Genomic DNA, 55,651 nt, shown 5'->3' on the forward strand with positions numbered 1-55,651 from the left:
GTCCACCGCGTCATGCGCCAGCGCGCAGGTGGTCAGCCCGTCCAGGTACGCCTCGTGGAAGATCTTGTCCAGCTGGCCGAACGCCGCCTCGTCCACGGCCTGCCCGAGCACCTCGGCGTAGTAGTCCGCGATCGGTCGGCGAAACCGAACCCGATGCTCGTCGGCGGTCACCGCCGGCCCACCGACGCTGGCGAAGGCGACATTGGTCGAGGCCACGATCAGGTCCAGATCGTTGAGCAGGGTTCCGTTCCAGTCCCAGACCAGGTGCGGGTGCGCAGAACTCATCGCCGCACCCTACCTGGCAGCCTCAGAGCTGAGGAGTGGTCAGATCGCGGAGCAACCGCTCCTCCTCGACCCGCCAGTAGCCGTGCTCCTTGCCGTCGAGCAGCACCACCGGCAGCCGGTCCCCGTACTCGCGCTCCAGCTCCACATCGTCGGTGACGTCCTTCTCCACCCACCGGTCGTTGGTGACCGACACCACCCGTTCCAGCGCCGCCTTCGCGTCTTCGCAGAGGTGGCAACCAGGCCGGGTGAGCAGGGTGAGGCGGGGTTCACGCATCGGTCTCCTCCGTGGGGACGGCCCCGGCCCGACGACCGGAGCAGGGTCTTGCGGCGCGTACGCGTGGACAGTTTCGCCGTTGGCGAGATGCGGCACACCCAGTACCGCCCTGCGCCACACCTCGGTGACCGGCGAGCACCAGCTTCACCTCGCGCGGGAAGCGTTCACACCGACGCCGGCCACCTCCTGCCCAGCCGTCGAGTTTGGCACAGCGGGCAACGACCGCCCGCACCGGCGCCGAGAGAGCACACGGGGGTCTACCGGCGGCGCGCCGGGCATCGGGACCTCCCTCGGCCCGTCCTACCCATGGGACTTAACCGTCACGTACCGCGAGATCAACCGTCACCTGCCGTGAGACCCAGTGGCACCCTCCACCTGCCACCACGGGCGACCGCTGCCGCCATCTCGTCCCCTCCGGCCAGCCGGCACCCACCTTGCCGCGATCATCCACACCCCGACCCACCTGGGCGTCTCCTCCAAACACCGGGGAATCCGAAAGTCAACCGCACACGACGGACAACTGGTCCGGCAGCAGTGCGACACGACCGGAAATACTTTGGCCCTGTGTAACGGACTTGCCACGCGCGGGTGACGTTGACCCTTATCATCACTCGGGTCAGCTCACCCCGTTTTCCGTGAGTCGACAACCCCTCAGCCCGAGGAGGCCCCCGTGCCCGACAGCGCATTGGACCAGCACCTCAAGGGGAGCTGCCACGCACCGGCAACCCCCCCAGCCACACCATGCGTGCCCGACCGACCCCACCTCACCGGGGACCCGGGCCGCGGGACGGAGGTGCCCCGATGACGACGTTCGGCTACGCGCAGCGGCCAATCGGCCTGGGTGACCCGCCCGCCCGATCCGCGACGAATGAACGGCTGACACCCCGCGGGCCCCGGGATGACGGCCGGCTCGCCGCCCGGAGCGACAACGGGGTACGCAGCCGTCCGCATCCCAACGAAACCCCCGCCCGGAGCGGGCCGCCGGGCGCGAACGCCAAACCGATCGAGGCCCGGGTGGCCTCGCCAGCCCGGCCGGCCATGCCCGTACAGGGCCGCCGGAGCGCCGACCCACCCGCCAGCGCCGACTCCGCCGGCACCGACACGGCGGTGCTCCCCGCGCTGCCCGCCAGCACACCCGCCACCGGCTTTCCGAGCCGTCCCGACCCGTCCGACCCGGCCACCGAGATCTGGGCCCTGGTCGAGCGCGCACAGGCCGGGGAGGCCGAAGCCTTCGGCCTGATCTACGACCGGTACGTGGACACCGTCTTCCGGTTCGTCTACTTCCGGGTCGGTAACCGCCAGCTGGCGGAGGACCTCACCTCCGACACCTTCCTCCGGGCGCTGAAGCGAATCGGTAGCTTCACCTGGCAGGGCCGAGACCTCGGGGCCTGGCTGGTGACGATCGCCCGCAACCTGGTGGCGGACCACTTCAAGTCCGGCCGTTACCGGCTCGAGGTAACCACCGGCGACGTCCTCGACGCCGAACGCGAAGACCGGGGGCCGGAAGGCAGCCCGGAGGCGGCCGTGGTCGAGCACATCACCAACGTCACCCTGCTCGGCGCGGTCAAGCAGCTCAACCCGGAGCAGCAGGAGTGCATTGTGCTCCGCTTCCTCCAAGGCTTCTCGGTGGCGGAGACGGCGCGGGCCATGGGCAAGAACGAGGGCGCGATCAAGGCCCTGCAGTACCGGGCGGTTCGCGCCCTCGCCCGACTACTCCCGGACGGCTTCCGGGCATAACCACGCTGGCGGCGGCGGTGACGCCCAGGCAGGTCGAGCTCCGATGACATCAATCACTTTCCGGGCTTTTTCTCCACCACTGGCCCCGTAACCCCGACCCGGCGCGGCGCGTTCATCCGGGTGCGACCGATGCAGTCCCGGCGTCCCCCGGGTTCTCGGTTCCGGCCCCACCGCCGGCCCCGAGCCTCCCGCGACGCCCACCGTCCTCGGTCGTCGGTGACGATCGCGGCCAACCGGCCGCGCCCAGCGAGGGAGGTGCCAGCGGTGAACAGCGACCTCTTTATCTCCCGTCGGCGCGCCAGGCGTTTCGCGCAACTACTCGACGAAGCGAACGGCGGCCGACGACACCACGTCCGATCTCGGGTTGACGAAAAGCTCACCGACCTCGTCGCGGTCGGGCACCAAGTTGGTGACGCTGCCCCGACGGTCGAGGTCAGTGCCGAGTTCCGGACCGGCCTACGGGCGATGCTGCTGGCCACCGCCGAACGCGAGGGCCTCGGCCGACCCGCCCCGGCGGCCACCACCGACCAGACCGAAAAACGCCCGGCGCCACACCGCTCCCCCCTGCTCCCCGCCGTTACCGCGCGGCGAGCCCGGGCCCGCGGTGCGATCCTGATCGGCATCGCGACCGGCGCCGTCGCCGTCTCCGGCATCTCCGCGGCCAGTGAGAACGCGGTACCGGGCGACGCGCTGTACGGGATGAAGCGGTCGACCGAGCGTGCGCAGCTCGCGTTGACCGGCTCGGACCACAGCCGGGGGCAGCTCTTCCTGGACTTCGCGCGGACCCGCCTGAGCGAGGCGGCCCAACTGCGCGACGACCGGGCCGGTTACAGCGGGGTCCTGGACGATATGGACGCCGACACCCGCCAGGGCGTACGCCTGCTCACCACCGCCGCGGTGCAGGCCTCCGACCGGACAGCACTGGACGTGGTTGACGCCTTCGTCGCCGCGCAGCGTACGGCGGTCAGCGAGCTTGTGGGCGACCGGCCCCGCGCCGACCGTGACCGCACCGAGCACTCACTCGCGCTCCTCGGAGACGCCCTTGAGCGCTCGGGCGCGCTGCGCGCCGCCATCGACTGTGGCCTGCCCGCGCCGAACGGCAGCGACACGCTCGGTCCCACGCCGGCGAGCTGCCCCGCCAACCGCTGACGCCGGCCGAGGCGGGCCGACCCCACTCCATCCACGGAGCCAACGACCGGCGACGGGCCACGGCACACCTGGGTCGATTGCCTCGTTGCGGGCCCGCCCCGGTGCGCCACCCGGCTACCCTCGCCAGGTGGCGCACAATGCGCCGGTCGTCCGGAGGGGGAGCGCGTGGCCAGCCGAAAGGTGCCGGTGAGCACCGACACCCGCAGTCCCCTCCCCGCGGAGAGTTCGGCCGCCGGTGCACCGACCCCGCCGCCGGATCGGGCCGCGGCTGCCTTCTTCGACGTGGACAACACCTTGATGCAAGGAGCATCGATCTACTGGTTCGCCCGCGGACTCGCCGCGCGCAACTACGTCACCACCAGCGACCTACTCCGCTTCGCCTGGCAGCAGCTGCGGTTCCGGGTACTCGCCACCGAGCATGTCGGCGACATGTCGCAGGTCAAGGAGGCCGCGCTCGCGTTCGTCGAGGGCTGGCAGGTGGAGGAGGTGGAGCGCCTCGCCGAGGAGATCTTCGACGAGCTGATGGCGCCCCGGATCTGGGCCGGCGCGCGGCGGCTCGCTCAGGACCACCTCGACGCCGGGCAACGGGTTTGGCTGGTCAGCGCCGCGCCGGTGGAGATCGGCCGGGTGATCGCCGCCCGGCTGGGGCTCACCGGTGCCATCGGAACGGTGGCCGAGGTGGTTGACGGCGCCTACACGGGACGGCTGGTCGGCGACCTGATGCACGGGCCCGCGAAGGCGGAGGCGGTGACCCGGCTCGCCGCGGCGGAAGGGCTGGAACTCTCCCGCTGCACCGCCTACAGCGACTCCGCCAACGATCTGCCGATGCTCGCCGCGACCGGCCGAGGGGTCGCCGTCAACCCGGATTCCGCGCTGCTGCGGGAGGCCCGCCGACGCGGATGGGAGGTACGGGACTTCCGTACCGGGCGCCGGGCGGTCAAGATCGCCGTCCCGTCCACCGCCGCCGTCGGGCTGGTCGCCGGAGCGGTCACCGCGGGGCTGGCGCGGCACCGCCGCCGCTCGTCCGTCCGGACGTGAGCTCCCCCGCCAACGCGCTCCCGTCGCCGTCACCGGGCGGTTGAGTCGGCCGGAACCAGGGTTGGCGTCGGGTCGTTGGTGTGGGCGAGGTGGCCGAACTGACGCCACAGCCCCCCGACGAGCAGCGCCGAGCCGACGAAGGCGAACCAGAATGGACCGGTCATCCCGAGCAGGGTGACCAGCGGGCCGCCGAGCGCCGCGCCGACCACCAGCCCGCCGAACCCACTCATGGTGTAGATGCTGCTGACCCGACCCTGGAAATAGATCGGAACCGCCCGCTGCCGAATGGTCAGGGCGGTGGCGCCCCAGGCGAACGCGTGCGCCCCGAAAACGAAGAGGATGCCCGAGGCGACCCAGGGCGAGGTGGTGACGGCGAGACCGAGGTGGGTGAGGGTTTCGATGATCAGCCCGGCCCGCATGACGCCCCCGAGGCTCACCCGGCGGGTGAGCCAGCCGTACCCGACGGTGGCGAGCAGCCCGCCGGCCGCCATCGCCGTATTGATCAGGCCGAAGCCGACGGCGCCGAGGCCGAGCCGCGCCTCGGCGTAGAGCACCAGGATGGACCAGGCGGCGCCGTAGGTGATGTTGAAGAACAGGGCGGTCAGGCAGAGCGTCCGAACGGCCGGATGACGGACCGCCAAGCGGAACCCCGCCCCGATGTCACTGCGCAGATCACGGGGCTGGCCCGCCGATTCCCGCTCCCGCGGCGGCAGCGACACCCGGGACACCAACAGCAGTCCGGCCGCGAGGAAAACCGTGTTGGTGGCGAAGGGCCAGGACCGACCGGCCGCGAAGAGGACGGCCCCGAGCGCCGGGCCGGCCAGTTTGTTCAGCGTGATGACACCGGCCAGGACGCGGGCGTTGGCGATCGCCAGGTCCTCCCGACGCACCAGCATCGGCGTCAGCGTCCCGGTCGTGTTGTCCACGAACACCTCGGCGGCGGCGAGCAGCGCCAGCGTCAGCAGCACCACCGGCACCGATACCCGGTCGGTCACCAACGCCCCGACCAACACGCCCAGCGCGCCGACCCGGACCGCGTTCGCCACCAGCACGATCCGCCGCCGGTCGAGACGATCGGAGAGCACGCCGGCCCAGAGGCCGAACACCAGCTGCGGCGCCCAACGCAGCAGGGCCGCCAGCGCGACCAGGAACGGGTTGGTGGTCAACGACGCCACCAGCAGCGGCCCGGCCGCCACCGCGATCCCGTCGCTCAGGTTCGTCGCCCACGACGAGGCCAGCAACCAACGGAACCCACTGCCCAACCGAGCTGGCGCGACCGCCTCGACGACTCTCCGCACAACGAGCACCGTACGAGGGCACCGGTCGATCGCAACCGCATTTGCCCCCGCCCCGGGCTCGCCGCCGGTGGCGCCCCGGTCAGGGGCCGAACGGGTCCGGCCGCTGCTCCAGCAGCCGGTGCAGGGTCTGCTGAATGGTCTCCCGCACCTGGTCAGCGAGGTTGAACACGACCAGCGGGTCATCGGCCGAGTCGGTCAGGTGCTCGGTGATGATCGGCGGGCAGAACTCGATCAGCCATTTACTCGGCAGCGGCACCATGCCCAGCGGGCCGAGCCAGGGGAAGGTCGGCGTGACGGGGAAGTACGGCAGCTTCAGCAGTCGGGCGAGGGGCTTAACATCGGCGAGCATCGGGTAGGTCTCCTCGCCCCCGACTATCGCCACCGGCACGATCGGGGTTCCCGTACGCAACGCCGCGGAGACGAAGCCGCCCCGACCGAATCGTTGTAGCTTGTAGCGCTCCGCGTACAGCTTGCCGACGCCCTTGAAGCCCTCGGGGAAGACGCCGACTAACTCACCGGAGTCGAGCAGCCGCTCGGCGTCCGGGTTGCAGGCGACCGTGCCGCCGCCCTTGCGGGCGACCGCCGACACCACCGGAACCCGGAAGACGAGGTCCGCGCCGAGCAGGCGGAGAAACCGGTGCTGCGGGTGCTGGTCGTGGATCATCGCCGAGAGGATCAGCGCGTCCAGGGCCACCGTGCCGGAGTGGTTGCCCACCACGAGGCCGGCTCCCGCGTCGGGCACATGCTCCAGCCCGGTGACCTCGGTGCGGAACCAGTCGCGGTAGAGCAGCCGCACCAGCGGATGAAACACGGACCTGGTGAGCTGCGGGTCGAAGCCGAACTCGTCGATCTCGTAGTCGCCGGCGAGGCGTCCACGCAGAAACGCCAGCCCGCTCGCCACCTTCCGGTCCCAGTGATCGCCGGGCTGTTCGGAGAGCATCCCGGCGGTCACGACTGCTCCCCAGCGGCAGCGGAGCGGACCTGCCGGACCCCATCGAGCACCAGCTGCTCAGCGGCGGCGAGGCGTTCCCGGGTCACCACGATCCCGTTGCGGTGGGCGCGGATGAAGTCGTCGAAGGCGGCGGCGGTCGAGCGTGGGGTGAAGCCGTACTCCCGCTGGAGCCGGCTGGTGTCCACGACCCGACCGTGTACGAAGAGGTCGACCTGGTCCAACCCGTAGCGGCCGAAGCCGAGCGTGCGGGCCAGCGCGGCCGCCCCGGAGAGGCCCGGCTCCAGCACCGGCACCGCGACCCGGCCAGCCCGTCGAATGGCCTGGGAGAGCGCCAGCACCCCGGAGCCGGCGACGTTGTAGGTGCCGGGATGGTCCCGCACGACCGAGCGGTGCAGCACCTCCAGCGCGTCCTCGAAGTGCAGGAACTGCAGCCGCGGGTCGCGGCCGAACACGGTGGGCACCAGCGGTTGGGCGAAGTAGCGGGTGAGCGTGGTGTCGGCGGTCGAGCCGATGAACGGCGCGAACCGCAGCACGGTGGCGGTCACGTCGGGGCGGCGGCGGCGAAACCCACGCACGTACCCCTCGATGTCCAGGATGTCCCGGCCGAAGCCACCGCGCGGTACCTCCCGCGGCTCGGTCTCCTCGGTGAAGACCGCCGGGTCACGGAAGGACGCGCCATAGGCGGCGGTCGAGGAGCGGACGACGAGCTTGCGCAGCCGGGGCGCGTGCTGCGCGGCGGCCAGCAGCTGCATCGTGCCGATGATGTTCTGTTCCTTCATGGCCGCGCGGCCCCCGTGCTGTGGGTCGGGAGCACTGATCAGGGCCAGGTGCACGACGGCGTCAACGTCGAGGTCGGCGAGGAGGCCGCCGATCGAACCCGCGTCCACCCGGACCCGCTCGACCCCGTTGAGCAGGTCGGTGAGCTCCCCACCTGCCGCGGGTGGATCGACTCCGATAACCCGCCCGACCCGCGGGTCGGCGGCGAGCCGCGCGGCGACGTGCGCGCCGAGGTAGCGGCTGACCCCGGTCACGACAACGACCCCCGGGGCGCCGGAGGGGCCACCGGGGGTCATGCCGCACACCGTCCCCGGCAGGCGGGATCGAGCCGGAACATCCGCGGCTTGATCACCTAAGCCTCCGAGGGTCGACAGCTGGCACGTGATGACGGTGCCGGGCCCAGCCCGGCACCGACTCACTTGCCGAGACGGCGACGCTGGACGCGGGTCTTGCGCAGCAGCTTGCGGTGCTTCTTCTTAGCCATGCGCTTGCGGCGCTTCTTGACCACCGAGCCCATACGACAGCCTTTCGATGCAATGTGCGGGGCGGACCGGATGACACCGGCATCCGCTTGCGGACAACGGACCGGACCTGCGGGACGGGCGGCGGAGCGCATCTGTGGTCACGGTCGGGTCCAGGGTAGCCGGGAGGCATCAGCAGGACCAACGCGGCCCCTCGATGCTGGTCATCACGGCCGCTTCCCGCCCGCGAACGCCCTCAGGCAGTTTCCTGGAAGGCCCCGCGCAGGTACTCGTGCACCGCGTGCTCGGGGACGCGAAACGACCGGCCGACCCGGACGGCGGCGAGCTCGCCGCTGTGCACCAAACGGTAGACCGTCATCTTCGACACCCGCATGACCGTCGCCACCTCGGCGACGGTGAGGAACCTGACCCCCGACAGCTGGCCGTCGGACCGCAACCCGGCCATGGCTCACCGACCCATCCCATGCCCGGCGCGTGCTATCCCGACGGGGCTTCCGCCGGACCGGCGACGCGCGTGTTACCAGTACGGTAACGGGGCCGATGTGACCGGCGCGAACCCTTCGGACAAACCGTACTGATTCATACCAGCGGAGTCCGGACGGACCGCCTCAGCCGCCGGGCAGCGCCGCTCGGCCCCACGGAGCCCGGTGGCGCCGGTGGCGCCACCGGTGCCACCGGACGAGCGCCCCGAGCCGCTTCCGGACGCGGACCGGGGCTCCGTGCTGGGAGCGGGCACCAGTGTGTCAGGGCGCTCGTCGGGGCCCGACACCGGTAGATCATGACTGCCGCCGCGGGCGTGACCACCGGCCCACCAGGCTCGGCTACCGGCCCACCAGGCCTGGCTACCGGCCCATCAGGGCGTGGGCGAGAAACCCCAGATTGGCGGGGCGCTCGGCCAGCCGACGCATGAGATAGCCGAACCATTCCTCGCCGTACGGCACGTACGAGCGCACGGTGTATCCGTCGCCGATCAGGCGGGCCTGATCGGCGGAGCGGATGCCGTAGAGCATCTGGAACTCGAACTGGTCCGGCCCCCGGTCGAACCAGCGGGCCCGGTCCTCGCCGATCGCGATCAGGCGGGGGTCGTGCGTGGCGAGCATCGGGTAGCCGGCCCCGGCCAGCAGAATGCTCAGGCAGCGTACGTAGGACCGGTCCACGTCCCGGGCGGACTGGTAGGCCACCGATTCGGGCTCCCGGTACGCGCCCTTGCAGAGCCGAACCCGGGAACCGGCGCCGGCCAGCTGCCGGCAGTCGGACTCGGTCCGGCGCAGATACGCCTGGAGCACCGCCCCAGTGGACGGATAATCCGCGCGCAGCTTGTCCAGGATGTCCAGAGTGGAATCGGTCGTGGTGTGGTCCTCCATGTCGAGGGTGACCGTGGTGCCCCCGGCCTCGGCCGCCGCGCAGATCGCCCGGGCGTTGTCGTAGGCGAGCTGCTCGTCGAAGGTCTGCCCGAGCGCGGAGAGCTTGACGCTCACCTCCGCGGCGGGGGTGAGCCCGTCGGCGGCGAGCGCCGCCAGCAGGTCGAGGTACTCGTCACGAACGGCGCTGGCCTGCTCGGGTGTGACCGTGTCCTCACCGAGGTTGTCGAGGGTGACCGTGAGCCCGTCGGCGACGAGGGCGCGGGTCACCCGCAACGCGTCCTCGGGCCGGGGGCCGGCGACGAACCGGTGCACCACGTTCCGAGTGAAGGGGGATGTCGCCACGAGCCGCTCGCACCGCGATGACCGGGCCGCAGCGAGAATTACGGTACGAAGCATGGGCTGAAGAGTAGCGCTCATAGCAGCAAAATGGCGGTGCTGTCACATCGCGCTACATCGACACGTCGGATGCCCGGGAAGTCGTCTACGGTGGGTGACGTGAACTTCGACGCGTACGCCCGGACCGGAGTTGATCTGATCAATATCCGGCTGGACGACCTCGACGCCCTCCGTTCGCTCTTCCCCGAGGACATCGCGTGGATGCGGGACGCGGTGTCGGAGCGAGATCTCACTATCTTCCGACGGGCGCAGAAGCGACTTCGTGACGTCTTCGAATACGGTACGTCGGGACGGGACATCCAAGCCGTCGCCGAGTTGAACGCCCTGTTGGAGGCGTACCCGGTGCAGCCGCGCATCTCCGGGCATGACTCCAGTGACTGGCACATGCACGTCACCAGCCGCGGCGCCTCGGTGAGTGCGGAGTACCTGGCCGGTGCGGTCTGGGGGCTGTCGGTGTGGCTCTGTGAATACGGCAGCGCCCGCTTCGGGGTCTGTGCGGACGAGCGGTGCGGCAACGTCTATCTGGACACCTCGTCGAACTGCTGCCGGCGGTTCTGCTCGGAGCGCTGCGCCACCCGCTCCCACGTGGCGGCGCACCGGGCCCGCAAGCGGGCCGCGATCCGCGACCGGGTCACGGTGGCGGCGCAGTCCGCCGCCCCGGCCGACAACCTGACCGCGATCAGCTGAGCGTCGACCTTCCGCCGGGGACGCGCCGCCGGCTAGGCTCCGGCTTCCCCGTCGCCCGGCCGTGCCGGTTCCGGCCCGGCGGGGGTTGCGGCCGGGAGGTCGTCGAGGTGCTGACGGGCGAAGGCCAACGCCGCCCGTAGGTCCGCCTCCCGGACCGCGCGGCCCTTCGCCCGCCGGGTTGACACCTCCACCGCCACCGAGCCGGTGAAGCCTCGGCCGGCGAGCGAGCGCAGTAGCTCGGCGCAGGGCTGGGTCCCTCGCCCGGGGACGAGATGCTCGTCGCGCCCCTCACCGGTGCCATCGCCCAGGTGAACGTGGGCCAGGCCGGCGCCCATCCGGTCGGCCAGCTCCAGCGCGTCGGTGTGGGATGCGGCGCAGTGCGACAGGTCAAGGGTGTAGGTGGGGTATCCCGTCACCGTCGGGTCCCACCCCGGGGCGTACGGGACGAACCGCCGCCCCGCCATCCGCACCGGATACATGTTCTCGACCGGGAAGCTGATGCCACTGAACCGCCCGGAGACCTCGGCCAAGCCCTCGGCGAAGTTGCGGGCGTAGTCCCGCTGCCAGGTGAACGGGGGGTGCACCACCACGGTCGGCGCGCCCAGCGCCTCGGCCAGCTCTCCGGATCGGCGCAGCCGCTCCCACGGGTCGGCGCTCCACACCCGCTGGGTAACCAGCAGACACGGGGCGTGCACGGCGAGCACCGGCACGCCGTAGTGCTTGGCGAGCCCGGTCAGGGCGTCAGCGTCCTGGCTGACGGCATCGGTCCAGACCATCACCTCGACACCGTCGTAGCCGAGCGTCGCAGCCAACTGAAAAGCCGCCGCGGTCCGCTCGGGGAAGACCGACGAGGTGGATAGGAGAACCGGAACTCGGGAGGACACAGCATCGAGAGTAGCGGGCACCGAGAGGGATCTTCAGGATGAACCCCGGCAAATACCGCGGAAGCCGAGAAAGTGTCACATCGGTGCGAGCTGATCCAGGCGGCGTAGGATCACCCCCTCCCGCAACGCCCACGGGCAGATCTCCAGGGTGCTGATGTCCAGCCGGCGCATCGCCGCCTCGGCGACCACCGCACCGGCCAACAGCTGATGCGCCCGGCCGGCGCTGACCCCGCCCAGCTCGACCAGCTGCGCCGGGGGAATGTGCCGGATGAACCCGAGCACCTGCCGTAGCCCGGCCCGGGTGAGCCGACGGCGGGCCCAGACGCCGGCCCCGGAGGGGGCCGCCCCAGCGAGGCGGGCCAGGGTCCGGAAGGTCTTCGAGGTGGCGACCGGGCGCTCCCAGCCCACCTTGTTCAGCTCCCCGGCCACCGCGTCGAGCTGGCCGTCCACGTACGCCCGCAGCTGATCCACCTGCTCGACCCCGGGCGGGGTGGTACTGCCCGCAGCGACCCGGAGCTGGCGACGGGTGAGCCGGCCAGCGCCCAGCGGCAACGACACCGCCGCGTCCGGGTCCTCGTCGATGCCCGCCGCGATCTCCAGCGAGCCCCCACCGATGTCGAGCACCAGCAGCCGTCCGGCCGACCAGCCGAACCAGCGGCGCACCGCGAGGAAGGTCATCCGGGCCTCGTCGGCGCCGGTGAGGACCTCCAGCCGAACCCCGGTCTCCGCCTGGACCCGGGCCAACACCCCCACCGAGTTGGTGGCGTCCCGCACCGCGGAGGTGGCGAACGCGATCAGATCGTCGGTGCCCAGCCCCAACGCGGACTCCTTCGAGGACGCGACCGCCCGCACCAGGGAATCCGCACCGGCGGTGGTGAGCGCGCCATCCGGACCGATCTGCTCGGCCAGTCGTAGCACCACCTTCTCGGAGTGCGCCGGCCAGGGGTGTGCGCCCCGGTGCGCGTCCACCACCAGCAGGTGCACCGTGTTGGATCCAACATCAAGGACGCCCAGCCGCATGAGGCAAACCCTAGAGGCAACACCCGGCCGCGGCGCGCCGGGCCAGCCATCCGCCGAAGCGTACGCTGGTCAGGTGAGAGGGCAGATCGAGCTCCGTACCCGGCCGAACGATCCACGCGGCCGGGAGGTCCCGCTGGACTTCCCCCGGGAGTGGATCGAATTCGGCGACCCGGCCGACGACACCCACCTGATCCGGGCCGACCTGACCTGGCTGCTGTCCCGGTGGACCTGCGTCTACGGGCGTGGCTGTCACGGCATCAGCGCCGACCGCCCCGCCGACGGCTGCTGCTCACACGGTGCGTTCTTCACCGACTCCGACGACGAACAGCGGGTCCGGTCGGCGGTCAGGCGGCTGACCCCGGGGACCTGGCAGCACCACCGGCGGGGCTTTGAGAACTGGACCGAGACCGACACGGTTGAGGAGAAGAGACCGGCCCGACGGACGGCCACCCGGCCCGACGGCCCCTGCGTTTTCCTCAACGACGCCGACTTTCCCGGCGGGGCGGGCTGCGCCCTGCACGCCCAGGCGCTCCGCGACGGTGTCCACCCGCTGGAGTACAAGCCGGATGTCTGCTGGCAGCTGCCGGTCCGCCGCGAACAGGAGTGGGTCCAGCGCCCGGACGGCACCAGGGTGCTGCTCTCCACACTCGGGGAGTTCGACCGCCGCGGCTGGGGCGCCGGCGGGCACGACCTGGACTGGTGGTGCACCTCGTCCCCGGACGCGCACGTGGCGACCGAACCGATGTACGTCTCGTACGCCCCCGAGCTGACCGCCCTGATCGGTGCGCCCGCGTACACCGAGCTAGCCGCGCTGTGTGCCGCCCGCGCCCGCCGCGGGCTGGTCGCCCCGCACCCGGCCGACCCGGACTGACCACGCACCACGCCGGCGCGGGACGGGGCTCAGCGCCGGCGTCCGGTCACGGCTCGAACTTGTAGCCCAGGCCCCGCACGGTGACGATGTAACGGGGAGCGGACGGCTCCGGCTCGACCTTGGAACGCAGCCGCTTGACGTGCACGTCGAGGGTCTTCGTGTCGCCGACGTAGTCGGCCCCCCAGACCCGATCGATCAGCTGGCCCCGGGTGAGCACCCGACCGGCGTTGCGCAGCAGCAACTCCAGCAGCTCGAACTCCTTCAACGGCAGCTGCACCGGGGCGCCGCCGACCGTGACCACGTGCCGTTCGATGTCCATCCGGACCAGGCCCGCGGCCAACGTCGCCGCGCCGGTCTCCACCGTCTCGACGCTCTTGCGGCGCAGCACCGCACGGATCCGGGCGACGAGTTCCCGCGGCGAGTACGGCTTCGTCACGTAGTCGTCGGCGCCGATCTCCAACCCGACCACCTTGTCGATCTCGCTGTCCCGAGCGGTGACCATGATGATCGGCACGTGCGACCGCTGCCGGAGCTGCCGACACACCTCAGTGCCGGACATCTCGGGCAGCATCAGGTCGAGCAGCACGATGTCGGCACCGGTCCGATCGAACTCGGTGAGGGCGGAGGTGCCAGTCGCGGCAACCGAAACCTCGAAACCCTCCTTACGGAGCATGTACGACAGGGCATCGGAGAACGACTCCTCGTCCTCGACCACCAGAACGCGGCTCAACGAACGTTTCCTTTCAACTGTCACGTCTGCTGGGACTCGGCCGGTTCGGCCTCGATCTCAGCCGAGGGCGGTATCACCAAAAGATCGTCCGGGGGGCGGGCGGGGAGTCGGAGGGTGAACGTCGAGCCCTCGTCGGGAGTGCTCGCGACCTCCACCCGTCCGCCGTGGTTACTGGCGATGTGCTTCACGATGGCGAGCCCGAGACCGGTGCCGCCGGTAGCGCGGGACCGGGCCTGGTCGGCCCGGTAGAAACGCTCGAAGATCCGGTCCACGTCGCCCGGGCCGATCCCGATGCCCTGGTCGGTGACGGAGATCGTGACGTGTTCGTCGTCGCGCCGGGCGGTGACCCGGACGGCAGTGTCCTCACCCGAGTAGTTGATGGCGTTCTCGACCAGGTTCGACACGGCGGTGGCCAGCTGGGTGTCACTGCCGTACACCGTCAGTCCCCGCTCACCGTCCACCACCACGTCGATCCGGCGGGCGCTGGCGCCGGTCCGGGTCCGATCCACCACCTCGCCGACCACCCAGTCCACGGCGACCGGCTCCGGCGCGGGCTGCGGGTCCGCGCCCTGGAGCCGGGTCAGCTCCAGCAACTCCTGCACCAACCGACCCAGCCGGGTCGACTCATGCCGGATCCGCTCGGCGAACCGGCGAGTGGCAGCCAGATCCTCGGAGAGGTCCGGCTCCTCCTCGTCGACCGGCTCGGTCGCGTCCAGCAACGCCTCGGCGAGGAGCTGGAGCGCCCCGATCGGGGTCTTGAGCTCGTGACTCACATTGGCCACGAAGTCTCGCCGGACCCGGGCCAGCCGGTGCGACTCGGTCACGTCAACAGCTTCCACGGCGACGTGGCCGCCGCCGAGGCCGACCGCCCGCAGATGCACGCCGAGCGGATTCTCCGCGGCGACGCCGTCGCTCCCCCGGGGCAGGTCCAGCTGGATCTCTCGACGTACGCCGGTCCGCCGCACCTGCCCCGCGAGGGTCCGAATCAACGGATGGGCGACGACCGTGCCCGGCGGGCCGCCGGCGCGGAGCAGGCCCATCGCCCGGGCTGCCGGATTGACCAGGACGGGCCCGTCGTCGTCGGCGAGCACCACGACGCCGACCCGGAGGGAGTCGATCGTCCGGCGACCGAGGCCGGACGGCGAACCGTCGGTGCTCGCGTGCCTCCCACCGAGTCGAGGCGAGCCGGACTGGTGGCTCCCGAACCCGGTCGATCCAGCTCGGCGCGCCAGGACCAGCCGGGTCAGCAGCACACCGACCACCAGTCCCGCGGCCACCGCGACGACCACCACTACCCACTCCACCGGGCGATCCTAGGTCCTGGTTAACCCAGCACCCGAACAGACCAGGACGAAACATCCTCACTTCCGCGGGTATTCACCGCCCCGTCCGACCCCGTTCACCAGGGCGTTCCCTCCGGGCCCCGGTACCGCGCGGTCGCTCGGGCCCGCGTCAGCGGCCCTGGTTCGCCACCGCCGCCGCGGCCTCCTGCGCCGCCGCCGGGTCCAGGTAGGTGCCGCCGAGCGTCATCGGACGCAGCTGCGGGTCGAGGTCGTACCGCAGCGGGATCCCGGTCGGGATGTTCAGCTTCGCGATCGCCTCGTCGCTGATCTGGTCCAGATGCTTGACCAACGCGCGTAGCGAGTTGCCGTGCGCGGCCACCAGCACGGTCCGGCCAGCCAGGATGTCCGGCACGATCGAGTCGTACCAGTACGGCAGCATCCGCTCGAAGACGTCCTTCAGGCACTCCGTCCGCGGCATCAGCTCGGTCGGCAGCAGCCGGTAGCGCGGGTCACCGACCTGCGACCACTCGTCTCCGTCCGCGATCGGCGGCGGCGGCGAGTCGTACGAGCGGCGCCAGCGCATGAACTGCTCCTCGCCGTACTCGTCGAGGGTCTGCTTCTTGTTCTTGCCCTGGAGGGCGCCGTAGTGGCGCTCGTTGAGCCGCCACGACCGACGCACCGCGATCCAGTGCCGGTCGGCGGTGTCCAGCGCGAGCTCCGCGGTGCGGATCGCCCGGCGCAACAGGCTGGTGTGCACCACATCCGGCGACAGGTTGTGCTCCCGCAGCAGCTCGCCGCCACGACGCGCCTCGGCCTCTCCCTTGGCGGTCAGGTCCACGTCGACCCAGCCGGTGAAGAGGTTCTTGGCGTTCCAGTCGCTCTCGCCGTGTCGCAGCAGGACCAGCGTCCCGATGGTGGGCCCTTCACTTGCAGTCATGTCGGCCATCCTCCCCCACCGGCCCACCCGTCGCGCGGGAAGGGGTGCTGACCAGCACGGAAAAACCGGATGGCGGAGGGCTCCGCCCCAGCACTAGTTTGTAAGGCCTTGCGCGGAAGCTGATCATTACGGAAACGGGGCGTTGCGTGCGAACGATGCGAGGTTGGTTAGTCGAGACGGCCGGTGGCCTCCCGCGCTCCTTCTGGTACCTCTGGACCGGCACCCTGATCAACCGGCTCGGCTCGTTCGTCCTGATCTTCCTCGCCATCTACCTCACCCAGGAGCGGGGCTTCTCCGCCGCCCAAGCCGGCCTGGTCCTGGGGCTGTGGGGGGTCGGCGGCGCGGTGGGCACCACCGTCGGCGGCACGCTCGCAGACCGGTGGGGCCGCCGGCCCACCCTGCTCACCGCACACCTCGGCGCCGCGAGCATGATGCTCGCCCTCGGCTTCGCCCGGGGCCTCTGGTCCATCGCGCTCGGCGCCCTCCTGCTCGGGCTCTTCGCCGAGGCCGCCCGGCCCGCCTTCGGCGCCATGATGATCGACGTGGTGCCGGCGAAGGACCGGTTGCGTGCCTTCAGCCTGAACTACTGGGCGATCAATCTCGGCTTCGCCTGCGCCGCGATCCTCGCGGGGTTCGCGACCGGGGCCGGCTACCTGCTGCTCTTCGTGGTTGACGCGGTCACCACCCTGATCATGACCCTGGTCATCTTCCTCAAGGTGGGCGAGACCCGCCAACCGCTGGTCGCCACCGGCGGGCCGAAGGCCCCGACCGGGGCGCTGCGCGTCATCCTGACCGACCGGATCTACCTCGGGTTCGTGGCGTTGAACCTCTTCGCCGCGATAGTCATGCTCCAGCACATCTCGATGCTGCCGATCGCGATGGCCGACTCGGGGCTGAGCCCCGCCACCTACGGCTCGGTGATCGCACTCAACGGGGTGCTGATCGTGGTGGGCCAGCTCTTCGTGCCACGGTTGATCAAGGGCCGTAGCCGGTCCCATGTGTTGGCACTGTCGGCGGTGGTACTCGGGGCCGGTTTCGGGCTGACCGCGTTCGCCGAGACCGCCTGGTTCTACGGGCTGACCGTGCTGATCTGGACCGTCGGCGAGATGCTCAACTCGCCGTCCAACGCCACCCTGATCGCCGAGCTCTCCCCGAGTGAGCTACGCGGCCGCTACCAGGGGGTCTTCTCGCTCTCCTGGCAGATCGCCGGCGCCACGGCACCGGTGCTCGGCGGGCTCGTCCGGGAGGGGGCCGGCAACGCCACACTCTGGCTGGGCTGTGCCCTGCTCGGCGGGCTGGTGGCGGTGGCGCACCTGATCTCCGGACCGGCCCGGGAGCGCCGGGCCGCCGCGCTGCGGGCAGTCAACCAACCGCCGCCGGCCCCGGTCGGGCAGCAGCAGGCGACCGGGGTGGGGTGAGCGCCCGCAAGCTGGACGGCACGGCCTCCGGGTACGCGAAACGCCCATCGTGAGTTCGTCACGATGGGCGTTTCGTTGCGTACGACCGGCGGCGGCGGGCGACACTCACCCCCGTAAGCGGCGCCCGCTCACGCCGCCGGTCAACAGGTGGACACCGTCCCCCAACGGTGTTGTTCCACCCGTCCCCGCGCCACACTCGATGCTCGGATCTGATTGATCCTCCGCTCCCCCGAACGGAACCGAGCGTCGCACGGTGCAATAAAGTTAGTTCGCCCGGAATGCGGATACAAATCGACCGGCTGTCTCACCGGTCACAAACCGGCTGCCCCGCGATCCGGCCCGCCCTCCGGCCACCAGCGGTCTACCCGCCGACAACTCCGGCAAACAACTCATCCGTCCTCCCGATCGGGTGACTCTGTACGGAAAAAGTTGCTCATTCTGCCGTCTCGCAGCCGCTCCTGATAGATCAAGTTCAGCTTCCGCAGATCAAAGGTCCGGAACCACTCCTGCCATGTGATTTCGCGCACCCGAGAGCTCTGCCGGAACCCCGGCATGTTGAAGGTGAGCACCCCAGCCCGGCCGTCCCGCTCGGTACCCCGGATCGTCGCCGGCTTCGCGTTGCGCTCCCGCGCCCACCGCCGGATCACCTCGTGGTTCGTGGTGACCAGGCTCCGGCCCGGACGCTCCGGCCGGTCGGTCAGGGCGGCGATGACCTGCGAGGACCGCACCGACCGCGAGGTACGGGGCCCGGTCCGCACCGCGGCGCCACCCGCCGACCTCCCGCCGGACGTCGCCCTGCGGCCCGGCCCCTTCGTCCCGCCCGATCGGCGCTCCGCCCGCAAGGTCTTCACCAGCGTCCGCACCAGCTCCGGCTTGCGCAGCGCGGAGGTGCCGGAGACGCCGTGCTGGCGCAACTGCCCCCGAATCTCGTCCACCCGCATCCGGGAGATCGTGCTTTCGGACACCTCCGGCGTGTTCGGGGTCTGGTTTCCTGGCCGGCGTGCGGTCCGGGTCGCCGTACCACCGCGGCCTGCGCTGCTTCGCTGAGCCATGGAACGCTCCTCCGCCAGTCCGTCCTCGGCGCGCGGCCGGTCCCAGTACCGCACCGCACACCGGGGCGTACCCGTCAGGACAGCGTCGAATCCCCGGGGGCAGCGGTCGGGTTCCCGGTAGCGGTCGCACCGCCCGCGGTCGGGCTCCCGGTAGCAGCCGTCCCGGCGGCCGGCGCGGACCCGCCGTCGGCCGGCGCGACCAGGTGGGCGAAGGCCGCGAGGTTGGCGGTCGACTCGCCCCGCCTGACCCGCCACTCCCACTCCCGCCGGATCGAACTACCGAAGCCGATCTCCAGCATCGTGTCGAAGGACTCGTCGGCGTACGTGAGCACCGACCCAAAGAGCCGATCCAACTCGTCGGCGTCCACACCTGCCGAATTGACCCGGCCGGTCAGGTAGACGTCACCGACCGCGTCGATGGAGAACGACACCCCATACATCCGGGCGTTGCGCTGCAGCAGCCACGACCACAGCTCCTCGCGGCGCTCGTCGGGCTGACGCATCACGAACGCCTCGACTCGCAGCGCGTACTCACCGATGATCAGGTTGCAGATCGTCCGCAGCTTGTGGGTGCCCGGCAGGGTCACCGCGTACGAGTTCGGGCCGGTGGCCTCCCAGGCCAGGTCCCGCTCCGCGCAGACCGACTCGATCAACGCCCCGAGCTCGCTTCTCCCGTTCACCGCCCCACTCTACGACCGCTCACGCCCAGCCGCGGCCCACGCCGGTCCGGCCTCCGTCGCTGACGATCGGTGCTCACCGGGCACAGGTGGCGAAGTCCGACGATCGGGTTCGGTACGCGGCGACAGCCTCGCCGTAGACCTCCAACAGGTCGCGCACCGTCCGATCCCAGGAAAAGCTGCGGGCGTGGCGTTGCGCGCCATGGGCCAGGGCCGTGCGCCGCCCCGCGTCCGGCAGCAGGCGACCCAGCGTATGGGCCCATGCGACCGGGTCGTGGCCATCCACCAGGACCCCGCTGACGTCGTCGCGTACCGCGGTGATCAAACCGCCGACGGCGGCTGCCACCACCGGGGTGCCACAGGCCTGCGCCTCCAACGCGACCAGCCCGAAGCTCTCGTTGTAGGACGGGACCGCCACCAGGTCGGCCGCCCGGTACAGGGCGGGCAGGTCGTCACCGGTCTGCGGCGGCAGAAACCGCACCCGATCGGAGATCCCCAACTCGACGGCCAGCTCGATCAGGCGAGTCGGCCGCTCAAGCCCGCTGCCGCTGGGGCCGCCGCAAACCACCACCGTCATGTCGTCGGCGAGCGCCGGGTCCCGCTGGCGCAGCGCCGCCGCCGCGCGGATCAGCACGTCGGGTGCCTTGAGCGGCTGGATCCGGCCGACAAATGCCACCACGTACCCCCGCTCGGGCAGGCCCAGGCGACGACGGGCGAGGACCTGGCCCTGGGCACGATCACCGGCTGGGGGGCAGAACCGGGCCAGATCCACCCCGGGCTCGACCACCTCCACCCGGGTGGGGTCGGCGTCGTACCGCTCGATCAGGTCACCGGCCTCGGTCTTGGTGTTGGCGACCAGCCGATCGGCCTCGGCCACCACCTGCTCCTCGCCGATCACCCGGGCCTTGGGCTCCGGCCGGTCCCCGGCGGCGAGTTGCGCGTTCTTGACCTTGGCAAGGGTGTGCGCGGTGTGCACCAGCGGAACCCCCCAACGCTCCTTGGCCAGCCAGCCGACCTGCCCGGAGAGCCAGTAGTGCGAGTGGATGAGGTCGTAGTGCCCCACCGCCCGGGCGGCCTCGGCCCGCAGCACCCCCGCGGTGAACGCGCAGAGCTGGCCGGGCAACTCCTCCTTGGTCAGCCCACCCAACGGTCCGGCGGTGATGTGCCGGACGTGCACGCCGGGCACCATCTCTACCACCGGCGGCAGGTCGGCGGCGGTAGCACGGGTGAAGATCTCGACCTCGACGTTCGCCTCGGCCAGCCGCCGGGCGACTTCCAGGATGTAGACGTTCATTCCGCCCGCGTCCCCCGTGCCGGGCTGGTGCAGCGGCGAGGTGTGCACGGAGAGGGTCGCGATCCGTCGGGGCCGGGGCCACGGACGGGAACCCCGCTGACGACCGACACCGGTGTGCTGTTCCGTCACGTCCGCTCCTTCCGCCACGGTTGCCGTCCCGCACGACCGGCGCCTCTCGGTCAACCTCCACGCCGGGTGTCATCTTCCCGATCGTGGTTCGGTAATTCCTCCCGGCCGTCCCCGGGCGTGACGGACCTCATCGCTCCCGCGCTCGGGCTCGGCGTCAGAATGAGCGGATGACTTCCGTCGCTGTCGTCACCGGAGCATCCAGCGGGATCGGGGCGGCCACCGTCCGCCGACTCGCCGCCGAAGGGTTCCACGTGCTGGCCGCCGCCCGGCGTACCGACCGCCTCGCCGACCTGGTCCGGGAGGTCGAAGTCAACGGCGGCTCGGCCACCGCGGTCGGCTGCGACGTGACCTCGGACGAGTCGGTGGCCCGCCTCGCCGCCGCGGCGGCGGCCGCTCCCGGTCCGGTCACCCTGCTGGTCAACAACGCCGGGGGAGCGCGCGGCCTGGACCCGGTGGAGACCGGCGCGGTCGGTGACTGGCAGTGGATGTACGACGTGAACGTCCTGGGCACACTGCGGGTCACCCAGGCGCTCCTACCGGCGTTGGTCTCCTCCGGAGCCGGCACGATCGTCGTCGTGTCGTCAACCGCCGGCTTCACCGTGTACGAGGGTGGGGGCGGCTACGCCGCCGCCAAGCACGCGCAGACCGCGGTCGCGGGCACCCTGCGGCTGGAGCTGTGCGGCCGGCCGGTTCGGGTCGTCGAGATCGACCCCGGGATGGTACGGACCGAAGAGTTCTCGCTGGTCCGCTTCGGCGGGGACGCCGACCGGGCGGACGCCGTCTACGCCGGGGTGTCCGAACCGCTGGTCGCCGACGACGTGGCGGACTGTGTCGCCTGGTGCGCGACCCGCCCGCAGCACGTGAACGTGGACCGGCTGGTGGTCCGGCCGTTGGCGCAGGCCGCGCAGCACAAGGTCCACCGGGCCGGTTGACCAGGTGGTGGCGGTGCCAGCAGGACGCCCGCTCGGCGTCGTAACCCGCGGGACGACGAACCCGAACCGGCTGCGCCGGGTGGACAACTGGATCGCCGCCACCTGCGGAGACGTGCTGCGGGCGGCAGCGGACCCGCTCGTGGTGGACCTGGGCTACGGCGCCACCGGGGTCACCGCCGTCGAGCTGCGCTCCCGACTGGCCCACGCGGTCCGCCCCGACGTACGCGTGGTCGGGCTGGAGATCGACCCGGTCCGCGTCGCCGCCGCCCAACCGGTCGCCGACCCACCCCGGCTCACCTTCGCCCGGGGCGGCTTCGAGTTGGCCGGTCTCCGCCCCGCCCTGGTCCGCGCCTTCAACGTGCTACGCCAGTACGACGAGGGTGAGGTGGCGGGCGCCTGGGCGACGATGACCGGCGCGCTCGCCCCGGGTGGACTGCTGGTCGAGGGGACCTGCGACGAGCTGGGGCGACTCGGCGGGTGGGTGCTGCTCGACGAGGGCGGCCCCCGCACCCTGACCCTGGGTGCCCGGCTGACCACCCTGGACAGCCCGGCCCGACTCGCCGAACGGCTCCCCAAAGCCCTGATCCACCGCAACGTCGCCGGGGAGCCGATCCATGCCCTGCTCCAGGCCCTGGAGAACGCCTGGCGGGCAGCCGCCCCCTACGCTCCCTTCGGCCCCCGCCACCGCTGGCTGCGTACGGTGACCGCCGTCCGCGCCGGGGGCTGGCCGCTGGCGTACCAACCCCGCCGCTGGCGCCAGGGCCTGGTCACCGTCGACTGGGCGGCGGTGGCGCCCCACTGACCGCCGCTGGGCAACGGCACTCCCCCGCTGGGCGACGGCACTCCCCCGCTGGCCCGTTGCCCGGCCGGGTCAGAGGGCGCAGTTGATCAAGACTGGTTCGGGGTGCAGGGTCACATCGAAGCGGGCCTGCACGCCGTGGCGGATCTCGCGGGCCAGGCCCACCAGATCCTCGGTCCGGGCGGTGCCGGAGCGGTGGGTCAACGCCAGGGTGTGCTTGGTGGAGATGGTAACGACACCTTCCGGGCCCGGATGGCCCTTGCCGAAACCGGCCTTGTCGATCAACCAGGCGGCACTGACCTTCACCGTGCCGTCGGCACCGGGCCAGGACGGGGGCTCGCCGAGCTCGCCAGCCCGTTCCCGCAGCCGCTCGTAGTCGGCCTGGTCCAGCACCGGATTGGTGAAGAACGAACCCACCGACCAGGTGTCCGGATCGTTCGGGTCGAGCACCATCCCCTTGCCCGCGCGCAGTCGCAGCACGGCGGCACGGGCCTTCGCCAGCGGCACCCGGTCACCGACCGCCACGTCGAGCGCCCGCGCCAGTTCGGCGTAGCGAACCGGGCCGGACAGCGGCGACCGGGCGAGACGGAAGTCGACCGACAGCACCACCCACCGGTCGCTGTACCTGAAGATGCTGGACCGGTAGCTGAAACCACAGTCACGGGCCTCGATCCGACCGGTGGTGCCGGCCACCCGGTCGTACACCTGCACCCCGGTGATGGTCTCGGCGACATCCTGCCCGTACGCGCCGACGTTCTGGATCGGGGTCGCGCCGGTGGAGCCGGGTATCCCGGACAGGCACTCCAGACCGGACCACCCGTTGGCCACGGTGTGGGCGACCAAGTCGTCCCAGGGCTCGCCGGCCTCGACCCGCACTGTGACGGTGTCATTGTCGGTCTCCACGACCTGCAGCCCCCGGGACCGGACCAACACCACTGTCCCCGGGAAGCCCGCGTCGCCGATCACCACGTTGCTGCCCCCGGCGAGGACCAGGATCTGCTCGCCGCGCTCCCCGGCCTCCCGCACCCCGCGGACGAGGTCATCGGCGCTGGTGGCGGTGACCACGCGGGTCGCCCAGCCGCCGAGGCGCAGCGTCGTGTATCGCGACAAGTGACACTCGGCGTCGCGTTGGGTGCCGGATGTCGACTGGAGAACCTCTGCCACGCCCATCACCCTAAGCTGAGGGGTAGCCGCGGCACCCACTGGTGGCCCGGTCACCCCCGGGAGGATGGCGATGAACAGAACGCATGGCACGAAGGACTTCTGGATCGGGGCGCTGCGGACGGAGGGGCCGGCCTTCGCCGCGGCGATCGCCGAGGCACCCGCCGACGCTCCGGTGCTCTCCTGTCCCGGCTGGACAGTGACCGACCTGACCCGGCACCTGGCAAGCGTCTACCGCTGGGTGCACGGGACCGTGTCGGCCAACTCCGTCACCCCGCCGTCTCTCCGCTCCGAGTTGGTGGAGCCAGGTCCAGGCGAGACCGACCTTCAGCTGTGGCAGCAGGCGTACGACGAGTTGCTGGTGCGTTTCGACGCGCTGGATCCGGAGGCGCCGGCGTGGAACTGGGCGCCGCAGCCGAAGAAGGCCGGCTTCTGGCCGCGCCGGATCTCACACGAGACGGCACTGCACCGCTGGGACGCCCAGCTCGCCATCGGTGCGGGTGACCCGATCGAGACGAAGCTCGCAGCCGACGGGGTGAGCGAGGTGCTCGACACCTGCCTGCCGGCCGGACGACGTCCGGATCATGGGCAGTGGCACGGAGTCGTACACCTGTCGGCCTCCGACGCCGGACAGGAGTGGTTCCTGCGGTTACGCGGCGAGGGGATTGCCCTGCTGGACACCGCCACAATCTTCGATGACCATGATCACCACGCCCGGGTCCAGGTCGTCGGCACCGCCAGCGACCTGCTGCTCGCACTCTGGGGGCGAGTCAGTTTCGACACCCTGGCGGTGACGGGTGAGCGCGCGCTCCTGGCTGGTCTCCGGACCAGCTGACGCCGCCGGCCGCAGCCGGCGCCACGCTCGGCCGGGGGCTGTTCACGCCCGAGCCGCCCCCGGCTCTCCACCCCGCCGGATGGATCGAGCCCGGCCAGGGAGAGCGCTTTCTTGACATTGGGTGACGCCTCGGGAGACGCTGCGCGAACGGAGGGAGCTGTCCTATGAGCGCGCTTCACTTTCCGGCGAACTTCCGCTGGGGCACGGCCACGGCGGCGTACCAGATCGAGGGTGCGGCCCGCGAGGACGGCCGGGGGCCGTCGATCTGGGACACCTTCAGCCGTACGCCGGGCAAGGTCTACCAGGGCCACACCGGCGATGTCGCCTGCGACCACTACCACCGGTACGCCGACGACGTGGAGCTGATGGCCGGGTTGGGGATCCAGACGTACCGGTTCTCGGTGTCCTGGCCCCGGGTCCAGCCCGACGGCACCGGCCCGGTCAACCCGCGCGGGCTGGACTTCTACGACCGCCTGGTGGACGCCCTGCTGGCCCGGGGGATCGACCCGATGGTCACGCTCTACCACTGGGATCTGCCGCAGACCCTGCAGGACCAGGGCGGTTGGGCCACCCGGGAGGCCGCGGAGCACTTCGCCGGGTACGCCGCCGCCGTCCACGCTCGGCTCGGTGACCGGGTGAACTCCTGGACCACCCTCAACGAGCCGTGGTGCGCGGCATACCTGGGCTACGGCAACGGGGTGCACGCCCCCGGCATCGCGGACCCGGGGGCCGCCTTCACCGCCGTGCACCACCTGCTGCTCGGGCACGGCCTGGCGGCCCGGGCGCTGCACGCGGCCGGCGCGGCGACCGTCGGAATCACGCTCAACCCGGCCGACGTCCGCCCCGCCGACCCGGACAGCGCCGCCGACGCCGCCGCGGTACGCCTGGTCGACGGGCTCCACAATCGGATCTTCCTGGACCCGCTGTTCCGGGCCGCGTACCCGGAGGATGTGCTGGAGCATGTCGCCCGAATCGTGCCGCCGGCGTTCCTCCGGGACGGCGACGAGAAGGTGATCGCCACCCCGATCGACCTACTCGGCGTCAACTACTACGCGCCCCTCTACGTCGCTGGTAAGCCGGACGGGGCTGGCGGCGGCGGGGCGTTTCCCGGCACCGACGGGGCGGTGGAGTTCCTGCCGCCCGCTGGGCCCCTGACCGACATGGGTTGGATGATCGAGCCGGCCGGGCTCACCCGGCTGCTGGAACGCCTCGCCACCGACTACCCGGGCGTGCCGCTGATGATCACCGAAAACGGGGCGGCCTTCCCGGACCACGCCGCGCCTCCGGGGAGCCCGGAGCGGCCGGCGACGGCGGGGGACAGCGGGGTGTTCGACACCGACCGGATCGCCTACCTCGACGGGCACCTTCGCGCCGCGCACGAGGCCATCGCCCGTGGGGTGGACCTACGCGGCTATCTCGTATGGTCGTTGTTGGACAACTTCGAGTGGGCCGAGGGCTATCGGAAACGTTTCGGGATCGTCCACGTCGACTACCGGACCCAGCTACGCACACCGAAGGCGAGTGCCCGCTGGTACCACCAGGTGATTTCCCGGAACGGGCTCTGAGCGGGGAGGACAATGACGACGGCGCAACGGCCGACGCTCGAGGCGGTGGCGCGCCGCGCCGGTGTCTCCCGAGCCACCGTCTCCCGGGTGGTAAACGGCTCCACCACGGTCGCCGAGCCGATCCGCGCGGCCGTCCGTCGAGCCGTCACCGAGCTGGGGTACGTACCGAACCTGGCCGCGCGCAGCCTGGTCACCCAGCGAACGGACTCGGTGGCGCTGGTCATGCCGGAGGCGGCCACCCGGGTCTTCTCCGACGACCAGTACTTCCCCGGCATCATCCGCGGCGCCGCCCAGGAGTTGGAGGCGGCGGAGAAACAGTTGGTGCTGATGCTGGCCGGTTCGCCGGCCGGACACGAGCGGGTGGAGCGGTACACCACCGGCCGGCACGTTGACGGGGTGCTGTTCGCCTCGCTACACGGCGCCGACCCGCTCCCCGGCCGGCTGGCCCGGCTGGGCATACCGGTGGTGTGCAGCGGTCGGCCGCTCGGCGGCACCCCGGTCCCCTACGTCGACGTTGACCACATCGGCGGGGTGAACCGGGCCGTCCAACATCTGCTCGACAGCGGCCGGCGGCGCATCGCCACCATCGCCGGCCCACAGGACATGGTGGGCGGGATCGAACGGCTGACCGGCTACCAGGCCGCGATAACCCCGGCCGGGCTGCCGGAGTGGGTGGCGTACGGCGACTTCACCCGCGAGTCGGGGGCGGCCGCGACCTGGCAGCTCCTCGCCGCGCACCCCGACCTGGACGCGATCTTCGCCGCCTCCGACCTGATGGCACACGCCGCCCTGCGGACGCTACGCGCGACGGGGCGACGGGTGCCCGACGATGTCGCGGTGATCGGTTTCGACGACATCGAGACCGCCGCGTACACCGACCCGCCCCTGAGCACCGTCCGCCAGCCGATCCAGGAGATCGGCCGCCGAATGACCCGCCAGTTGCTGCGCCTCGCGGCCGGTGAGTCGATCGAACCGGCGCTGGTGCTCCCCACCGAGCTGATCCTCCGCGACTCCGCCTGAGCCCGCCGACGAAAACAGATCGAGCAACCTTCGGGACTGCACTACCGTCACGTCATGCCCCAGCTCCGCCACGTCTCCTCCCTCGCCGAGGCCGAGTACGCGTACGTCAGTACCGTCGAGCCGGCAACGCGCCTCGTCTTCACCGCCGGGGCGTGCCCGCTCGACGGGGATGGCCGTACGGTTGCCCCCAGTGACCATGCCGCCCAGGCCCGGCAGGCGATGGCCAATCTGGAGACCGCCCTCACCGCAGCGGGCGCCCGCCTCACCGATGTCGTCAAAACCACGGTGTACGTGGCTTCGGCGCACCAACCCGACCTGGTGACCGCCTGGCAGGTCGTCCGGGACGCCTTCGGCGATCACGACCCGCCCAGCACCCTGCTCGGGGTGGCCGCGCTCGGCTACTCCGAGCAGCTCGTCGAGGTCGAGGCGGTCGCCGCCGTGCGCGCAGCGTGAGGATCCGTGCCGCGCAGCCCGACGACGCGCCCGCCGTGGTGGCGCTCCGCACCCAGCTCTTCCCGCATCTGGTTCGCGGGGTGGAGTCGACCCGTCAGATGCTGTCCCAACCACGCCCGGGCCAGCACTGGTCCGCCTTCGTCGCCGAGGTGGACGACGAGATCGTCGGTTGGGTCTCGACCTTCCGCAATGCCAGTTCCTCCCGAAGTGTCGGCGAGATCTCGCTCCTGCACGTCCACCCCGACCATCGGGGACACGGCATCGGCAGCGGGCTGCTGACCGCCGTCCTGGACCACCTCGCCCCGCTCCGGCTTCCGCTACTGCGCGGACGGGCGCTACCCGAGTCGTTGCCGTACGCGCGGCGGTGCGGCTTCCTACCCAGCCGTGTGGAACGCTTCTCCGCGCTTGAGCTGACGGCCCTGCCACCCCTGGCCGTTCCCCCGGGAGTCCGGCTGGTGCCACTGTCCGAGGTTGACCCCCACCACGTGTACGAGGTGGAGCGGGACGCCAGCGCCGACGAGCCGGGGGACGTCCCCGTCGACGCTCTCACCTACGAGCACTGGCGGGCCGATACGTGGGACAACGTCGGCCTGGACCGGGAGGCCAGCACCGGCGTCGAGGTCAACGCGTCCTGGCGGCAATCAGCCTGGTCAAGCGGGACGGTTCGCGGATGTGGTCGGACTACACCGCTTCCCGGCCGGAGCACCGGGGGCGAGGGCTCGCGAGGGCGGCGAAGCTGGGTGCCCTACGTCGGGCCGCGGCCAACGGGGTGACGGTCGCGTACACCGGCAATGACGAGGCGAACAAACCGATGCTCGCGATCAACGAACGGCTCGGCTACCGGCCCGTCGCAGCCGAGTGGAGTTGTCTCCGGGAGACGAGTTGAGCGACCGCGCCTCACGCCCCGTCCTGAGTGGTCCCCGTCGGTCCCACAGTGGTGGGCTGACCGAGCACGCGGCGGGCCAGCAGGGCAGCGCCCGCGACGGCCGCCGGCATGAGCAGCACGGCGCCGAGTGGGATCAGGAAGCTGAGGAACACCGCCACCCCGAAGCCGAGCGCGGTCGGCCGGTCGGCCCGGAGGGCGGCCCGTCGGTCGGACAACCGCAGCCCACGCCGGTAGAAGGGGGCACCGACCAGCTCCACCGCGAGGAGCCAACCGCCGATGGTCGCACCGAGTACCGGCACCACGGTCTGACCGACCACCGGGATGAAGCCGGCGAGAAAGAGGGGTACGCCGACCAGCACCGCCAACCCCACCAGCCGCAGTGAGTCGACGAGGCTGTGCCACAGCGACGACCAGAACGGCACGTCCACCGCGTTGGGCGTACCGCCGAGATCGTCCTCGACCCGTTCGGAGATCTTCTCGTAGAACGGGTCCCCGATGACCAGCGTGACGGCGGTGAACGCGACCACCGTGAGCAGGCCACCCAGCCCGAGCAGCGCCAAGCCGGCGGCTACCCGCGTCAGCCCTCGCCCGGTGGCGGACCAGTCGTCGGCGAACGGCGTGACCAGCGCGGCCAGTTCGTCCACGAAGTAGACGAGCGTGCCGAACGCGGCGACGAAGAACACTCCAGAGATCAGTGCCGGTAGGACGCCGAGCAGCATCAGGCCGGGGCTGCGGAGGTAGAGGCCCATGCCACGCAGGAAGAGGCCGACACCGGCGAAGAATCGGCCGGCCGCCCCGGTCAGGGGCGCGGCGAGAGCGGGGGATGCGTTCATGGTCGCCGAGCCTAGGTCGCGTCAGCGATTGGCGCAGGTCATGGCCGGCGCCTGGTTCGTGCCGGTGATATCGGCGAGGAAGCCGAACGTGGTCGTGCCGTTCGGAGCCAGAGTGCCGTTGTACGACATGTTCCTCACCGTCACCGAGGCTCCCGAGCTGCTGTGCGAGCCGTTCCACACCTCGGTTATCTGCTGGCCGCTGGGCCAGGTCCACTCGACTCTCCACCCGGACCAGGAGGTGGAGGTGGAGGTGTTGTTTTTGATCTTTACCTCGCCCTTGAAGCCACCCGGCCACGACTCGATAACCGCGTATGTCGCCGTGCAGGCTGCCGGCGGGTCTGGAAGCGTCGGCGGCTCAGCTGGTATGGGAGCTGTCGGTGCCTCGGGGTTCTGCGTCGCGGTGTTGGACGGCGTCGGAGGCGTGGTCGCGGCCATCGCGATGGGGGTCGAGGTCCTGGTGGGCGTCGGTGTTGGGGGCAGGGGCGAGGACTGGGCCGGCGAAGAATCCGACGGCGTGGCTGTCGGCCTGGCTTCGGCGCTGCCGACCGGGTCGGTGGCGAGCGGAGACGATGGGTCCGCCGGTGCGCGTTGGAACGCGTTCAAGGCGACCGCGGTCAGGATGACCCCCAAGAAGCTCGCCACGACGACGCCCTGGCTCCGCAGACGTGCCCGGATCGAACGGCGAACATCCGCCAGCCCCTTGACCGGGCGGAGAGCCCGGTGTCCGGAGCTGCCCGCGCCGCGATCGGGGTCCTCCGGCTGCGATCCGCTGTTCGACTGGGACCCACTGTCGGGCTGGGGTGGGCCGTCGGGACGCGGTGGGTCGTCCAGATTCGAGGTGACGCGTCTTGGCACCTCGGTGGGCTCGTCGTAGCTCGCCAGCGGTGGCCACTCTGGTAGGCGGACGTCGTTCTCGTCGGCAGGGGTACCGCCGGGTTTGGACGATTCGGTCATGCTCTCCGATCCCGGGTAAGGGAGTCACCATCAGCGACGATGCGGGATCATTGTGGGCTCAACGTGAGGTTCGGTCAAATGACTCCAGTACGGGACAGGAGGGCACCCAGTGCACCCGTCCAGACCCGCCCGACTCCGCTGACGGCAGGACCAGCACAGCGCGGGTTGCTGAGGCGCCCCCGGACTACTCGTTGAGGAAGGAGGAGATGCGCTCCCGGAGATCGGCGCGCTTGGCCCAGAGGACCCCTGGCCGGTCGTACACGTGCAGGGTGGCCTGGGGTAACGCGGCGGCGAGCCGCTCGGCGACCTCGACCGGGTGCAGCTCATCGCCGACGCACCCGATCACCAGAGCCGGCGCCGTGACCTCGGCGAGTTCCGTGGCGTCGCGGACCGGCACCGATTCGGGCAGGCCGACCAATCCCGAGCCGAGACCGTCCCGGGTGAGCTGGTCGAGGCGCTGCCGGAGGTATGCCCAGCCAGCCGGTGTGTTCCGGACGGCCGGTGGCAGCTCCAACTGGACCACCTCCGCGAGCTGACCGACATCGCCACTGCCGAGTGCGTCGAGCAGTGCCGTCAGCCGGCGGCGGGCGGCATCGCCCCGCGGCCGGTCCAGCACCGCCGGCAGATAGAAGACCAACCGGTCGAACCGCGTCGGGTTGTCGGCGAGCAGCCGGCAGAGCGCACCCGCGCCCAGGCTCGCGCCGAAGGCCCGGGTCGCGAGGCCCCGATCGGCGACCGACCGCAGGTCACGCGCGAGATCGTGGTACGTCCACGGCCCGGTCGGGGCGGCGGAGCGACCATGCCCACGGAACTGGAAGAAGAGTCTGCGGCCGGTAACACCACTGCCGAAGGGACGGGTGGTGGCGATGCCGCTGCCCAGACCGTGCGCGAAGACGGTGACCGGATCGCCGGCGCCGGTGACCAACTGCTCCAGGTGGACGCCGTGCGGGGTGGTGACCAACTCGGTCTCCGGCTCCGGCAGTGCCGGTCGACCGGTACGGGGGGCACTCGGCCCCGGTCCCCAGGTACGGGGGCCACCATCCGGTGGGGGCGGCCACCGGAAGCCTCTCACCAGGAGTTCCCCCGGCCACCCCGGAGATCCCGCAGACCCGTCCGGACGTCAAGCAGGTAGATCAACCCAGCGGCGATGCCGATCAGGCCAAAGATGGTGAGCCGGCCGGAGGTGAGCAGGGTGAGCACCAGACAGACGGCGAGGATCGCCACCCAGGCGCCCTTCGGGAGGGTGCCGACCGCGGCGAACGCGTCGGACCGCTGGGTGATGACGTGTACCAGGGCGACTCCCTGCACGATGAGTGCGAAGACGAGCAGGATCAGCTCAATAACGTAGCGAACCTCAAAAGCGAACGGCGCGGCGATGGCCATGCCGGCAAGCATATGCCGAAGACCCCGGAGGCGTCCGTCAGGCCGCTTCCGGGGTCTTCGGCGTCACCGGGCATTCGCCCGTCGCCGCAGGTCAGTCGTGAGCCGGCGGGGTCTGCTTCGTCGCGCGCGGTGACTTCGTCGCCGAAGAGGCCGACTTGCCGGCCGCCTTGGTGGCACGCTTCGTGACGGCCGCCGGCTTGTCCTCGGCGGCCTCGGCGAGCTGCGCCGGGGTGGGCGCCGGGGCCTGCTCGGTCGTCTCGATGTCGGTGTTCACCGTGTCGGCGGCCTCGAGCACGCCAGCACCGACGACCCGCTCCCCGCGGCCGACGAGCGCGCCGTATGTGGTGACCGCCCGCTCCTGCGCAGCCTGAGCGCTGGCCACCACGACGGCGGCGTTGCGGGTGGCGGTCTCCCGAAGCCGGCTGAGGTCCAGGTCGCTGGCGGCCCGCCGGCGCAGGTTCTCAGCGGTAGCGGTCGCCGTACGCAACGTCTCGGTGGCCTTCTGACGCAGCTCGGCCCCGTCTACCGTGCTGAGGTCGGCAGCGACCCGGTTGCGCAGCTCACTCACCGCGGCGGGGAGCTTTCGCAGCTGCTGGTACGCCAGATCGCCGGCACCGGCGGCGGCGTAGAGGGGGGCGGGGATACGACTGGTTTTAGGCTGACTGGTCATCATTTCTCCTCTTCGACCGCGTCGGCGGCTTCGGGGTCGCCCTTCGGGGCGGACTGCTGCACTGGCGTCGGGACAGGAATGGAGTCGGGGTCGATGCCGGTGCGACTCACGCACCGCCGGTCGGCGTACCCCCGGTGGTCGTTGGGCCGGTGACCGCGATGTTGGCCAGGTCGGCGGAGGCCCCAGACGGCCGGGCCGGGCTCGACTCCGGTTCGGTGGTGGGCGGGCTGGCGACCGATTCGGTGGTGACCGGGCCGGTCGCGGACTCGGTGGTGACCGGGCCGGTCGCGGACTCTGCCGACGCCGCGTCGGCGGCGGCGGTCGCCTCCACGAGCCGCGCGTTCTCGCGACGGAACGTCTCGTAGATCTGGGTGAGCGACTGCTTCTGCGCCATGGTCAGGTCGGGGTCCACGGCTATCGCGGCGAGAACGCCCTGCCCCTCCCGGTCATCCAGCAACCCGGCCCGCAGGTACATCGCCGGAGTGGAGACCCGCAGCGCACTGGCGAGCTGCTGCAACACCTCCGCGCTGGGCTTGCGCAACCCGCGCTCGATCTGACTCAGGTACGGGTTGCTGACTCCCGCCTGCTCGGACAGTTGCCGGAGGGAGATCTTCGCACTCCGGCGCAGGTCACGAATGAACCCGCCGATGTTGGGAAGGTCTTTACCACTGGCCATAACTCAACGCTAGCCCGCGGTGCTAACTCCTGCAAGCAAAATGCTAGCCAGAGTTAGCACCCGAGCGTGGCCGCAGCGCCCTGACCTCCGCCCCGGCGGATCACCAGAGCGACCGGACGGCGCCTACCGGCCGCCCCCCGCCGAGGAGCGGGACCTCAGCGAACTCCGCCAACGCCGGTGCGGTCACCCCGAGCCGGCGCAGCGCGGAGACCAGCACCGGCATCCGGGCCCGGCCGGCGCCATCGTCGATCTTCAACGCCACCGCACCGACGCCAGGGGCGGCCGCGGCGATGACCCCCTCCACCCCAATCTTGGCGAGCAGCCCCGGCACGGCCCGCATCACCCGGCTGTCGTCGGCCCGCGTACCGCCGACGATCTCCGGATACGCCCGGATCGAGTCCGCCACCGCCCGCTCCGGCGAGCCCGGCTCCGCCTGCACCAGCCGCAGGTATGCCAGGGCGAGGCCGGATAACGACACGGCCAGCACCGGCGCGCCACAGCCGTCGATCCCGACCGCCGCCGGCGGCTCGTCGGTGAACTCCTCAACCGCCGCGCGCAACCGCTCCTGCAACGGATGCTCGCTGCGCCAGTACCCCTCCTCGGGCCAGCCCGCCGCCTGGCAGGTCAGCAGCATTCCGGTGTGCTTTCCGGAGCAGTTCATCTGGATCCGGGTCGGGCCACCGCCGGCGCGAAGCACCGCCGCCCGCGCCGCGTCGTCCGCCGGCAGGTCGGGCGGGCAGTGCAACGCGGACTCGTCGAGCCCGGCCCGCGCCAACAACCCACCGACCCGAGCCCGGTGGAAGTCCTCCCCCTCGTGGCTGGCCGAGACCAGGGCGAGGTCAGCGGAGTCGCCCAGCCGCAGGCCCGCCCGGATCATTCCCACCGTCTGCAACGGCTTGTTCGACGATCGGGGGAAGATCGGCGACGTCACATCCCCCACCCTCGCCACCGCCGCGCCCGTCGCGTCGAGCGCCACCACCGACCCGCGATGCACACCCTCAACGAAACCCGAACGGACCACCTCAGCGAGCGGCACGCCGCCCTCGTACGTCTTTCCCACGGGCTGGACGTTACCGCCCTTCGGGAACGTCCAGCCGATGGGTGACCAGGGAATCAGGAACGCGACGTCAGGGGGCGACCCCCAATACGCCACTTACCGGCGAAGGGCGGGCACGCCGAGCAGTTCCCGGGCCTCGGCGGTGGTGAGCGGAGGGCGCTGAGCGAGCTGGGCAAAGCTGACCGCGCGGGCCACCAGCTGCATGTTGGACTCGACCGGCTGCCCCTTGGCATAGGTCACCGTGTCCTCCATGCCCACCCGGAGGTGTCCGCCTGCCGAGAGCGAGGCCAGCAGAACCGGGATCGTGCTCCGACCGACGCCGGTCGCCGAGAAGGTGGTGCCGGCTGGTAGGTCCCGCAGCATCTGCTCGGCGGCCACCAGGGCCGCGGGGGTGCCGGGCATTCCGCCGGGCACGCCCAGGACGAGGTCGACGTGCACATGCCCACCGGCCGGCAGGCCGTACTTGCCGAGCAGGCGTTGCAGGGCGGTGAGGTGCCCCAGGTCGAAGATCTCGTACTCCGGGACGATGCCCCGCTCCTGCATCCGGGTGTGCAACTCGACGATGAACTCCCACCGGTTGAGAAACACGTCGGTGCCGAAATTGACCGTGCCCATCGTGCAGGAGGCCATGTCCGGAGCGGCATCGAGCACGGCGAGCCGGTCGGCCTCCGGGTCGCTCACCGCGCCACCCGAGGAGAGCTGCACCACCAGGTCGGTGCTCTCCCGAAGCGCCGCGACAGTCTCGCGCAGCCGCCGCTGGTCGAGGGTCGGCTGCGCCGCACCGTCCCGGATATGGACGTGGACCACGGAGGCGCCCAGGGCCTCGCACTCCTTCGCGGTCAGCAGCAGCTCATCGAGGGTGACCGGCAGCGCCGGCACCTCGGCCTTGGCCGACTCGGCCCCGGTCGGGGCAACCGTGATCAACGTCCCTGTCGTCATGCCCGGATCCTAGTCGCCCGATCGACGGCCGGCCGGCCGGAAGTTTTCCGGCCGGCCGGCCGGTAGACCTGAACCCTTCCGCCGTCACCGACGTCCGACCGGGGCGCTTCCCTAGCTATCGATCATCGCGGCGGTCTCCCCGACCAGCAGTCGGGCGTCGTCGGGCACGTTGCGCTTGACCACCGCCAGGGCAACCTGGCCCAGCTCGTGGTGGTGTACGGCGGTGCCGACAAAGCCGACCGTACGCCCATCCCGCGTCACCGGAGTGCCGGCCGACGGTGGCTGGTCCGTGGTCACCCCGTCCAGGTGCAGAAGAACCAGTCGACGCGGCGGCCGACCCATGTTGTGCACCCGGGCCACCGTCTCCTGCCCCCGGTAGCAGCCCTTCTCCAGGTGGACGGCCGGCCCGACCAGGCCCACCTCCGCCGGAATGCTCCGGTGGTCCGTGTCCAGCCCGACCCGAGGGCGACGGGCGGCCACCCGCACCGCCTCGTACGCCCAGAGCCCGGCGACCGGCACGTCCGCACCGCGCAGCTCGGCCACCACCCGGCCCATCGCCTCCCGAGCCACCAGCAGGTCGACGCCGAGCGGGCCACGGCGGGCCCAGCCCCCGATCGGTAGCGCACGGACGTCGTAGCGCACCGTCGACCGGGGCGGCACCGAGCCGGCCCGGAACTTCGGGCCGGGCACCTCGAGCAGATCCGGCTCCGCCAGACCGGAGACCCCGAGCGTCGCCACGGCGTCCACCGCCGCTGGGCCGACCAGCGAGAGCAGGGCGTGCTCCGGCGTCACGTCGCGCGGCTCCACCTTGCTGAAGAAGCGCATCCGCTCCAGATACCCGAGCAGCCCACCGGTGTCGCCCGGCTCGGTGTCCAGCCAGGTCGTACCCCCCTCCTCGGCCACCATCGCGTGCTGCTCGACGTGCCCGTGCGGGGAGAGCACCAGCAACTCGGTGCCCTGCCCAGCGGGCAGGTCCGCCAGGTGCTGCGTGGTGAGCGTGTGCAGCCAGCCGAGGCGATCCTCGCCCGGCACCGCGATCACCCCCCGGTGCGAACGGTCGACCAGGCCGACCGCCGTCTCCAGGGTGCGCTGCTCGCGCAGCGGATCCCCGTAGTGCGCCGCCACCGAGCGGACCCCCGCCGCGGCGTGCGCCGGCTCCGGTTGGTCCCGGCTGTCCTCGTCGATGCTCTCGACGGAGACCGCGCCCGCAATGTCGATCATTCCTGCTCCCCGTTCGCACAGCGACTACAGCGGCCGAAGAGGGAGACATGGCCGACGTCCACCCGGAACCCCCGCTGCTCGGCAAGCTGGTCGACCAACGGGCGCAGCAGGGCGGGATCGATCTCGTCGATCGCGCCGCACTCCCGGCAAACCAGGTGCACGTGCTGGTCCTCGCCGGCCGCGTGGAAGGTCGGCGAGCCGTGCGAGAGGTGGGTGTGCGTCACCAGGCCGAGCCGCTCCAGCAGCTCCAGCGTGCGGTAGATGGTAGTGATGTTGACCCCGGCGGCCACCTCCCGGACGGCCGTGTGGACCTGCTCCGGGGTGGCGTGCCCCAGATCCAGCACCGCCTGGAGGACAAGCTGCCGCTGCGCCGTCAAGCGCAGCCCACGGGCCCGGAGGAGTTCCGCGAGGGAGGATTCGGACACGGTCCAAGCATAGTTCGCTCGGGCCGAACAGCACTCTCCCGTCCTACCGGCCCGTTCTGCCGGCGCCCGTGTCGGTGGTGCCGGGCCGGACCCCACCCGGCGCAGCCCGCCTGGGCCCTATGCTCGGCGGCCATGACGACGGCGAGGATCGCGGTGCTCGGCCGGGGCCAGGTGCCGGCCACCGAGCCAGTGCTGCGCGGCGACGACCTGGGCGTCCTGCACGGCGACGGCCTCTTTGAAACGATGCACCTGCGGGCGGGCCGGCCCTGGCTGAGGGAGGCGCACCTGGAACGGATGACCAGGGCGGCCCCGGTGATGGGGCTGACCCTGCCGCCGACCGATGCCCTGGTCGCGCTGCTTGAGGAGATCTGCCTCGACTGGCCCACCGAGGTTGAGGGGGCGCTGCGGCTGGTCTGCACCCGCGGCGTGGCCGACGGCGAGGCCCCCACCGTGTACGCCACGCTGGCCCCGGTACCGCCATCGGCTCGGGCGGCCCGCCGGGACGGGATCACCGTGGCGACACTGCCGCTGGGCGTGCCAGCCCGCGGCCGCGCCGGCCTGGACTGGTTGCCCACCGGCAGCAAGACCACGTCGTACGCGGTGCACAACGCCGCCCGCCGGTGGGCGTCCCGCAACGGCGTCGACGACGCGCTCTGGACCTCCACCGACGGGTACGTCCTGGAGGGGCCGACCGCCAACGTCCTCTGGTTCGCCGACGGGGCGCTGCGCACGGTACCCGCCGCGGCCGGCGTCCTGCCCGGCACCACCGCCGCCTGGCTGCTGGCCAATGCCGAACAGGTGGGGCTGGGCGCGCACGAGCAGCTGGCGACTCCGCCCGAGCTGCATGCCGCGGACGCGGTCTGGTTCAGCTCGTCGGTCCGGGGCCTGGTCGAGGTCCGCGTCCTGGACGGCATCGGCCGGCCCCGGTCGGCCTACACCCGGCGGTTACAGGCTCTACTCGGCTTCCCCGTCCCGCCCGACGACGACCAACCGGAATGACCTCCGCCACGGATCAGCCGGACTGATCTCCGCCGCCCACCCCGATCAGCCGGACTGACCTCAGCCGCCCACCCGGATCAGCCGGGCGGACAGGTGCGGGGTGAGGCCGTGGCCGACCGCGGCCATCTCCTGCGCGTAGAGCAGGGCACCCTCCACGATGCCGAAGAGCCGATGACCGGCGGTCACCTCCTTCGCGGTGGGGGTGCGGACCACCGCGTCGGTGGCGAACTCAAGCTGGGTGCCGGTGCGCTTGCCGAGGTGCAGCTCCATCACGCCGGTGGGCGTACTCATCAGCGCCTCCCACTCGTTGGTCGCCCGGCCGCTACCGTCGAGCACCGGCCGCCACCAACCCATCTCCCGCCCGGCCGGGCGGACTGGGCTGCTCTGCTCGTCCAGCAGCCACGCCCGCGACTCGTAGCAGAGGAACGGTCGGCCGTCGTGGCTGATCCGGATCTCCTGCGCGTAGTCGAAATCCTCGATGGTGGGATAGCCGCCCCGGCCCCGACCCCGCCACACCCCGATGTACGGCAGCAGGCCGTCCAGAGCGGGATGCAGTTTGGGGCCGGTACGCAGGTCGTGGCTCTCCTCGTAGGGGTACGGGTCCACCGGAGGCGCGTTCAGCCACGGCGGCTGAAGCGGATTCTCGTCACTCACTACTGCCCTCTCGAAATGCGTACGGCAAGGTAGACCAAGCCGCCGGCGAGCCCACCCAGCGCGGCGACCAGCAAACTGACGAACCCTATCTCGGTGACCATCGGCGACTATCCTATGCTGGCGTTCGTGGGCCGAACCCTCGTCATCAAGGTCACCGCCGGAGCGGACTCCCCGGAGCGGTGCGCGCAGGCCTTCACGGTTGCGGCCACCGCAGCCGCTGCCGGAGTTGACGTCTCGCTCTGGCTGACCGGCGAGGCGACCTGGTTCGCGCTGCCCGGCCGGGCGCAGGAGTTCGAGCTGCCGCACTCGGCCCCGCTGGGCGAGCTACTGCACGTGATCCTGGCGACGGGCCGGGTGACCGCCTGCACGCAGTGCGCGGCCCGCCGGGACATCGGAACCGGCGACGTGCTGCCAGGTGTCCGGATCGCCGGCTCGGCGGTCTTCGTCGAAGAGGTGATGGCCGAGGAGACCCGCGCGCTCGTCTACTAGCGCTCCACGACGCCGTCCTACCGCATCACGGTCATCCTTTGGCGCAGGCGATTACGGTTTCCCTCGACCTCGCAGAGTAGGACGTCCGGGTTTCGTCGGACGACGGCCGGGATCAGGAAGACAGTGGCCAGCACGAGGAACCGCGGCGAAAGCGGAGGTCTCGCCTACTGGGCCGCGGCGAGCCGGCTCAGTCGACCGAATGGGTGGCACCGGGGGCGGCGTGGTCGATGGGACCGTCGAACCGAGTCGAGGCACGTGTCACCGCCTGTTGTGGGGTGAGGAACCTCCCGATGTGCGTGACGATCAGGCGCCTTACCCCAGCCGCTCGTGCAGTGTCACCGGCATCTTCCGGTGTGTGGTGAACCCGTTCTCCCGCGCTCGGGGCCTGCGCGCTCTCGGCCTCACACAGCAGCACATCGCAGCCTTTGGCCAGACTCGTCAGGCCAGGACAGGGGGCTGTATCCCCGGAGTACACCAACGACCGCCCCCCAACGTCGACACGCAGAGCGAAGGCAGGGATACCATGTGCCACCGCATGGCTGGTCAACGTGAGCGCGCCGACCGCCACCCGATCCCCGTCGTGTAGCTCCTCGACGGCGAAGGCGGATTCGATCGGGCTGCGGGTCGCGGTGTTGGTCAGGAAGTGTGCCAATCGGTCGGCGATGCCGGGCGGGCCGTACAACGGGATCGGCGCCGCAAGCTGGATATCGGCGTACAGCGCCCCGTAGTAGGCGGTCAGGAGGTCGGCGCTGTGATCAGCGTGCAGGTGCGAGATCCAGATCGCGTCCAGTTCGTCCAGCCGGACATGTCGTTGCAGCTGAGCCAGCGTCCCGCTGCCCGCGTCCACCCACACCCGGGCGCCCCCACCCGACACCAGGTAGCCGGAACAGGGATTGTCCACACTCGGGTATGGCGTTGCACAACCCAGAACCGTGAATTGGAGATTATCGCTGGTCATCCGCGAAAGGCTAGGAGACTCAGCCGACGCATAGTGACGACTTCCCACACTGTGATGAGGACACGCGACGGCGCCCACGGCGGCTGACGCGCGCATGGCCTCAGGTGAGCCGCCGAGTCTCCGACGCCGCGTACCGGGCGGAAACGCCCTCGTCAGTCAGAACACCCGGTGGAGAACGCCAGGTGCAGCTGATCGCCGGTGGCGTCGGCGACGATCAGGTCGCTGCCGCTCCGGTAGGCGTACACCTCGGGGGTGTCGACCACCACGGTGCCGGCGGCGGCCAACGGGGCCAGGGCGCTCAGTGCTGCCGGCTCGGGGCCGGCCGCCACCCGCTCGGTCCAGGCCTTCGCGCCGCCGGGGCAGGATGTCCCAATCCGATCCACCTGCGCTGGCACCGGACGGCCCAGCGCCTGCAACGCGGCCCGCAGCGCTGGTCCGGGCGGGGTCTCGGGTAGCAGGTTGCCGGACGCGGCCTCGGTCGGGCGACAGCCGGTCAGCACCGCGAACCGAACCCGACCCGGACTCGTCGACTCCCCCTCGACCAGGACGAACTCACCGGCGTCGGCGCGCAGCAGCGGGCCCTCGGCGGCGTCCCGGACGCCGGCCCGCCATCGCGCCGGCAGGGCGTCGGCGACCTTGCTGAGCAGCTCGCGCTCGCCCCCCTCGGCGACCAGGACGTCGATCCCGCGGGTCAGTTCGGCGCCCGCGCTGACCGGGGTGACCCGGCAGCCCCGCTCCACGCGGGACGGGGTCATCGCCCACGCCGCGCCGTCGAGCTCGGCGACGAGCCGACCGACCGCCGCGTTGACCACCGATGACGCCTGCTCAATCGTGCGTTGCTCCCGCACCGTGGGCTCGTCGGTGCGGGCCGACCACCAGGCCAGCCCCGCCAGCAGCACCGCCCAGGCCGCCGTGCCCACGAGCAGCCAGCGCCGGATCCACGACCGGGACGGCGGGCGATCAGGCCCGGAGGGTGGGGCGTACCCCGGATGGACTGCGCTCACCGCGCCATCGTGTCATGTCCCGGAGCGGGTCAGCCGCCGCCGGGGCGACCGCACTATCCGCCCGAGTCGTCGGAGCCCAGGACGAGCCGGTAGCCGACCCCGCGCACGGTCAGCACCCGTGGGCCACCGGAGAGCAGGCGCAGCTTGCGCCGGAGCCGCTTGACCGCCGAGTGCAGGATCGCGGTGTCGCCGAGGTAGGCGCCGCCCCAGACCGCGGCGAAGAGTCGCTCGTAACTCCAGAGCCGGACCGGCGGGGTCACCAACCGGGTCAACAACCGCCGTTCGGTACGGGTCAACGCCAGTGGACGCCCCCGCCAGGTGACCAGGTGCGCCGGCGGGTCGACCACCAGCTCGCCGTAGCGGACCGGGGTCTCCGGTGGACCGATGCCCCGCTCCTCGGTGACGGGCGGTTCAGGAAAGAGCATCGCCCGCAGCTCCGCGAGATCAGCACAGCTCAACACCGGCCCCACCCCTTCGAGGCGGCGCAGCACGCGCTCGCGCACAGCCATGTCGGGGCTCACACAGACCACGATCGGACCTTTCCGCTCAGACACGCTGCCTCCCCAGGCACCCGCGTTGACCGACGGGCATCACCCGCCGAGAAATTGTCCGGCTGAACACCGAGTCAGCGTACGGCCAGAAGCGCGCCCAGTCACTGATCGAATACTGACTGAGACAATGTATTGATCAGCGTCGGTGTTTTCACGAGCATGGCTGGCGCGGGCTCGGAACAGCCCGGGCCCGCGGACGTGGGGAGGACACGTGTTCGTACGACCATCCGCGCGGTCACGCCTGGGGCGTCTGGCCGTCGCGTTCGGGGCGCTGTTGCTGGGGTTGAGCGCCCAGCCAGCGCTCGCCGCGTCGCCGTCTGGCGCATCGGAGCGGGCAACTGTCGCGTCCGAACTGCTGGAGACCAGCGACAGCACCAGTTTCCTGGTCTACCTACGGGAAACCGCACCGCTCGCCGGCACCGCGACCCTGCAAACGCCCGACGACCGGGCCCGTGCGGTCCACCAACTCCTGACCAACACCGCCGAACGCACCCAAGCCGACCTGCTGCGGCTGCTCGACGCGCGGAAGGCGGCGCACACCTCCTACTGGATCGCCAACGCCATCCAGGTCCACGGTGACCGGGTCCTGATCGACGAGATCGCGAACCGACCCGAGGTCGAGCGGATCGAGCCGGTCCGCAGCCGCCAGTTGGTCGAACCGACGCCCGCCGAGGCCGAGGCCCGCACCGACGCCATCGAGTGGGGCGTCGCCGAAATCGGCGCCCCCCAGGTGTGGGACGAGTTCGGCGACCGCGGCGAAGGCATCGTGATCGCCAACATCGACACCGGCGTGCAGTACGACCACCCCGCCCTCGTCAACTCCTACCGGGGCAACCTCGGCGGCGGCAGCTTCGACCACGCCTACAACTGGTTCGACCCGACGGACATCTGCTCCGACTCGGTGCCCTGCGACAACAACGACCACGGCACGCACACGATGGGCACGATGGTCGGGGACGACGGGGCCGACAACCAGATCGGCGTCGCACCGGGTGCCCGGTGGATAGCGGCGAAGGGCTGCGAGTTCCGCACCTGCTCGGACCCAGCGCTACTCGCCTCCGGCCAGTGGATCCTGGCCCCGACCGACGCCAACGGCGAGAACCCCCGCCCGGAGTTGCGCCCCGACATCGTCAACAACTCGTGGGGCGGCGGCGGCAACGACCCCTGGTACCAGCAGACCGTTGACGCGTGGCGGGCCGCCGGGATCCTCCCGGTCTTCTCCAACGGCAACAGCGGCCCGAGCTGCGGCACCGCCGGCTCCCCCGGGGACTACGAGAGTTCGTACGCCGTCGGGGCGTACGGGTCGAACGGCGCCATCGCCGGCTTCTCCAGCCGTGGCTCCGGCACCGAGCTGATCAAACCGAACATCGCCGCGCCGGGCGTGGCCGTGCGCTCCAGCGTCGCCGGCGGCGGATACTCCGCGTTCAGCGGCACCTCGATGGCGGCCCCACACGTCGCCGCCACGGCCGCTCTGATCTGGTCGGTCGCCCCCAGCCTCCGCGGGGACCTGCCGGCGACCGAGGCGCTGCTGGACCGTACCGCCCGCGATGTCGATGACACCACCTGCGGCGGGACCGCGGCCGACAACAACGTCTTCGGCGAAGGCCGACTCGACGCGTACACGGCGGTCAACGAGGCCCCCCGCGGCCCGGTCGGGCGGGTCACCGGCACCGTGACCTCAGCCGCTGACGGCGAGCCGATCGCCGGGGTGACCATCGACGACGGCACCCGCGACACCACCACCGGCACCGACGGCCGGTACTCGCTGACCGTTCCGGCCGGTGAGACCACGGTGACGGCCACCTTGTACGGCTACGAGTCGCAGTCGGACACCTTCACCGTGGACGAGGGCGGGGCCGTGACCCGAGACTTCGCGCTCGTCGCGAGCCCCATGGTCACGGTGAGCGGTCAGGTTACCGACGGCTCCGGACACGGCTGGCCGCTCTACGCGAAGATCGACATCGCCGGCAAGCCAGGCGATCCGGTCTTCACCGACCCGGTAACGGGAGAGTGGTCGGCAACTGTGGCCGGCGACAACACCTACTCGATCACCGCCACCCCGCAGTACCCCGACTACCGAACGGTGACCCGGGAGGTACCGGTCGGTGGCGACGCCACCACTGTCGACATGGCCGTTCGGGTTGCGGAATCCTGCACGGCGGCCGGCTACAGCGGCAGCTACGACGACCCGCTCCTGACGGAGGACTTCGCCGACAGCACCGCGCCGGAGGGCTGGTCGGTGGTCAACCGCACCGAGGAGGGCGGTTGGACCTTCGAAGACCTCGGCGAACGGGGCAACCTGACCGGCGGCAGCGGCGGCTTCGCGATCATCGACAGCGATGAGCTCGGCCTCGGCAACAGTCAGGACACCGACCTGGTGAGCCCGACGGTGGATCTCTCCGGGACCCCCGCACCGGTGCTGCGCTTCAACAGTGACTGGCGGGCACTCGGCCTCAACGACAGCGCCGACATCGACGTCACCACCGACGGCGGCGAGACCTGGACCAACGTCTGGCACCAGACCAGCAGCCTGCGCGGGCCGCGGGTCGAGGAGGTGCCGTTGACGCCGGCAGCCGGCGCGTCGGAGGCCCAGGTGCGGTTCCGCTTCGCCGGTACCTTCGCCTGGTGGTGGCAGGTCGACGATGTCATCCTGGCCAACCGGAACTGCACTCCGGTGCCCGGCGGCCTGGTGGTCGGCACGACCAGCGACCAGAACACCGGCGCACCCCTCAACGGCGTCACGGTGACCAGCGTTGATCAGCCCGAAGAGAGCGCTGTCTCGGCCGGCACGCCGGACGACCCGGCGGAGTCGGACGGCTTCTACTGGCTCTTCTCCAGTCTCACCGGAACGCACCCGTTCACCGCGGAACGGACGCCGTACCCGGTGGCCAACCAGGACGTGACGGTCGTCGCCGACGACGTACGCCGGGCCGACTTCGCGCTCGCCGCCGGAAGACTCACGGTCACCCCGACCGAGGTGGAGTCACACCAGCCGTACGGCAGTACCCGGAGCACCCGGGTGACGGTGAAGAACACCGGTACCGCCCCGGCCGACGTCGAGGTGTTGGAGCGGACGGGCGGGTTTGATCTGTTGGAGGCGCCGGGGGCCCCGCTGCGCGAGGTCACGGTGAAGGGCCTCAGCACAGCCCGCACCGGGACCACGTACGGCGGAGCACCGGCGGAGGTCGGCGAGTCGGCGGACAACAGCTGGACCCGGGTAGCGGACCTACCGGCGGAGGTCTTCGACAACTCCGCCACCATCCTGGACGGCAAGGTGTATTCGATCGGCGGCGGTAGCGCCACCGGCACGGAGCGCGCGACCTGGGTCTACGACCCGGACACTGATTCCTGGTTGGACCTGCCGGCGCTACCCACCTCCCGGGCGAAGCCGGGCGTCGCGACGGTCGGCGGCAAGATCTACGTGACCGGCGGGTGGGGCAACACCTCCGACCCGGACCCCACGGTGAATGTCTTCGACCCGGCCAGCGAAACCTGGAGCACTCTGGACGGGGTCACCAACCCCGCGCCAACCGCCGCCCCCGGAACCGCCGTCGTCGCTGACAAGATCTACCTGGTGGGCGGCTGCACCGACTCGAGCTGCACCGCGACCGACGACACGGTGGTGTTCGACCCGAAGGCCGCGACCTTCGCCACTGTTGCCCCCTACCCGCACCCGGTCTCCTGGATGAGCTGCGGTGGCCTCGGCACCCAGGTGTACTGCGCCGGTGGATCGGGCGCCGAGACCGTAGCCCACCGGTACGACCCGGTGACGGACACCTGGACTCCGATCGCGGACATGCCGCTGGACCTGTGGGGTTCGTCGTACGCCGCGGCCGGCGGGATGCTCGTGCTGGCCGGCGGGGTCACCAACGACTCCACCGCGGTGACGAACCAGACGATCGCCTACGACCCGGCGACCGGCACCTGGCAGGACCTGCCGAACGCCGAGTTCGCCCGGTACCGGGGGGCCGCGGCGTGTGGGGCCTACCGGATCGGCGGCTCACCCAGCTCGTTCGTCGGATCGGCGGAGGCCGAACGGCTCAGCGGGCTGGAGTTGTGCATCCAGGATGCGGAGCTGCCGTGGCTGAGCACCTCACCGGCCAACTTCACCCTGGAGCCGGGCGAGTCCCGCCAGGTGCAGGTGACCCTCACGGCCACCGCCGAGGCCGGGGTTGAGCAGCCCGGTCGCTACAGCGGCGAGCTGGCGTTCGCGGCCGACGTGCCGTACCCGACCGCGCCGGTGAAGGTGGAGATGAACGTGTCTCCGCCGAGGAGCTGGGGCAAGCTCCAGGGCACGGTCACCGGGGTGACCTGCGGCGGGGAGACGGTCGGCGTACCGGCCACCGTCCGGGTGAACGCGACCGGCAGCGGCGCCGGCTTCACCCTGAAGGCGGACGCCTCCGGCAAGTACACGGTCTGGCTGCCCAAGGGCCGCTACGACGTGATCGTCGCCAAGGACGGTTGGGTTCCGGAGTTCGACCGCATCCGGGTTGAGGCAGGGTTCGTCGCCACCCTCGACTTCAGCCTGGAACCGTCGTCGGACTGCACGAAGGCAAGCGGCATCTGAGTAGGTCGGTGGCCGGCGGCCCGAGCGGGTCGCCGGCCACCGACACCGACGGGCTGGCGCGGGCTGGCCAGTAGAGCCGCCACCACTCCTAACTGGGTGCCACTTCGGAAGGAGAGCCGCCCACGCAACTGACGATTGCGAAGTCAACAGTCGTTTCGCTTGTGGTTAGCCCACAGCCTCATCACCTATTGCCCGCAGAACATCAGCGAGCCAGACAAGCCCATAACCAAGAGTCTTCGAGTCATCCTCAAGCATTCCCCGAAGATTGGACCAAGATTCGGACACCTGTCCGATTGTGAACGAATCCGGCTCATTGTACACGTCGTACCGTTCAGGTGACGATATTGACCAAAAATAGTCCTGAGGGATCGGGAGGTCAGCTTCTCCGCCCGCCGCCACCTGAGCTATTAGCAGCTCAAACACCTGTCGGAGCTGATCTACCGGAACTCGTACGCATGGTTCTGACATCAGCACAGCCTGCCGCAGCCTCGGACCCCTCGATAGGCCGGTCTGTGACGGCGGCAGCGACCACGCCGACGCCTACGTGCCCGGTCCTACGGCAACGGGTGGGCGATCCCGGCCGCCGGCTTCTGGTAGCACGACGTAGACACCCGGTTGGTCCGGTCGTTCCGCCGACCGGAACCAGATCTCCGCCGCCCGCTCGGGCGGCCAGATGGTGGCCCAATCCCACCGCGCCCCCGCAAGTTTGGCACTGGTGAGAACGGCACCGTAGAGGTTGGCCTCACAGAGGTTGACGCCGGTGAGGTTGGCGCGGTCGAGGTTGGCCTCGCGGAGGTCGGCGCTGGTGAGGTTGACGCCGGTGAGATTGACTCCGCGAAGGTCAACACCGGCGAGGTTGACGCCGGCAAGGTCAACACCGGTGAGGTCGGCACCGATGAGAAACGCGCCGGTGAGATCGGCCTGCGTAAGGTCGGCCGCCGTGAGGTTGGCGGCGGCCAGTTCGACGCCACCGAGGTCGACGCCGGCTAGGTCAACACCGCGGAGGTTGGCGGCGGTCAGGTCGACCCCAGCGAGGTTGGCACCGGCGAGGTTGGCACCGGCGAGGTTGGCACCGATGAGGAGCGCGCCGGCGAGGTTGACGTCGGTGAGGTCCGCGCCACGCAGATCAACACCGGCGAGATTCGCACCGGTGAGGTCGACGTCGGTGAGGTCCGCGCCACGCAGATCAACACCGGCGAGATTCGCGCCGGTGAGGTCGACTCCGGCGAAGTTGGCGCGGGCGAGGTCGACTCCGACCAGGTCGGCCTCGCGAAGAGCCCTGTTGTTGGGCTCCGCGCCAGCCAGGTCGTTCTTGCGGAGGTCGGCGACACGAGAGTCGTCCTGGTGGAGATCGGCGCTGGGCAGGCTACCGGGTTGTTGGCTGGTGAAGGCTGGGGTGCGTCGGGCCAAGGCAGCCAGGAGGTTTCTTAGACGGCCAGGTCGGGCTACTCGTGGTGCGTGAAAGGCGGGGGTGGAACGACCGAGCGCAAGCACGAGTTGACGGCGGAAGGAGTCAGTCGACATCGGAAGAATCCGCATCTCCTGAGGCCAGCTTCTGGTCCTTTGCTACCGGGGGTGGTAAGGAACGACTGAGGGGTAATGTCGAGTGGTGGTGTGGTGTGGCGGCTTCGGTCGGCGCCAGGTCAACCTGGCGCAGAATTTTTTCGATCAGTAGCGGTGCGGTGATGCCGAGGAGCCCGGCGGCTAAGGGGCTGGCCAGGCGCCCGTCCGCTCCACTGAGGGCGGCGAGTCCCGCGCCAGCGGCGAGCCGAAGCACGACTGAGGCCAGGTAGGCGGGGAGCCCTGGTTCGTCGGGGCGCTTCCAGGGCAGGGTCTTCGCACGTCGCAACGCAGCGCCGAGTTCGAGTGCTTCCACGATGAAGCTACCTAGCAGCCCCCAGAGGGCTGACTCCATAGTGGAAAGGGGCTCGAACGGCATAGGCGAACAATAGCCGCCCCCTTCCTTGTTCCACCGGTTGGCCGGCGGTTGGCCGCTGGCAACCGGAAGCTACGGGAGAACACCGAAGTCGACGAAATCTTAGAGCCCCGACCGAGGCTAAATCAATGTCAGGGCTGTGAATGTAGTGAACGATCACACTGATAAGCAGCACACAATGTTCAAACGGACGTTCGATTTGTCACTATCTCCTCGACAACGGTCCCAGAGACCGCCGCCGAGGGCAGCGCCCCGGCATTACCACTAGGGTCCGCTTATCAATCTCTATGCTATTTTTCGGACATAGCCAGTTATTAGGCCGCCGGCCCTTGGTCGGGCGACACAGCCGCCCGGTAGGCCTGCGGCACACGTCAGCCGAGTAGACGTACGGGCGAGTCCAGGCCACCCGGTCGGTGCCACGGCCACGCAGGACCGGGTTCCGCGGTCGGCAGGGCGTCAACGAAGGAACGAACTCGGCTACCGATGCCAGCCGCGCCGGCAGGGCCCTGACTACGGCGGGGAGCATGATGCGGACAGCGAGTCAGGTAGTTGTGGATCATCAGGGCGGTCTGCGGCCAGCGACGGCCACAGCAATCATTTGAGTAGTTTGTACGGTTTCATGTCTTGATGTGACTCGTTGTCGGGTTAGCTCAAGGTGGTTGCTACCGCCGGCCTGGTAGCCGAGGAGCACCGCCCCGAGGTGCGGGGTCGATGGCTCCTCGTCGTTGACGGGGAAGGACACCGAGACCGCGATGAACCATCAGCACCACACCCACAAACTCGACTCTGTCCAGCCCGACGGGCACCGGTTGAGGTCACGATGGTGGGCGCTCGGACTGGTCGCAATGACCGGCCTGGCCCTCACCACCGTCGGCGTCGCTGCCGCCCCCGCCGCCGCCGACGCCGAACACGCCCCCAGCACCGCGGACGAACGGCCCTCCGCTGACGACCAACGCGGCAAACGCGACGGCGGCAAGCATGACAATCGGGGCAGCGGCAAGGACGACAAGAAGGAGGGAAGGAAGGGGGCAAGGCCGAAGGGCACCCCGATCCCCTGCGACCCAGACGCCCTCATCGCTGCGATCACCCTCGCCAACGCCCGCGGCGGTGCCGTGCTCGACCTCGCCAAAGACTGCACCTACCTACTCACCGCCGACCTCGACGGCAGCGGCCTACCCACCATCACCGCCCCCATCACCCTCAACGGCGGCAAACACACCACCATCGAACGTGCCGCCGCCGTCGACCCATTCCGCATCATCACCGTTGACACCGGCGGCGAGCTCACCCTCAACAAACTCACCATCACCGGCGGACAGACCGACAGTGCGGGCGGAGCAATCCTGGTCAACGCCGGCGGAGCATTGACCACCAACCACAGCACCGTCACCCGCAACATCACCAATGCCTCAGGTGGCGGTATCGCCAACAACGGCACCGCCCGAATCAAGAACTCCAAAATCGGACGCAACTCTGCTGGCGTCAACGGCGGAGGCATCACGAGCTCCGGCGTGCTCGAAATCAGCAAATCCCGCGTACACGCCAATACCGCCGTCGCTGTGGCTGGAGTGGAAAGCTTGGGCTCAGTCCGGATCAATCACAGCACCATTGTCGCCAATCAGGCCCAGGACACTGTTGGCGGCCTGTTCATCGGCGCTGGCACCGGAATCGTCACGGACACCCATATAACGGATAACCACGCCGGGGAGGCTGGCGGTGTCCTCGCGAACACCAACACCCAACTCACCCTCAATTCCGTCACCATCGCCAACAACACGGCCAGTACAGCCCGTGGTGGCGGCCTGGCAACCAATGTGAATGCCGCCGTGGTCGTCGAAGACAGCGTCATCAAAAATAACTACGCCACCATCGAGGGCGGCGGTATCTACAACGACGCCGAGCTGGTACTGCGGAACACGACCGTCACCGGCAACCAGGCCGACCTGGGCGGCGGCGTCTACAACACTGACAACGGCATACTCACCCTATTCACCACCAAGATCGTCAAGAACATCGCCATCACCGACGGCGGCGGCATCTTCAACGAAGCGAACGGCACGGTAGTACTGAACACCGCTACCGGCACTGTCGTGATCAAGAACCGACCGAACAACTGCTCCGGCGATGTGCCCGGCTGCGCCGGGTAAAACCTGAACAGGCATCACGTGGTTTCCCGTCCCGCGCCCACCGGCGCGGGACGGGAACCTTTTCGGGCCTTCGGATGGTGAGCAGAGCCGCTCTCGCGCGCCAGCGGTAGATCGACGAGCCGCTACCGGCGGTGAACGCCCGTCTGGCCTCGGCAGTCAGGCCCCGCAGGAACCCGGCACCAGCAGGACCCCGACTATCGCCGGGACGACCGGGCGACACCTGCGGGTCAGGGTTTACGGAGCCACGTCTTCGGATCGGTCACGAAGACGCCCTTGCCCTGGCGACGGTTGATCACCTCCAGTGCCTCCAGTCGGATGAACACCTGGCGGATCGTGGACGCGCCGACCTGATGCAGCTCGCAGAGCTGGGCGATCGACGGAAGCTTCTCACCCGGCTTGAGCTTGCCGCTCTCGACCTCCGTCATGATTCGGTTAGAGATTCTCAGGTAATCCGGTACAGCAGGCATGGCGCTCCTCGCGTGGCTCGTTGATTCGATCACGCATCCCGGCACCTCGACAAGCCGATGCTCACCCGAGCCTTGACTCTTGCGCCTTACGCGCATAAGTTTGCCGACAGGTCCTCCTCGCGTGGCAACGAGTAGGCCCGATTCCCCGGTCGGGGTGGGCTGGACACGGCTCACCCCTGCCCGTCCGGTCCGGAGAGGTGGTTGACGTGCATAACCCGTTCCGACGCTTCCGTCACTGGCGAAACCGCCCCGCCCCGAGCCAGCCCGCTACTCGCGCCGGCTCGCTGACCGGTGCGAACGTAGGTCGTCCCACCGACACCGACAGCGATGCGGACCGCCACCGGCCGTTCGCCGGCAACGCGGGCGGGCACCACCGGTCGACGACGCGCTGGCCGTTGACCCCCGAACAGGTACGCCAGCAGCAGTTCCCACAGGTCCGGCGGGGGCTCGACGCGTCCGAGGTGGAACTCTTCCTCTATCGGGTCGCAGCGGACCTGTCCGCGCTGCAGACCGAGCTGAGGAGTACCCGGGACGAGAACATCCGGATCAAGCGGGCGCTGCGCGACTGGCAGTCCCGGTTCACCCCGGGCGTACGGGCATGACCGCTACCGACCCCGACGAACGACCACGCTTCGTCGTCCATTTGACCCTGCGCGCCGACGACCTCGCCGGCGCACGCCTACTCGCCCGTTCGTTGGCCCGCTCCCTGGGCTTCCTGCCTGAGCTGGTGCTCGGCGAGACGACCGTCTCCGTCACCGGCGCGCCCGACGTACACCATCAGGTCTTCTGCGACCGGCTACTGGAACACGGCTGGCGCTGCCGGCTGCGGCCCGAGCACGACGGTGGCTGTTCCCGACGGTTCCTCCGGCCCATCGTCGGCCGCGCGCGACGCGACCGGACGACTGCGGCCCGCCACCAAAGGTAGCGGGCCGCAGTCGGACAACGCGTCGGTCAGTCGACGGCGACCGGGACGATCGCCTCGTTGATGCCCCGGCTGGCGGTGACGATGAGGTCGCCGTTGCCGTGCCGAGACAGCGCACGCAGTCGCCACGTGCCTGGCGCCGCGAAGAAGCGGAACTGTCCGGCCGAAGAGGTGACCACCTCGGCGGTGAACTCGTCGGTGGAGTCGAGCAGGCGGACGTACGCACCGGTCACCGGCTCACCCGCAGCGTCGCGGACAACGCCGGTGATGACGGTCTCCTTCTCCAGGTCGAGGCTGGCCGGCAGCGGGGCGGCCTGATCTGGGGCGGCGCACCCGGCCGCAGTCGAAGCAGTCATGGCGTTCACTTCTCCCCGGGCTCGTCGCCGAGCGCCACCGGCACGCCGACCAGTGAGCCGTACTCGGTCCAGGAGCCGTCGTAGTTCTTCACGTTCCGGTGGCCGAGCAGCTCCTGGAGCACGAACCAGGTGTGCGAGGAGCGCTCACCGATCCGGCAGTAGGCGATGGTTTCCCGGCTGTCGTCCAGCCCCGCCGCGGCGTAGATCTCGCGCAGCTCCTGGTCGGACTTGAAGGTGCCGTCCTCGTTGGCCGCCTTGGACCACGGCACGCTGATCGCGGTGGGCACGTGGCCCGCGCGCTGCGCCTGCTCCTGCGGGAGGTGGGCGGGGGCGAGCAGGCGTCCCGCGTACTCGTCGGGGCTGCGCACGTCGACCAGGTTCTTCGTACCGATGGCGGCGACCACCTCGTCGCGGAACGCCCGGATGGTGTGGTCCGACTCCTGCGCCACGTACCGCGTCGCCGGACGGGACACCACCTCGGTGGTCAGCGGGCGGGCGTCCAACTCCCACTTCTTGCGGCCGCCGTCGAGCAGCCGGACCTCACGGTGGCCGTAGAGCGCGAAATACCAGTACGCGTACGCGGCGAACCAGTTGTTGTTGCCGCCGTAGAGGACGACGGTGTCGTCGTTGGCGATGCCCCGCTCGGAGAGCAGCGCCGCGAATTGGTCCTTGTTCACAAAGTCCCGGCGGACCTGGTCTTGTAGGTCGGTCTTCCAGTCCAATTTGATCGCACCGGGCAGGTGGCCGGTGTCGTAGGCCGAGGTGTCCTCGTCGACCTCGACGAAGACGACACCCCGGGTTTCGAGGTTCTTCTCGGCCCAGTCGGCCGAGACGAGTGCGGTGTCACGACTCATCAGATCACTCCTGGTGAGGATGGATGGTGAGCCAGCGCGCGGAAGTCATGGTGCCTCAGTGGTCCACCACGCGCGGGACCCATGGCTCGGATCGGGATCACGGGTTCGTGCGACGGCGAAACGGGTTGGCGCAGGAGGGGGCACCAGTCAGGTGCGCAGACCCTGGGCACCGGGGGGCCGCGTTAGGCGGCCGAGAACAGCCCCGCCGTCAACCGGACGGGGCGACACAGGCAGGCGGCCACACGGCACAGGTCGACCGCGCGCCGTTTGGTGAGGAACATCCCCATGGGCAGAGAGACTACCAGCGATGTCGCCGCGTGCCACAGCTCAACCACCATCCGGGACGCGTACTCGACTCAGCTCGCCGCGTGGATCGGCACCTCGGCCGCCTCCGCGGTGACCTGCAGCCCTTCGGGTAGCGGCCGGACCTCACTGACGGTGAGGTCGAACGGGAGCACCGGCAGGGGCAGGTCAACGGAGATGCCCTCGGCGAAGGTGCTCAGCAACGCCCGGACCAGCGACCCGTTCGGCAGGCCGTCGGCGGTCAGGTCGGTGAACCGCAGCGACACCTGGCCCTGGTCGATCGTGATGTCGGCGGTACCGCTGACCGGCACGCGCTGCCCGAGGAGCTCCACCGGAGCGGTCACCGCGAGTCGACCGTCCCGCTCCCCCAACTGCAACCCCTCCTGGTCGAGCCGGGAGGCGAGGCTGTCGTAGCTGATGGTGCCGGTGCCGGTGACGCTCCCGGCGGTCACCCCGCCCCGTCCGGACCGAAGGGTGTCCAGCGGGGCCGTCACGTCGTAGGCGTCGATGTCGAGGGTCGGCAGGGCCAGCACGTTGCCCTGGACTGATCCCCGGACCTCAGTGAGCCGGATGGAGATGCGCTCGTAGCGGCCGTCGAGGACCTGGGTGACAAAGGGAAAACCGCCGATCTCGACCTCGGGCGGCCCGGCCTGAACACCCTCCTTGACGAGCTCCTCGCGGACCTGTTCGGTCAATGCGCGTTCGGCGACCCCCGCCGCCACCCGGTCGGCCACCACCACCAGCCCGACCAGGCCCAGAAGCAGGACCAGGAGCACGACGAGTATGCGCCGCCCACGCCGGGATCGGGGGCGTTCGTCCTGGTACGGGCGCTCGTCGGTCGTCACAGCTCCTCCTGGCACCGTCATCGCTCCTGTCACCGCTGTCGCTGCGGCGAGGTTACCCGGACCGTGGCGCTTCGACCGCTCAGAGGACCAGCCTGCACAGGACGTACGCGGCCGGCGCGGCGAGGGCGAAGCCGGTGAGTGGACCCTGGATGTACTGAATCGCCCACCCGGGGGTCGGCTCGCCGGCCATTTCCCGACCCACCTCCGCAAACCCAACGGCGAGGTCGGCCAGGACGGCGACGACCGCCGCGACGAGCCCCATGATCGCAGCCCGGGTCGGGGTGAACGGGGTGACGAGATAGCTACCCAGGAGCGCACTGACCATGGTGCCGACCATGGCGCCGCCAACCACGCCGACCGCGCCCCGTGGCACCTGGGGGGCCAGCCGGGGCCAGGCGGCGAACGCGTCGGTGATCCGGGCGACGGCGAGCGCCACCCCGGCCGCGACCAGGCAGACCGTGATGACCTGGGTGCCCATCGGGATCCGGGTGAGCACGATCATGGTGGGGAGGGCGACGGACCCGGCGACGATGAGCACGGTGCCGCGCAGCGATTCGAGAACCTGCGCCCGGTCAACCCGCCGGACGAACTGCCCCACGACCGCAGTGACCAGGCCGACCAGCAGGACCTGCACCAGCGGCATCAGCCGGGCCGGATCACTGCGGACGGCGACGGTGTCGGCGACGATCGCGGCGGCGGCGCCCACCCCGGCCACCGTCATCAGCGCCGGCGGGCGAAACGCCATCGTCCAGGCCAGCAACGAGAGCGCCTGGACGCCGACGATGACGACCGTGAACGGTAGCCGGTGCCCCGGGCCGCTGGTCTGCGCCGCCAGCACCAGGCCCATCCCGAGCAGCACCGCGAAGCCGGCGACGGCCAGCGTGACCGACCGACGCACCGCGATCGGCGGGATTTCCTCCACGTCCTGCTCCAGGCCGTCGCCGGGATCGCCCGGTGCCCGGCGGCCCGGGTCCCCGTCCCGTCGAGCTCGGCGTGGGCCGCCGCGCTCCGGCCGCCCGTCGTCACCCCCGGCCCGCGGCGCGGGCGGACCGCTGGAGGGCTGTTCGGGCCAGGGCTCACGGCCGGTCTCGGGCCTGCTGGAGGGAAGCACCCACCGATCGTGCCAGACCGCACCGGCGCCGCGGGCGCACGGTTTCGGCGACGTTAAAACCTACCCCTCAGTTATGCGTATAACGGACAAAACAGATTTGCACCGAAGGTTGACGCAGGGCGATCGGTTAGGCTCAACCTGTTTACCCGCCCGTCAGTGACGCCGGGACCACGCAGTACCCCAGTGCCCTCAGTGCGGAGCGTGCGCTGGGTGACGCGCGGCCACCGCGCCGCCGGGACGGAGATGATCGTGGAGATCCTGCTTCTGGTGACGGCACGCGCAGGTGAACCATCCGCTGTGCTGCCAGCGCTCGACCTACTACCCCACTCGGTCCGCACCGCCCCCCGCGACGTACGCACCCTGGTCGCCGGCCCCAGCCCGGACATCGTGGTGATCGACGCCCGCTCCGAGCTGAGCGAGGCCCGGGACACCTGCCGCATGCTGCACGCCACCGGCCTCAACGCGCCCCTGCTCGCGGTCGTCACCGAGGCCGGGCTGATCGCACTCAACGCCGACTGGGGCGTCGATGATGTAATCCTCGCCTCAGCCGGCCCGGCTGAGGTCGAGGCCCGGTTACGCTTAGTGATTGGCCGGTTGGCGGACAGCACCACGGGGGCCGACAGCTCGATCCGGGCCGGCGAGTTGACCATCGATCCGGACACCTACGCCGCGAAGCTGAAGGGCCGCCCCCTCGACCTGACATACAAGGAGTTCGAACTGCTCAAGTTCCTGGCGCAGCATCCGGGGCGGGTCTTCACCAGGGACCAGCTGCTGCGCGAGGTGTGGGGCTACGACTACTTCGGCGGGACCCGCACCGTGGACGTGCACGTGCGACGGCTGCGCGCCAAGCTCGGCTCCGAGTACGAGTCGATGATCGGCACCGTCCGCCAGGTCGGCTACAAGTTCGTTGTTCCGCCCGCCCGGGCGCTACCGGAGTCGGAGCCC

Annotated in this window: 59 protein-coding genes and 2 pseudogenes (2 of these 61 only partly in view); 20 read left to right on the forward strand and 41 right to left on the reverse strand. The window is 70.6% G+C overall.

Annotated features, from left to right (window positions below):
- Both B118_RS0109660 and B118_RS0109665 read right to left on the reverse strand, forming a co-directional pair.
- Positions 1-285: the start of an HAD family hydrolase gene (locus tag B118_RS0109660; protein ID WP_018221534.1), read on the reverse strand. The gene continues 363 nt to the left of window position 1, outside the view; 285 of the gene's 648 nt are visible here — the first part of the coding sequence; it begins with the start codon at positions 283-285; its stop codon lies beyond the left edge, outside the window.
- Between the two features lie 22 nt (positions 286-307).
- On the reverse strand, positions 308-559 hold the full coding sequence (locus tag B118_RS0109665; RefSeq protein WP_018726480.1) for a glutaredoxin family protein: 252 nt from the start codon (positions 557-559) through the stop codon (positions 308-310).
- An 801-nt stretch (positions 560-1,360) separates the two neighbouring features.
- Between B118_RS0109665 and B118_RS0109670 the strand changes: the two genes are divergently transcribed.
- From B118_RS0109670 to B118_RS0109680, 3 genes are all read left to right on the forward strand, one after another.
- Complete coding sequence (locus B118_RS0109670) at positions 1,361-2,296, forward strand: ECF subfamily RNA polymerase sigma factor, BldN family (protein WP_018221536.1); 936 nt, start codon at positions 1,361-1,363, stop codon at positions 2,294-2,296.
- A 264-nt stretch (positions 2,297-2,560) separates the two neighbouring features.
- Positions 2,561-3,445, forward strand: a complete 885-nt coding sequence (locus B118_RS0109675; RefSeq protein WP_028192703.1) for a DUF5667 domain-containing protein — start codon at positions 2,561-2,563, stop codon at positions 3,443-3,445.
- A 165-nt stretch (positions 3,446-3,610) separates the two neighbouring features.
- Positions 3,611-4,483 (forward strand): HAD family hydrolase, encoded by an 873-nt coding sequence (locus tag B118_RS0109680; RefSeq protein ID WP_028192704.1) that lies wholly within the window; start codon positions 3,611-3,613, stop codon positions 4,481-4,483.
- 29 nt (positions 4,484-4,512) lie between these two features.
- Here B118_RS0109680 and B118_RS0109685 read toward each other — a convergent pair whose 3' ends face one another.
- The 7 genes and pseudogenes from B118_RS0109685 to B118_RS0109710 all read right to left on the reverse strand — a co-directional run bounded on the left by B118_RS0109685 (position 4,513) and on the right by B118_RS0109710 (position 9,752).
- A complete protein-coding gene (locus B118_RS0109685; RefSeq protein ID WP_043541139.1) occupies positions 4,513-5,790 on the reverse strand; it encodes an MFS transporter in 1,278 nt (425 codons plus the stop codon).
- A 70-nt stretch (positions 5,791-5,860) separates the two neighbouring features.
- Positions 5,861-6,721 (reverse strand): lysophospholipid acyltransferase family protein, encoded by an 861-nt coding sequence (locus tag B118_RS0109690; protein ID WP_085981343.1) that lies wholly within the window; start codon positions 6,719-6,721, stop codon positions 5,861-5,863.
- A gap of 8 nt (positions 6,722-6,729) precedes the next feature.
- On the reverse strand, positions 6,730-7,806 hold the full coding sequence (locus tag B118_RS0109695; protein WP_018221541.1) for an NAD-dependent epimerase/dehydratase family protein: 1,077 nt from the start codon (positions 7,804-7,806) through the stop codon (positions 6,730-6,732).
- A gap of 119 nt (positions 7,807-7,925) precedes the next feature.
- Complete coding sequence (locus tag B118_RS30130; RefSeq protein ID WP_007465623.1) at positions 7,926-8,027, reverse strand: 30S ribosomal protein bS22; 102 nt, start codon at positions 8,025-8,027, stop codon at positions 7,926-7,928.
- Between the two features lie 200 nt (positions 8,028-8,227).
- The gene (locus tag B118_RS0109705; RefSeq protein ID WP_018221542.1) at positions 8,228-8,437 is read right to left on the reverse strand and encodes a helix-turn-helix domain-containing protein; all 210 of its coding nucleotides are present in this window, start codon (positions 8,435-8,437) and stop codon (positions 8,228-8,230) included.
- A 180-nt stretch (positions 8,438-8,617) separates the two neighbouring features.
- Positions 8,618-8,779, reverse strand: a pseudogene (locus B118_RS31640) (ABC transporter ATP-binding protein); the annotation flags it as partial.
- Positions 8,780-8,834: 55 nt separating this feature from the next.
- Positions 8,835-9,752, reverse strand: coding sequence for a proline dehydrogenase family protein (locus B118_RS0109710; RefSeq protein ID WP_026185494.1), 918 nt, complete (start codon positions 9,750-9,752; stop codon positions 8,835-8,837).
- Between the two features lie 99 nt (positions 9,753-9,851).
- Here B118_RS0109710 and B118_RS0109715 point away from each other — a divergent pair, with 99 nt between their 5' ends.
- Complete coding sequence (locus B118_RS0109715; RefSeq protein ID WP_018221544.1) at positions 9,852-10,439, forward strand: CGNR zinc finger domain-containing protein; 588 nt, start codon at positions 9,852-9,854, stop codon at positions 10,437-10,439.
- Between the two features lie 32 nt (positions 10,440-10,471).
- Here B118_RS0109715 and B118_RS0109720 read toward each other — a convergent pair whose 3' ends face one another.
- Positions 10,472-11,323 carry a sugar phosphate isomerase/epimerase family protein gene (locus B118_RS0109720; protein ID WP_018221545.1) on the reverse strand — a complete coding sequence of 284 codons (852 nt, stop codon included), beginning with the start codon at positions 11,321-11,323 and terminating at the stop codon, positions 10,472-10,474.
- 75 nt (positions 11,324-11,398) lie between these two features.
- The gene (locus tag B118_RS0109725; protein ID WP_028192706.1) at positions 11,399-12,343 is read right to left on the reverse strand and encodes a Ppx/GppA phosphatase family protein; all 945 of its coding nucleotides are present in this window, start codon (positions 12,341-12,343) and stop codon (positions 11,399-11,401) included.
- 73 nt (positions 12,344-12,416) lie between these two features.
- Between B118_RS0109725 and B118_RS0109730 the strand changes: the two genes are divergently transcribed.
- Positions 12,417-13,214, forward strand: a complete 798-nt coding sequence (locus B118_RS0109730) for a DUF3109 family protein (RefSeq protein WP_027647903.1) — start codon at positions 12,417-12,419, stop codon at positions 13,212-13,214.
- A gap of 46 nt (positions 13,215-13,260) precedes the next feature.
- On the opposite strand, the gene B118_RS0109735 is transcribed toward B118_RS0109730, so the two are convergent.
- The 3 genes from B118_RS0109735 to B118_RS0109745 all read right to left on the reverse strand — a co-directional run bounded on the left by B118_RS0109735 (position 13,261) and on the right by B118_RS0109745 (position 16,164).
- Positions 13,261-13,944: a response regulator transcription factor gene (locus B118_RS0109735; RefSeq protein ID WP_026185495.1), complete on the reverse strand. Its 684-nt coding sequence runs from the start codon at positions 13,942-13,944 to the stop codon at positions 13,261-13,263.
- Between the two features lie 20 nt (positions 13,945-13,964).
- Positions 13,965-15,248: a sensor histidine kinase gene (locus B118_RS0109740; RefSeq protein WP_026270731.1), complete on the reverse strand. Its 1,284-nt coding sequence runs from the start codon at positions 15,246-15,248 to the stop codon at positions 13,965-13,967.
- A 148-nt stretch (positions 15,249-15,396) separates the two neighbouring features.
- Positions 15,397-16,164 carry a phosphoglyceromutase gene (locus tag B118_RS0109745; RefSeq protein WP_026185497.1) on the reverse strand — a complete coding sequence of 256 codons (768 nt, stop codon included), beginning with the start codon at positions 16,162-16,164 and terminating at the stop codon, positions 15,397-15,399.
- Between the two features lie 155 nt (positions 16,165-16,319).
- Between B118_RS0109745 and B118_RS0109750 the strand changes: the two genes are divergently transcribed.
- A complete protein-coding gene (locus tag B118_RS0109750; RefSeq protein ID WP_018221551.1) occupies positions 16,320-17,582 on the forward strand; it encodes an MDR family MFS transporter in 1,263 nt (420 codons plus the stop codon).
- A gap of 389 nt (positions 17,583-17,971) precedes the next feature.
- On the opposite strand, the gene B118_RS0109755 is transcribed toward B118_RS0109750, so the two are convergent.
- The 3 genes from B118_RS0109755 to mshA form a co-directional block, all read right to left on the reverse strand.
- A complete protein-coding gene (locus tag B118_RS0109755; protein ID WP_027647905.1) occupies positions 17,972-18,634 on the reverse strand; it encodes a hypothetical protein in 663 nt (220 codons plus the stop codon).
- A gap of 74 nt (positions 18,635-18,708) precedes the next feature.
- Positions 18,709-19,314, reverse strand: coding sequence for a type III secretion system chaperone family protein (locus tag B118_RS0109760; RefSeq protein ID WP_028192707.1), 606 nt, complete (start codon positions 19,312-19,314; stop codon positions 18,709-18,711).
- 73 nt (positions 19,315-19,387) lie between these two features.
- A complete protein-coding gene (mshA, locus tag B118_RS0109765; protein ID WP_018221555.1) occupies positions 19,388-20,734 on the reverse strand; it encodes a D-inositol-3-phosphate glycosyltransferase in 1,347 nt (448 codons plus the stop codon).
- Positions 20,735-20,901: 167 nt separating this feature from the next.
- On the opposite strand from mshA, the gene B118_RS0109770 reads away from it, so the two are divergent.
- On the forward strand, positions 20,902-21,666 hold the full coding sequence (locus tag B118_RS0109770; protein ID WP_018811572.1) for an SDR family NAD(P)-dependent oxidoreductase: 765 nt from the start codon (positions 20,902-20,904) through the stop codon (positions 21,664-21,666).
- 4 nt (positions 21,667-21,670) lie between these two features.
- The gene (locus B118_RS0109775; RefSeq protein WP_018827461.1) at positions 21,671-22,468 is read left to right on the forward strand and encodes a class I SAM-dependent methyltransferase; all 798 of its coding nucleotides are present in this window, start codon (positions 21,671-21,673) and stop codon (positions 22,466-22,468) included.
- 69 nt (positions 22,469-22,537) lie between these two features.
- Here the strand turns inward: B118_RS0109775 and B118_RS0109780 are convergent, their stop codons facing one another.
- The gene (locus B118_RS0109780; RefSeq protein WP_018221558.1) at positions 22,538-23,635 is read right to left on the reverse strand and encodes a UDP-N-acetylmuramate dehydrogenase; all 1,098 of its coding nucleotides are present in this window, start codon (positions 23,633-23,635) and stop codon (positions 22,538-22,540) included.
- A 64-nt stretch (positions 23,636-23,699) separates the two neighbouring features.
- Here B118_RS0109780 and B118_RS0109785 point away from each other — a divergent pair, with 64 nt between their 5' ends.
- The 5 genes and pseudogenes from B118_RS0109785 (at position 23,700) to B118_RS28130 (ending at position 28,385) form a co-directional block, all read left to right on the forward strand.
- A complete protein-coding gene (locus B118_RS0109785) occupies positions 23,700-24,461 on the forward strand; it encodes a maleylpyruvate isomerase family mycothiol-dependent enzyme (RefSeq protein WP_018221559.1) in 762 nt (253 codons plus the stop codon).
- A gap of 164 nt (positions 24,462-24,625) precedes the next feature.
- The gene (locus tag B118_RS0109790; RefSeq protein ID WP_028192708.1) at positions 24,626-26,026 is read left to right on the forward strand and encodes a GH1 family beta-glucosidase; all 1,401 of its coding nucleotides are present in this window, start codon (positions 24,626-24,628) and stop codon (positions 26,024-26,026) included.
- A 12-nt stretch (positions 26,027-26,038) separates the two neighbouring features.
- The gene (locus B118_RS0109795; protein WP_018811577.1) at positions 26,039-27,046 is read left to right on the forward strand and encodes a LacI family DNA-binding transcriptional regulator; all 1,008 of its coding nucleotides are present in this window, start codon (positions 26,039-26,041) and stop codon (positions 27,044-27,046) included.
- Positions 27,047-27,100: 54 nt separating this feature from the next.
- Entirely contained in the window at positions 27,101-27,499 is a 399-nt protein-coding gene (locus tag B118_RS0109800) for a RidA family protein (RefSeq protein ID WP_018221562.1), read from the forward strand.
- Positions 27,496-28,385: pseudogene (locus B118_RS28130) on the forward strand (GNAT family N-acetyltransferase). The gene B118_RS0109800 and the pseudogene B118_RS28130 overlap by 4 nt, the downstream one beginning before the upstream one ends.
- 11 nt (positions 28,386-28,396) lie before the next feature.
- Here B118_RS28130 and B118_RS0109810 read toward each other — a convergent pair.
- The 10 genes from B118_RS0109810 to B118_RS0109865 form a co-directional block, all read right to left on the reverse strand.
- The gene (locus B118_RS0109810) at positions 28,397-29,218 is read right to left on the reverse strand and encodes an EI24 domain-containing protein (protein WP_027647911.1); all 822 of its coding nucleotides are present in this window, start codon (positions 29,216-29,218) and stop codon (positions 28,397-28,399) included.
- Between the two features lie 21 nt (positions 29,219-29,239).
- Positions 29,240-30,172, reverse strand: coding sequence for a cellulose-binding domain-containing protein (locus B118_RS30140; protein WP_080678036.1), 933 nt, complete (start codon positions 30,170-30,172; stop codon positions 29,240-29,242).
- A gap of 184 nt (positions 30,173-30,356) precedes the next feature.
- On the reverse strand, positions 30,357-31,244 hold the full coding sequence (locus B118_RS0109825) for an alpha/beta fold hydrolase (RefSeq protein ID WP_018221565.1): 888 nt from the start codon (positions 31,242-31,244) through the stop codon (positions 30,357-30,359).
- Positions 31,241-31,555, reverse strand: a complete 315-nt coding sequence (locus B118_RS0109830) for a DUF2516 family protein (protein WP_026185501.1) — start codon at positions 31,553-31,555, stop codon at positions 31,241-31,243. The genes B118_RS0109825 and B118_RS0109830 overlap by 4 nt, the downstream gene beginning before the upstream one ends.
- Positions 31,556-31,646: 91 nt before the next feature.
- Positions 31,647-32,225 (reverse strand): hypothetical protein, encoded by a 579-nt coding sequence (locus B118_RS0109835; protein WP_028192709.1) that lies wholly within the window; start codon positions 32,223-32,225, stop codon positions 31,647-31,649.
- A gap of 106 nt (positions 32,226-32,331) precedes the next feature.
- Positions 32,332-32,901 (reverse strand): helix-turn-helix domain-containing protein, encoded by a 570-nt coding sequence (locus tag B118_RS0109845; RefSeq protein ID WP_028192710.1) that lies wholly within the window; start codon positions 32,899-32,901, stop codon positions 32,332-32,334.
- Between the two features lie 100 nt (positions 32,902-33,001).
- Complete coding sequence (locus tag B118_RS0109850; RefSeq protein WP_018811584.1) at positions 33,002-33,961, reverse strand: asparaginase; 960 nt, start codon at positions 33,959-33,961, stop codon at positions 33,002-33,004.
- A gap of 93 nt (positions 33,962-34,054) precedes the next feature.
- Positions 34,055-34,897, reverse strand: coding sequence for a beta-keto acid cleavage family enzyme (locus B118_RS0109855; protein ID WP_018811585.1), 843 nt, complete (start codon positions 34,895-34,897; stop codon positions 34,055-34,057).
- Positions 34,898-35,008: 111 nt separating this feature from the next.
- Positions 35,009-36,118 carry a CAF17-like 4Fe-4S cluster assembly/insertion protein YgfZ gene (gene ygfZ, locus B118_RS0109860; protein ID WP_018221571.1) on the reverse strand — a complete coding sequence of 370 codons (1,110 nt, stop codon included), beginning with the start codon at positions 36,116-36,118 and terminating at the stop codon, positions 35,009-35,011.
- Positions 36,115-36,543, reverse strand: a complete 429-nt coding sequence (locus B118_RS0109865) for a Fur family transcriptional regulator (protein ID WP_018221572.1) — start codon at positions 36,541-36,543, stop codon at positions 36,115-36,117. The genes ygfZ and B118_RS0109865 overlap by 4 nt, the downstream gene beginning before the upstream one ends.
- Positions 36,544-36,675: 132 nt before the next feature.
- Here B118_RS0109865 and B118_RS0109870 point away from each other — a divergent pair, with 132 nt between their 5' ends.
- Positions 36,676-37,542 carry an aminotransferase class IV gene (locus tag B118_RS0109870; protein ID WP_018811587.1) on the forward strand — a complete coding sequence of 289 codons (867 nt, stop codon included), beginning with the start codon at positions 36,676-36,678 and terminating at the stop codon, positions 37,540-37,542.
- Positions 37,543-37,602: 60 nt separating this feature from the next.
- Here B118_RS0109870 and B118_RS0109875 read toward each other — a convergent pair whose 3' ends face one another.
- Both B118_RS0109875 and mtfM read right to left on the reverse strand, forming a co-directional pair.
- Positions 37,603-38,196, reverse strand: coding sequence for a nitrobindin family protein (locus B118_RS0109875; RefSeq protein WP_028184920.1), 594 nt, complete (start codon positions 38,194-38,196; stop codon positions 37,603-37,605).
- A complete protein-coding gene (gene mtfM / locus B118_RS33440) occupies positions 38,196-38,297 on the reverse strand; it encodes a small membrane protein MtfM (RefSeq protein ID WP_018221575.1) in 102 nt (33 codons plus the stop codon). Before mtfM ends, B118_RS0109875 begins: the two co-directional genes overlap by 1 nt.
- A gap of 13 nt (positions 38,298-38,310) precedes the next feature.
- Between mtfM and B118_RS0109885 the strand changes: the two genes are divergently transcribed.
- Complete coding sequence (locus tag B118_RS0109885; RefSeq protein WP_018221576.1) at positions 38,311-38,685, forward strand: DsrE family protein; 375 nt, start codon at positions 38,311-38,313, stop codon at positions 38,683-38,685.
- A 187-nt stretch (positions 38,686-38,872) separates the two neighbouring features.
- Here the strand turns inward: B118_RS0109885 and B118_RS0109890 are convergent, their stop codons facing one another.
- The 3 genes from B118_RS0109890 to B118_RS0109900 all read right to left on the reverse strand — a co-directional run bounded on the left by B118_RS0109890 (position 38,873) and on the right by B118_RS0109900 (position 41,156).
- Positions 38,873-39,643 (reverse strand): MBL fold metallo-hydrolase, encoded by a 771-nt coding sequence (locus tag B118_RS0109890; RefSeq protein WP_026185503.1) that lies wholly within the window; start codon positions 39,641-39,643, stop codon positions 38,873-38,875.
- Between the two features lie 152 nt (positions 39,644-39,795).
- On the reverse strand, positions 39,796-40,647 hold the full coding sequence (locus B118_RS0109895; RefSeq protein WP_026270734.1) for a hypothetical protein: 852 nt from the start codon (positions 40,645-40,647) through the stop codon (positions 39,796-39,798).
- 53 nt (positions 40,648-40,700) lie between these two features.
- Complete coding sequence (locus B118_RS0109900; RefSeq protein ID WP_018811590.1) at positions 40,701-41,156, reverse strand: winged helix-turn-helix domain-containing protein; 456 nt, start codon at positions 41,154-41,156, stop codon at positions 40,701-40,703.
- Positions 41,157-41,409: 253 nt separating this feature from the next.
- Between B118_RS0109900 and B118_RS0109905 the strand changes: the two genes are divergently transcribed.
- The gene (locus tag B118_RS0109905; protein ID WP_018811591.1) at positions 41,410-45,765 is read left to right on the forward strand and encodes a S8 family serine peptidase; all 4,356 of its coding nucleotides are present in this window, start codon (positions 41,410-41,412) and stop codon (positions 45,763-45,765) included.
- 540 nt (positions 45,766-46,305) lie between these two features.
- Here the strand turns inward: B118_RS0109905 and B118_RS28140 are convergent.
- Both B118_RS28140 and B118_RS30150 read right to left on the reverse strand, forming a co-directional pair.
- Positions 46,306-47,304, reverse strand: a complete 999-nt coding sequence (locus tag B118_RS28140) for a pentapeptide repeat-containing protein (RefSeq protein ID WP_043541141.1) — start codon at positions 47,302-47,304, stop codon at positions 46,306-46,308.
- A complete protein-coding gene (locus tag B118_RS30150; protein ID WP_033668039.1) occupies positions 47,279-47,704 on the reverse strand; it encodes a hypothetical protein in 426 nt (141 codons plus the stop codon). Before B118_RS30150 ends, B118_RS28140 begins: the two co-directional genes overlap by 26 nt.
- A 749-nt stretch (positions 47,705-48,453) precedes the next feature.
- Here B118_RS30150 and B118_RS0109915 point away from each other — a divergent pair.
- The gene (locus B118_RS0109915) at positions 48,454-49,848 is read left to right on the forward strand and encodes an autotransporter outer membrane beta-barrel domain-containing protein (protein ID WP_043541147.1); all 1,395 of its coding nucleotides are present in this window, start codon (positions 48,454-48,456) and stop codon (positions 49,846-49,848) included.
- Between the two features lie 227 nt (positions 49,849-50,075).
- Here the strand turns inward: B118_RS0109915 and B118_RS0109920 are convergent, their stop codons facing one another.
- Entirely contained in the window at positions 50,076-50,315 is a 240-nt protein-coding gene (locus tag B118_RS0109920) for a winged helix-turn-helix domain-containing protein (protein WP_026270737.1), read from the reverse strand.
- A gap of 197 nt (positions 50,316-50,512) precedes the next feature.
- Between B118_RS0109920 and B118_RS0109925 the strand changes: the two genes are divergently transcribed.
- Together B118_RS0109925 and B118_RS0109930 are read left to right on the forward strand one after the other, a co-directional pair.
- Positions 50,513-50,917 carry a DivIVA domain-containing protein gene (locus B118_RS0109925; RefSeq protein ID WP_028192712.1) on the forward strand — a complete coding sequence of 135 codons (405 nt, stop codon included), beginning with the start codon at positions 50,513-50,515 and terminating at the stop codon, positions 50,915-50,917.
- On the forward strand, positions 50,914-51,240 hold the full coding sequence (locus tag B118_RS0109930) for a hypothetical protein (protein WP_028192713.1): 327 nt from the start codon (positions 50,914-50,916) through the stop codon (positions 51,238-51,240). Before B118_RS0109925 ends, B118_RS0109930 begins: the two co-directional genes overlap by 4 nt.
- A 26-nt stretch (positions 51,241-51,266) precedes the next feature.
- Here the strand turns inward: B118_RS0109930 and B118_RS0109935 are convergent, their stop codons facing one another.
- The 5 genes from B118_RS0109935 to B118_RS0109955 form a co-directional block, all read right to left on the reverse strand.
- Positions 51,267-51,602, reverse strand: a complete 336-nt coding sequence (locus B118_RS0109935) for a DUF1416 domain-containing protein (protein WP_018221588.1) — start codon at positions 51,600-51,602, stop codon at positions 51,267-51,269.
- Positions 51,599-52,447, reverse strand: coding sequence for a sulfurtransferase (locus B118_RS0109940; protein WP_028192714.1), 849 nt, complete (start codon positions 52,445-52,447; stop codon positions 51,599-51,601). Before B118_RS0109940 ends, B118_RS0109935 begins: the two co-directional genes overlap by 4 nt.
- Before the next feature lie 182 nt (positions 52,448-52,629).
- Entirely contained in the window at positions 52,630-52,785 is a 156-nt protein-coding gene (locus B118_RS33620) for an Ms5788A family Cys-rich leader peptide (protein WP_018221590.1), read from the reverse strand.
- Between the two features lie 18 nt (positions 52,786-52,803).
- The gene (locus tag B118_RS0109950) at positions 52,804-53,595 is read right to left on the reverse strand and encodes an LmeA family phospholipid-binding protein (RefSeq protein WP_028192715.1); all 792 of its coding nucleotides are present in this window, start codon (positions 53,593-53,595) and stop codon (positions 52,804-52,806) included.
- A gap of 79 nt (positions 53,596-53,674) precedes the next feature.
- Positions 53,675-54,706, reverse strand: coding sequence for a hypothetical protein (locus B118_RS0109955; RefSeq protein ID WP_028192716.1), 1,032 nt, complete (start codon positions 54,704-54,706; stop codon positions 53,675-53,677).
- A gap of 243 nt (positions 54,707-54,949) precedes the next feature.
- Between B118_RS0109955 and B118_RS0109960 the strand changes: the two genes are divergently transcribed.
- Positions 54,950-55,651 carry the 5' portion of a winged helix-turn-helix transcriptional regulator gene (locus B118_RS0109960; RefSeq protein ID WP_033662306.1) on the forward strand. 18 nt of this gene lie beyond the right edge of the window, so the window shows 702 of its 720 coding nt (coding positions 1-702); its start codon is at positions 54,950-54,952; its stop codon lies off the right edge, out of view.

This window comes from Salinispora pacifica CNR114 (genome assembly GCF_000514775.1).
In the GTDB taxonomy this organism is placed as follows: domain Bacteria; phylum Actinomycetota; class Actinomycetes; order Mycobacteriales; family Micromonosporaceae; genus Micromonospora; species Micromonospora pacifica.

Excerpts from the sequence above, each read along its gene's own strand:
- B118_RS0109665 (WP_018726480.1), bottom strand. The coding sequence starts at position 559 with ATGCGTGAACCCCGCCTCACCCTGCTCACCCGGCCTGGTTGCCACCTC.
- B118_RS0109670 (WP_018221536.1), top strand. The coding sequence starts at position 1,361 with ATGACGACGTTCGGCTACGCGCAGCGGCCAATCGGCCTGGGTGACCCG.
- B118_RS0109690 (WP_085981343.1), bottom strand. The coding sequence starts at position 6,721 with ATGCTCTCCGAACAGCCCGGCGATCACTGGGACCGGAAGGTGGCGAGC.
- B118_RS0109695 (WP_018221541.1), bottom strand. The coding sequence starts at position 7,806 with ATGACCCCCGGTGGCCCCTCCGGCGCCCCGGGGGTCGTTGTCGTGACC.
- B118_RS30130 (WP_007465623.1), bottom strand. The coding sequence starts at position 8,027 with ATGGGCTCGGTGGTCAAGAAGCGCCGCAAGCGCATGGCTAAGAAGAAG.
- B118_RS0109705 (WP_018221542.1), bottom strand. The coding sequence starts at position 8,437 with ATGGCCGGGTTGCGGTCCGACGGCCAGCTGTCGGGGGTCAGGTTCCTC.
- B118_RS0109710 (WP_026185494.1), bottom strand. The coding sequence starts at position 9,752 with ATGCTTCGTACCGTAATTCTCGCTGCGGCCCGGTCATCGCGGTGCGAG.
- B118_RS0109725 (WP_028192706.1), bottom strand. The coding sequence starts at position 12,343 with ATGCGGCTGGGCGTCCTTGATGTTGGATCCAACACGGTGCACCTGCTG.
- B118_RS0109745 (WP_026185497.1), bottom strand. The coding sequence starts at position 16,164 with ATGACTGCAAGTGAAGGGCCCACCATCGGGACGCTGGTCCTGCTGCGA.
- B118_RS0109750 (WP_018221551.1), top strand. The coding sequence starts at position 16,320 with ATGCGAGGTTGGTTAGTCGAGACGGCCGGTGGCCTCCCGCGCTCCTTC.
- B118_RS0109755 (WP_027647905.1), bottom strand. The coding sequence starts at position 18,634 with ATGGCTCAGCGAAGCAGCGCAGGCCGCGGTGGTACGGCGACCCGGACC.
- B118_RS0109770 (WP_018811572.1), top strand. The coding sequence starts at position 20,902 with ATGACTTCCGTCGCTGTCGTCACCGGAGCATCCAGCGGGATCGGGGCG.
- B118_RS0109780 (WP_018221558.1), bottom strand. The coding sequence starts at position 23,635 with ATGGGCGTGGCAGAGGTTCTCCAGTCGACATCCGGCACCCAACGCGAC.
- B118_RS0109785 (WP_018221559.1), top strand. The coding sequence starts at position 23,700 with ATGAACAGAACGCATGGCACGAAGGACTTCTGGATCGGGGCGCTGCGG.
- B118_RS0109790 (WP_028192708.1), top strand. The coding sequence starts at position 24,626 with ATGAGCGCGCTTCACTTTCCGGCGAACTTCCGCTGGGGCACGGCCACG.
- B118_RS0109795 (WP_018811577.1), top strand. The coding sequence starts at position 26,039 with ATGACGACGGCGCAACGGCCGACGCTCGAGGCGGTGGCGCGCCGCGCC.
- B118_RS0109800 (WP_018221562.1), top strand. The coding sequence starts at position 27,101 with ATGCCCCAGCTCCGCCACGTCTCCTCCCTCGCCGAGGCCGAGTACGCG.
- B118_RS0109810 (WP_027647911.1), bottom strand. The coding sequence starts at position 29,218 with ATGAACGCATCCCCCGCTCTCGCCGCGCCCCTGACCGGGGCGGCCGGC.
- B118_RS30140 (WP_080678036.1), bottom strand. The coding sequence starts at position 30,172 with ATGACCGAATCGTCCAAACCCGGCGGTACCCCTGCCGACGAGAACGAC.
- B118_RS0109830 (WP_026185501.1), bottom strand. The coding sequence starts at position 31,555 with ATGGCCATCGCCGCGCCGTTCGCTTTTGAGGTTCGCTACGTTATTGAG.
- B118_RS0109835 (WP_028192709.1), bottom strand. The coding sequence starts at position 32,225 with ATGACCAGTCAGCCTAAAACCAGTCGTATCCCCGCCCCCCTCTACGCC.
- B118_RS0109845 (WP_028192710.1), bottom strand. The coding sequence starts at position 32,901 with ATGGCCAGTGGTAAAGACCTTCCCAACATCGGCGGGTTCATTCGTGAC.
- B118_RS0109855 (WP_018811585.1), bottom strand. The coding sequence starts at position 34,897 with ATGACGACAGGGACGTTGATCACGGTTGCCCCGACCGGGGCCGAGTCG.
- ygfZ (WP_018221571.1), bottom strand. The coding sequence starts at position 36,118 with ATGATCGACATTGCGGGCGCGGTCTCCGTCGAGAGCATCGACGAGGAC.
- B118_RS0109870 (WP_018811587.1), top strand. The coding sequence starts at position 36,676 with ATGACGACGGCGAGGATCGCGGTGCTCGGCCGGGGCCAGGTGCCGGCC.
- mtfM (WP_018221575.1), bottom strand. The coding sequence starts at position 38,297 with ATGGTCACCGAGATAGGGTTCGTCAGTTTGCTGGTCGCCGCGCTGGGT.
- B118_RS0109885 (WP_018221576.1), top strand. The coding sequence starts at position 38,311 with ATGCTGGCGTTCGTGGGCCGAACCCTCGTCATCAAGGTCACCGCCGGA.
- B118_RS0109890 (WP_026185503.1), bottom strand. The coding sequence starts at position 39,643 with ATGACCAGCGATAATCTCCAATTCACGGTTCTGGGTTGTGCAACGCCA.
- B118_RS0109900 (WP_018811590.1), bottom strand. The coding sequence starts at position 41,156 with ATGGCTGTGCGCGAGCGCGTGCTGCGCCGCCTCGAAGGGGTGGGGCCG.
- B118_RS28140 (WP_043541141.1), bottom strand. The coding sequence starts at position 47,304 with ATGCGGATTCTTCCGATGTCGACTGACTCCTTCCGCCGTCAACTCGTG.
- B118_RS30150 (WP_033668039.1), bottom strand. The coding sequence starts at position 47,704 with ATGCCGTTCGAGCCCCTTTCCACTATGGAGTCAGCCCTCTGGGGGCTG.
- B118_RS0109915 (WP_043541147.1), top strand. The coding sequence starts at position 48,454 with ATGAACCATCAGCACCACACCCACAAACTCGACTCTGTCCAGCCCGAC.
- B118_RS0109920 (WP_026270737.1), bottom strand. The coding sequence starts at position 50,315 with ATGCCTGCTGTACCGGATTACCTGAGAATCTCTAACCGAATCATGACG.
- B118_RS0109930 (WP_028192713.1), top strand. The coding sequence starts at position 50,914 with ATGACCGCTACCGACCCCGACGAACGACCACGCTTCGTCGTCCATTTG.
- B118_RS0109940 (WP_028192714.1), bottom strand. The coding sequence starts at position 52,447 with ATGAGTCGTGACACCGCACTCGTCTCGGCCGACTGGGCCGAGAAGAAC.
- B118_RS33620 (WP_018221590.1), bottom strand. The coding sequence starts at position 52,785 with ATGGTGGTTGAGCTGTGGCACGCGGCGACATCGCTGGTAGTCTCTCTG.